Source organism: Bacillus sp. BF2-3 (assembly GCF_008368795.1).
In the GTDB taxonomy this organism is placed as follows: domain Bacteria; phylum Bacillota; class Bacilli; order Bacillales; family Bacillaceae_G; genus Bacillus_A; species Bacillus_A cereus.
This window is the reverse complement of sequence record NZ_QOSA01000039.1, coordinates 1-43,737: the sequence shown is the minus strand read 5'-3', so window position 1 is coordinate 43,737 and position 43,737 is coordinate 1. Positions and strand designations below refer to the sequence as shown.

Below are 43,737 nucleotides of genomic sequence, written 5' to 3'. Positions count from 1 at the left end.
AGGACGTTAAGTGGTGAGTAATTCAAATATTCGACATAATGTTATACGATAAATTCATCTTATAGTATTGGTGACATGGTATCTTTTAATGTATGTACAGAATGATTAAAGTTAAACTTTTCTTCCGCATTTAACTCAATTTCTATAATTTCTCGAATACCTTCGCGATTAATAACAGCAGGAACTCCTATATATACATCATTATGACCATATTCATTTTCAAGGTATGCAGATACTGTTAATACACTATTTTCATGATGTAGAATTGCCTTTGTTATACGTAATAAAGACATTCCAATTCCATAACAGGTCGCTCCCTTACGTTCAATTATATGATAGGCCGCATCACGTGAACGAACAAAAATTTCGTCTAAGTCACTTTGATTATACTGACTTTTATTTTCTAAAATGGTTTGTAGCTTTTGAACGCCAACTGACACATGACTCCAAACCGGAAGCTCCGTATCACCATGTTCACCAATTATATAAGCATGAACATTATGAGGATCGATCTCAAAATATTCTCCTAACATGTAACGGAAACGTGCAGAATCAAGTGTTGTACCTGAACCAATTACGCGTTCTTTCGGCAACCCAGATTCTTTCCAAGTTACATATGTTAAAATGTCCACTGGATTTGTTGCAATTAAGAAAATACCATCGAATCCGCTTGACATGACATTACGTATAATTTCTTTAAAAATCTTAGTATTTTTTTCAACTAAGTCTAAACGTGTTTCACCTGGTCTCTGTGGCAATCCGGCTGTTATTACAACAATTTGCGCATCTTTACAGTCGTCACAGCTACCCTTCCATACTTTTGTTGGTGATGGTGAAAAAGGAATTGCATGACTTAAATCCATTGCTTCTCCTTCTGCTCTTGCTTCATTTACATCCACAAGAACGAATTCTTCTGCCAGGCCCTGATTAATCATACAATATGCATAACTACATCCTACGGCCCCTGTACCAATTAAAACTACACGATTAATATTTTTATTCATTTATAGATCCCTCACTATTTATGTTATGTTTTTGTGCATTGTTGTTATTCTAATAAAAAGAGATTTAATTGATTTTGAATAAACAAATAATGAACTCGAAATACATTAATGTTCAATACCAAATAGTTAAACTTAAATTCCTTTTCATATGTATTTCCAGCAAATATTGCTCCAACATTATTTCTTATTTAACTCAAAAAAATATTATGTATGGCTTCACTAGATAAGATAATTTTTCTTTATCTACATTTCAAAGATTCTTTGATATTCTGTGAAAAATCTAGTTTATACATCTAGTTAAATAAAATTGTTAACGCTTACATTTTTATTAAGATTCACTAACGGATTATCACTTTTCATAATGACATTCATGCTTATATTATCTTCATTCAAATCTAATTACTGCAAATTTTTATTTTGTATATCGAAGGTTATTTCACCTATTTTAGCAATAACCCCCTAAAAGCACTTCTATACCAAACAAACTTTTTCAAAATTCATTTTCTAGTAAACCTCCCACTGATTTTTTAGAGTTTTCTGTAATAAATTCGACATGTGATCTTGCATTTTATATTAACAAATTTAGGTCACATAAGTTGTGAATGTTTTTTGTATATTTCCCTTCCCTTATATGTCTAACAAAAACAAATAATATATTTTATAAAAGAAAAAAATATATTTAAAAGAATTATTAAAACGGTATTTCCGGCTAATTAGGCCAACTGATATAAAAATAACATTCAAAATAATTATGTTATTTTTATACGAAAATGATTATATTAGTAGCTTAAATTTTTATTTGTGTTTGTAATGGGATGTTTTCCTCACATTGAGATTCAACTAAATCACCCTTCTCTTCAGGGGTAGGGTTGTTTTGGGTTATATAATGATATACCATGCCAACAAATACAGATCCACCAATAATATTTCCAATTGTAACTGGAATTAAATTATAAATAGCCCCACTAAAAGAAATTGTATTGGGATGTGGCGATACCAGGGAGATTGCAAATAGCGATAAATTTGCAATGCTATGTTCATATCCAGATAAAAAGAATGTAAAAACCAATAACATCATAACAATTATTTTTGCTGTATCCCCTTTTACTTGAGAAGGAAGGAAACATGCTAGACAAACAAGCCAATTACATAAAATAGCTTTGAAAAATAGTTGTATTGTCGGAGTATTCATTTTTACTTCAACAACATTACTTATCAAATGTTCATATTCAATTTGATCAAAAATACCAGTACCATAAAATAATAACGCAAAAAATATTGCACCTACCAGATTCCCTAAAAAACAAGCACCCCAGTTACGACAAGTATCTAAGACCGTTGTTTTTTTTCGTAAGGTCGAAATTGTAAAATACATTGTATTCCCAGTAAATAATTCCGCTCCACCATATATTATTAATATAAGTGCAATTCCAAAAAATAAAGAAGCACTTAAATAAGTTGCAGGTGAATTTACAACGTGAAAAAAATCCCCTAATTTAAAACATAATACTATAATAAATCCAATATAGATGCCGGCTAGTAATGCACGAACAAAATATTGTATTGGGTTTATATCTAATATTTGTTTCTTCTTTTGTGCAAGTTTTATAGCATCAGCTATCCCTTGTTCTAACATAAAATTACACACTCCTTTAATTCATGGTTATTATAAATAATCCTAAGAATAAACTACATGTTTCAATATTCACTTTCAAGATTTTGTTCAATATTTCACAAAATAAACATACTCACTTTACAAAATGATTCAAATGATGTGCAATCTGCTATATTCACTAAATCCTAGAAGGTGCATAATACACGAATATACCTAGTTAATATAGAATAAAAGAATAATTAATCTGGTATAAAAAGTTTTAATTTATCATGTTTAGGAAAAGCACTCCATCTTAATTTTTACTTACTTGTATAGTGACCTATCAGGAAATTATTCGCTTTTATACATAAAAAAACTTTAATTATAAGGTTACAGTGTGTTTGTATGCATTATTCTTTAAAAATTGAAGAAATACTACTATCAGCAAACATATTCAACATTTTCCATCTGAAATATCTTAGTAACATTTTTAAAATTTGCCTCTAACCTATGAGTTTAATGGGATCATCTTTGTATCTCATTACCCGAATAAAGATAATTTGTGACATATTTTAAAATAAACTATATATCAAGCAATCTGCTTTTTAAAATTGTTATAATATGAACGAACATATTTGCTCAATACTTCACAATATAAAGGAGAAATTGATATGAGAAAACGAAAACGTTTAGTAATAATCGGTAATAGTATATCTAGTTTACGCTGTATTGAAGAGATTTTAATACAAAATCCTAATATGTATAGCATTTCTATTTTCAGTGATGAACTCTATCCTCTCTACAATCAAATAAACACTATTTCATTACAATTAGATATTAAAAATAGAATACAAAAGCAATATAATTGGTACAAACAACATAATATTAAGCTTTTTACAAACGAAAAGGTAATAGAAATTGATCGTGAGGACGAGGTCATTGTTACAGATAAACGCCGTATTGTTTTCTACGATAAACTCATCATTGCAACAGGATCTACTGCTTTTATTTTCCCCGTTAAAGGACTGCAATTATTTGGAGTAAATAAACTTAGAACAACTGAAGAAATCCAATTTCTATTAAATATTAAGAAGCATGCAAAAAAAGCTATTATTATTGGCAATGGCATGCTCGGTCTAAAAATTGCACAAAAATTATTTGATTTTGGAATAGACGTCCACGTAGTTCATTTCAGTTCACACTTAATGGCAAAACAAGATATCTTGGATTGTTCATTACTATGTAACAAGCTAAAAGCAAAAGGAATTCAATTTCTCATGGAAAAAAACACGGTTAAAATCCTAGGTACAGACTACGCAGAGGGGATCCAATTCGAAGATGGCACTATTAAAAAATATGATTTAATTGTAATACCTATTGGTAGGCGACCTAATACACATTTAGCAGAAAAAGCTGGCTTACATGTTAACCGTGGCATAGTTGTTAATAAGTATATGCAAACAAATGATAAATTAATTTATGCAATTGGTGAATGCACTGAACACAATGGTATTACATTAGGATTTCCAGCCCCCCTCCACGCACAAGCTACTGTATTAGCCGAGCATATAACAAATGTACAGACAAATACTCTTTTTGCATAATTTCTTAGTTAATTAAAACTAATTCTTTATAACTTTTATCTAAAAAACTCTTCTTAATAATTGTTTAAGAAGAGTTTTAAACCTTTGGAAACACATTAAAGAGAACACTTTAATATTGACACAATTGCAACCCCATTACGTACTAAATTAACGTATCAATTTAATTGAGGAGACATACTAAAATGCAACGACACAAAAATATTTATCTATTAATTATTTTATGCACGGTATTATGTATAATAACTCTAGTCCATAAAGGTGAAAATAATAGCGTTAAAAATACAACATATGAGATGGATAAACTTGTTAAACCCGATAAAAAAAAATCATATTCTAAAAAGAATAATCCTTTAGAAGTCCCTTTAATTCTACAAAATCCAGAATTAGAACGTGGATGCGAAGTTACAAGTTTAGCAATGCTTTTAAATTTTAATGGGCTATCCGTTGATAAATTAGAGTTAGCTGAAAATATTAAATATGTACCTTTTCAAAACAATGGATTTATGGGAAATATGGACGAAGGATTTGTTGGAGATATGTATGACATAGATATGCCTGGTTTAGGTGTGCATATTAAGCCAATTTTAGAGTTAGCCAAATTATACATATCAGAGAATTGTATTATAGATTTAACCGGAAGTAATCCCGAGGATTTATATAAGGCAATTGACAGAGAACACCCTGTTTGGATTTTAACAAACGCAAGCTTTCGCAAACTACCTGATTATGAATTTCGTACTTGGAAAACAAATATGGGTGAGAGACAAGTTACATACCGTCAACATAGTGTTTTACTAACTGGATACACCGATCAATATGTATACATTAATGATCCATTAGATACGGAAAAAAATAAAAGAATTGATAAGAAGGATTTTGAAGAAGCATGGGTTCAATTAGGCAGACAAGCCCTAACTATCATTCCTAAAAAAACACAAAGCTATAAGATTTGAGATAAACTTAAAATTACTAATTTATCATTATATAATTATTATATAATAATATCTAGTTTATATGAGAATCACTAACGTTATTAATTATATAAAATTAAAGGACACACCTATACCATTGGAGTGGTACATAAGGTGTGTCCCTCACATAAATCAAAAATATAAGATAAAATAATTTGAAATTTATTTTTTAAGTTTGATTATAAGGCATGTGATATTTTGTGGCTCAAAAAATCCATACCTTATCAATTAAACCGATTGGTAACACATATTCCCTTTTTGTGATTTCCTCATATATAATGATTTTAAGAATTTATACAATTAAAATACTTACTAATTTGTAATAACTCCTCTTTTATATTCTGAGAAAGGGGTCTTTTGTCAGAAACTGATAAGTCTTCTAATAGCTAACTGATTTTTTATTATTATTTTCTTATTTCCAACAGAGGCCATGAGCCCTAAACTTTCAAACTTATTCAATTTACGACTAATAGTCTCTCTTGTTACCCCCGCATAATTTGCCAATTCCTCTCGTGTCAATGGCAAGTTAATAAGTATTCCATCCTCTGTACTTTTGCCATATTTATCACAAAACTCCAATAGTATATGAGCAATTCTAACTTCAGGATTGTTTGTCGCTAAATTTTGCACTAAATTCTCTATCTTAGCTAAACGTTTTGTGACAACTTTTAACAACTTTAATGCAATACTTGGATTTCGTTCCATTATATAATCCATATTTTCTTTTTTTAGCATACAGATATGAGTATCTTCTATAGCATACGCACTAAAATTACTTTTTTCATCATAATTAAATATATTTAATTCACAAAAGGATTCACCACTTGTTAGTATATGCAATATTTGCTCTTTCCCTTGAAGAGTTAATGTACATAGCTTTACTTGTCCACTATTAATAATAAATAATGTATCTGATTTATCTCCCTCAAGAATTAATGGCTGACCCTTTTTAAACTTCCTATGTTTTGTCATTGAAGCTATATTACTAATTTCCTCTTCGGAAAGGGTCTTAAAAATTAGTACTTTTCTTGGGCAAAGCTCTCTTGATTTTTTATGATTATCGTCCATATTTTCTCACCTTACTTTAACTATAGAATTAAAAATATACTGATATCCAAGGTTATTATAGACATTTTTATCAAATATTGCAGTGACCCAAATCACAACTATATGTTTATGAAGACAGTGATATACACTATCTTCATAAACATATTTTGAATATGGCATAGAAAAATAAGGCCCTGAGGAGAAAGGGTGGCGCCAGGGCCATATAGAGTGTACCGAGAATGGCTGAATCGGTATAAGTATCTGCTACATAATTATTATAGAATTTTTTAAAGAATATTTCTGTGACCAGAATCACATTCAAAAATATAAAAAACAATGAGAATACTGCACAGTATTCTCATTGTTTTTTCCTTCTTATTCATCTAGTGGTGCAAAATGATTTTTATCTTCTCCACACACAGGACAAACCCAGTCCTCTGGTAAATCTTCGAAACTTGTTCCTGGTTCTATATCCTCATCTGGATCCCCTACCTCTGGGTTATAAATATATCCACATGGTAAACAAATGTATTTTTTCATGATTTCCTCTCCTTTTTGTACAGCTTTATATTTTTTATTTTAACTTGCTCATTATTTCACTTATGTTTGTATTTAATAAATCTATTCCTTCTAACGACACATGCTTTTCAATCGCAGATTTGTAAGGAATAGATGCAGCAACTCCTTCTAATGAAATCACACCGACTATTTTATTATCCTTAATAAATAACCTTGTATACTTCTCCTTACCGTCTTCTTCAACAATTGTTGTATCACATTGCTCTTCATTAACAACTCCAATTGAAAATAAAGATACATTGAATGCGTTAAAAATAGTGGTTGGAATTTCTTTTTTATAAATGGCAGTTTTAGAGACCATATTACTACCTGCTACTCTTCCTTGTTCCAAGGCAGTCCCCCATAAGCCTTCAATTTCATTATTTACTTCTGCAACATCTCCCGCAGCGTATACGGAGTCTATATTTGTTCTCATCTTCTCATCCACAACAATACCTCTATTTAATTTAATAGCAGTATCATGTACAAGTTTAGTGTTCGGAGTAACGCCAATTGAGTAAACAATACTATCACAATTAATTTGAGAATTGTCGTTCATCTTTATGCCAGTTACGGATTCTTTCCCGAGGATAGAATCAATAGAAGTATTTAAATACACCTTTACTCCTTCCTTTTCAATTTTTCGTTTCAAGAGAAGCGAAGATTTTGTATCTAATTGTCTTCTCATTAATAAAGGAGCTACTTCTACAATGGATACCTTTTTACCAGCTTTCAGAATAGACCATGCTGTTTCTAACCCTTGTACACCCCCACCAATGGTCACAACACTTTCTTTGTCCTCTAAATGTCCTTTAAGCTCATCTGCTTCTTTCATGTCCCTAATAGTAAAAATATTTTTTTTATTAATTCCATTTATCTCTAATCTTCTATTATCCGCTCCTGTACAAATTAATAGTTTATGATAAGAAAATACCGCTTCATTGGATGTAACAATAAATTGCTCATCTGTATTAATTTTTAACACCTTTGTATTTATAAAAACTGATATGTGATTATCTTGATACCACTTTTTCTTTTTAATTAACACTTTTTCACTGTGTAAATCTGAATACAGATCCTTTGATAATTTAATTCTTTTATAAGGTAGTGATGGCTCTTCACCAAAAATAAAAATATTTGATCCTTTATCATACTCTCTAATAGTTTTAGCGGCATTTACAGCGGCTACACCACTCCCAATAATAACAAAATTCTTTTCCATGTTTTCACCTCCATTTTTCTATTAAATAGAACTCAATAATAAATCTGTAACAAATGTTGTTGCATGTTGAATTTTCTTTACTTTCCCCTCATCTTTTGGAGAGAATCTAATCCGAATAGGAAATTCAACATGAGTCATACCTGTAGATTGGATAACTTTTGATGTGCTTTGTACATTCATATTTGTTTCATTGAGGTAATCTTGTATCACTTCAATTGCCTCTCCACTCCAACCATATGAACCGAATGAAGCTGCAATTTTCCCTTCTAGGTTCATTTCTGTCATTTCTTTTAAAATGTCTTCTAAATTACCAATCATATCTGCATATCTAGTTGAAGATCCTATGAAGACTGCATCTGCTTCTTGGATACTCTTTAAAACCTCTAATTTTTTTGATTTATCAACGTTAAATACTGATACGTGAATATTATCTGCTTCTAAAGTTTCTTTAATAATATTTGCTACTTTTTTTGTATTATTTTTAATTGTTGTATATACAATTGTTACTTTTTTATCTTGATTCGTATCTCTACTCATATCCGCATATAATTTAATATACTTCTGTATATCCTGACGTAAAATGTAGCCATGTGATGGTGCAATCATTTGTACATCCAAATCTTTTAGAGCTTCTATTAATGTTCTTACATATCTTCTATGTGGATGGATAATAGCATTATAATAGCCAATAAAATCTTCCGTAATATCTACATTCGCTTTATCACTGAAAATCTCGTCATTTGCTATATGAGTACTAAAAATATCACAAGGAAATAAAATTTTATCCTCTACACAGTAGGTAATCATTGTTTCTTCAGTATGAAGATATGGCGTTTCTTTAAATTTCAATGTTTTTCCACCAATATCTAATGTATCACCGTCTTTTACTATTAAAAACTTTCGATTATGCAGCTTATACATCTCTTGTATTTCTGGTACTGCAATTTCTGTACATACAATCGTTGCATTAGTAGCTCTTGATGCTAATGCTGCCAATCCCCCTGAATGGTCGGGCTCTGTATGATTCACTACGATATACTGAATTTCTTGTGGATCAATTAATTTACTTAATGATTCTACAAATTCTCTTCCAAACTCTATATCAACTGTATCAATCACTGTTGGTTTTTCCGTTTTTAGCAAGTACGCGTTATAAGTTGTTCCTTTTGCTAAGATTAAACGATGAAATGGAACTTCTCTATTATCAACTTTTCCTACCCAATATATATCTTTAGTTAACTTAATTTCTTTGCCCATATAACTCAATTCCTCCTCAATTAGATTCGATTTACCACTGAATTATATAAACTTTTTTATAATTAAAAGAGGACTAGAATCACATTTTAAAAAATTAATAAAAAAACACCTGAGTAACAGCTTTCTACTCAGGTGTTTTTAAAATTTATTTTGTTGCTACAATTACTAATGCCGGACCATCAAGTGAATATATTTTTTTATCAAAATTAGCGTAAGTTTCTACTGACTCAAATCCACATTCTATTAATATGGGAAGTAATTGTTTTTTTGTAATTGGATATAACTCTATACTATTTGAGAATTCTTCACCACTTGTATTTAATGTTACAATAAATAGCACCTTGTTTCTCTCTATTGCATAATCTCGTTTGAATGAGAAATGTTCTTTCTTAATTACTGGAAATATGAAATTTTTTTGATTTAATACTTTTTCATAGTTTACAATTTGAACTATGAACTTTCCATTTTTCTTAAGTTTTTTAAAAGAGCTTTGAATAAAATCAGTAATTTCCTGTACATTGTCTAAATGAACCAACGTATTTCCAATACAATAAATACCATCAAATATCCCAGGCACATCGTCTATTTGCTGCATTCTAAGTGTATTTACAAAAAGTCTTCCCTTATGGGTTATAGCCTTCTCAGAAATTTTATCAGCCATTTTCTTCTCTGGCTCCATCGCAGTTACAATCATTCCTTTTTCAACTAATGCATTAGCCACATTCCCTGTTGCCGCACCTACATCAATTACGGAGTCCCCCTCTTGTAAATAAGAAGCAATAAAATTCAATTGTTTTTCATTTTCCGGAAAAATTTCATCATAATACGGCATTAATTTTTGGTAAAAAGTCATTATTTATACATTCCTTTCTACATCTAGTATTGGAGAAAACATTAATATAATAATTAATCTAAACAGATTAATATATGAATATAAAATAAACAATATGAATTATTATTAGTCTTTACGAGATATAATATTTAAATACTATTATTGTTGTAATAAAAACGTAAATAGCATTTATACTCTCTAAAATCCCCACCTTTAAGATTGAAATATTCCTTCCATACAGTACTATAGACCGTATCAAACTTGGGATAAAAATAATGGTAATCGTTGGTGATAAAATAAGCGTAACAATCACAAGTAATAAATGGTACCACCATGACAGAATGCGATACGTTGGATTCTTTTTTTCACGTATCATTGTTTTTACATAAAACGTACTTCCTATAAAATATAAAAATGTTATAGTCGCTATTATCAAAATATTTTTATCGACTGATTTCATTGTGAAGTAATAACTTATAATGCCCCCTATACAAAACAAAAGAATTGCACATACATCATTTAATAAGGCTCGTTCATTTTTTTTGCTAGAAAAATAAATGTTTATACAAAAAAACGGGAGCATAATAATAGAAAAGTAAACTATACGCCATTCATAACTAAGAGCAATAGCTGTACATATACAAGCCTCACCAAAGTAAAGAAAAAAATAATATAAATAATACTTCTTTCGCGGCTGTTTTACATACATTAATAAGGGATATGTAGCTAAATACACAAAAAACCACGCTAAAAAAAGAGGTATATGATACCATGTCCATTTACCAGTTAAAATACCTAAAACAAATGGAATAAGCAGCATTCCCCAGGCTCCATGCTGCTTTGGAATAATTAACTTCATTCTTCCACACCTCACATTTAATTTTTTATCAAAATGTTACGTAAGAATGATAATAAGTAGCATATATATCATTAAATTTATAGATAAAAAACTTTACCAGTGAGAGAATCCCCCCACTGGTAATCATACTCCACCAATTTAGGGAATACCCATCCCAAATAGTAAAATATAATGAATTTCTCATACTCACTCTTCCCTTATAAGATAAACTATGTTTTTAAAAAATACTGTGAGTGAAATCACTGCATTCTATTTTTATACCTTTTATTTTATAGAATAAAACATTCTTCATTGTGTTTTTACTCTCTATTGATAACCTCACTCTTTGAACCTAAAACAAAAGAATTTTTATCTATAAATAATTGAATCATTCTATATCTTTTCATTTTTTATGAGCAAGATAATACGATAAACTTCTAGATTTAATCTCTTCTAAATAGAAAAGATCACATACTTCATTTATTAGTACCATTGCAGAAAAAAACTATATATAGTATCATTTATCGATATTGAGTACCACATATTGAAAAGGAGTGGATTTCATGAACACCTCAGACAATTTAAAACAGCAAAAAAGTAATTTATGGACAACTTTTCATAAAATTATAAAAAGTAACGATCAAGACTTAATGCAAGAAAATGCAAATGTTGATGGTCGATCTCCAATGGGAATGATGGGAACATTTGCTTTCTAAACAAGTAAAAGAAGCTATTAATCAAAATATTTTATACCCACACGATTTAGATTTTTATGCAACAGGAACAACCACGTGTTCACAAATCCCTTTAGCACAATTGCTGAAAAAAGGGTTCCACACTGGACATGGCCATATGAGACAACCACAAGATATTAAAAGTGCATTAGCACTCTCGTCTATTATTCTTCAAGCTAATCAAAATATGCAGCATGGTGGGCAATCTCTTGCCATGTTTGATATAGATTTAGCACCCTATGTGAGGAAAACATTTGAAAAAAACAAGAAAAAGTTAATAGACTATCCGCTAACAAAGGAACAAATCGAAGTGTTTGCATGGAGAGAAACAGAAAACGATACATATCAAGCATGTGAAGCATTTATTCATAATTCCAATAGTATGCATAGCCGTGGTGGTGGACAAGTTCCGTTTATTTCAATTAATTACGGAACGGACACATCAAAGGAAGGAAGACTATTAATTAAACAATTACTACAGGCAACACAAGCGGGATTAGGAAAAAGCGAAACGCCTATTTTCCCCATTCAAATTTTTAAGTTAAAAAAAGGTGTAAATTTTGAAGAAAAAGATCCAAATTATGATTTATTTGAACTTGCATTAGAAACAACAGCGAAGCGATTGTTCCCTAACTTTTCATTTTTAGATGCGCCATTTAATGCAGCGTATTATAATGGGCACCCAGAAAGTGAAGTATGTTATATGGGGTGTCGTACTCGTGTGATGTCTAATATTCATGGTGAGGAGACAGCAATTGGCAGAGGAAATCTATCATTTACCTCTATTAATCTAGTAAAATTGGCTTTAATAAATGATTCAAAAGAAGGGTTTTTCAAATCGTTAAATCATTATATCAAACTTGGCATTCGTCAATTGCTAGAAAGATATTCATATCAATGTACAAAAAAAGCAAGAGATTTTCAATTCCTATATTCACAAGGGATTTGGCGCAATGGAGAAAAACTACAACCAGAAGACTCAGTTACTGAGATTTTAAAGCAAGGAACATTGAGCCTTGGTTTTATTGGACTTGCGGAATGCTTGGTTGCCTTAACAGGAAAACACCATGGGGAAGATAAAGATTCATGGCAACTTGGAAAAGAAATTGTTACCTTTATGAGAAATAAGATGGACCAAGCAACAAAAGAGCATTGCTTGAATTTTACCTTAATTGCAACTCCTGCCGAGGGACTATCAGGGAAGTTCATCAAAAAGGATCGTGCTGAGTTTGGAACTATTACAGGTGTAACCGATCATGATTACTATACAAATTCATTTCATATTCCAGTTTATTATCCTATTCAAGCAATTAATAAAATACGTTTAGAAGGACCGTTTCATGCTCTTTGCAACGGTGGTCATATTACTTATATTGAACTAGATGGAGCGGCAGCACATAATCAAATGGCTTTAAAACAGATTGTTCAAGCAATGGCTCAGTATGAAGTAGGATATGGTTCAATTAATCACCCAGTGGATCGTTGTAAATGTTGTGACTATAATGGAGTGATTGAAAATGAGTGCCCTAGCTGTGGAAATATAGAAGATCATCATATTGAAAGAATTCGCCGTATTACTGGATATCTTGTAGGGGACATGTCAAAATGGAACAATGCAAAGCGTAGTGAAGAAGCAGATCGTGTGAAACATAAATGAAGGTAATGAATATTATTCATGATAGTGTAGTAGATGGTGAAGGGCTACGAACAGTTGTGTTTTTTGCCGGTTGTCCACATCATTGTTTAGGTTGCCATAACCCCAAATCATGGAATCTTTATAATGGTACCGAGATGAGTGTGAAAGAAATTATAAAAGAAATTTCCAAAAATCCTCTCACTGATGTAACATTTTCAGGGGGTGACCCATTTTTTCAAGCTATCGAGGTCAAAGAAGTTGCAAAAGCCGTAAAAAGCTTAAACAAAAATCTTTGGATTTACACTGGCTATACACTAGAAGAGATACAGAATTCACAAAACAAAGATATGATTGAGCTGTTACATTATGGGGATGTTTTAGTTGATGGAAGATTTGAAATTGAAAAAAGAGATTTGACTCTTCCATTTTGCGGAAGCTCAAATCAACGTATTATACGCCTAAAATAAATATAATTTCCTTGATTTTTTTCGATTATTCGTTATCACTAATCCAATATTTATGAGCAGAAAGTATTTGCTCATAAATATTGGAAATACACAATAAAAAAATTTGTAAAAAGGTCCATGCTCAATTCTTACACTTTTTTTGCAATGCTCTTGGAACATATACACAAAAAGGTTCGCTTTCCATGTAATCCCCCGTCATCGCAAATGCCCTAGAACGAGATCCCCCACAAACATATCGAAACTCACAAACACCGCATTTGCCTTTATAATTGTCTGGATTACGAAGACTTTGAAAAACAGGAGAGTTTCGATAAATTTCAGCTATCGGTGTTGATTTAATATTCCCGGTTTTAATCGGCAATAGCCCACTTGGGTATACATCTCCAATATGAGAAATAAATACAACTCCATTTCCATCATTTACTCCTTTTGGAGCGCGTCCAAATTCATTAAATCCGTCCGTCATTCCTTCCATCAGTACATCTCTATATTGAATAATTTGATTTATCTTTTTAATTCCCTTCATTTTTTCTTGAAGAACAACGCGTCTATAGTGCTGAGCAGCTGTGGTTTTTATATCAAAAGAAACAGTTTTACTAAGCTGATATAGCCATCGGAACACTCTTTCATGTTGAATTGGTGAAATCATATCTTTCTCTTTACCACGTCCTGTTGGGACTAAGAAAAATACACTCCACAACACACAACCTAATTCTTCTACTAAATTTGCCATATCTTTAAGTACACTCAAATTATAATTAGAAACAACTGTATTAATTTGAATAGGGATTTTTAATTCATTTAAATGATGAATTGCATCCATTGTTAATTTAAATGACCCCTCTGTTCCTCTAAAATGATCGTGTACTTCAGCTGTTGGTCCATCTATACTAAATGCCCATCTAGCAATCCCAACATCTTTTGCTTTTTTAATCGCTTCTTTAGTAACCTTTGGAGTAGCACTGGGGGTCATGGAAACCCGAATACCTTTCTTCACCGCGTATTCAGCAATATCATATATATCCGAACGCATTAATGGATCCCCACCAGTAAAAACCAGCATCGGATTATCCATTTCATATATATCATCAATTAGTTTTTTTCCTTCTTCTAATGTTAACTCAAAAGGATCGCGATAATGCTGAGCTTCAGCACGACAATGTAGACATTTTAATTCGCATGCTCTTGTTAACTCCCATATTACAATAAATGGGTTTTTATTATAATCACGATTTATCAAAAAGAAAGCCTCCCATCAACTTACATACTATATTGTAAAATTATATGTGCATTTTTGTTGTGAGATTTATCACGCATAAGTTTTTAGCATTTAAAAAATCCCTCCTAAAATAGATGAAATTAAGATAAAAAAGCACTCTCCTATTTATAGGGGAGTGCTTTTTATTTTAAATATATCTTAAATATTTATATTTTATTGCTTTTTTATATAAATTTGATTTACTTATTATTTCTATTAGATTTCATCAAATCATTTAGTAATAAATCTAATTCTCTACTATAACAAATTACCTTTTCATGAGTGAATCCATACTGCTTAACAAGCGATATTAATTCTTCTTTTTTTTCAATTACTTGATTTAACTTCTTATAATTAGACATAGTTTTTGTACAATCCCGTCTTACCTACATACAGGTCATCTAGGCAGCATTTTTGTTAGATGCTCTATTTAGAACACAGCTCTTTATAATATTTATTTCCCCTTAACACCCATATACAATATATTTACAAATATCAAATACAAAATCTATGAACTAAAAAAGTTATACCTACTTAACTTATTACACACCTTTATATGCTTGTTTATATACTTCTTTTAATTCTGAAATCAATGGAAGTTTCGGATTTGCTGGTGTACATTGATCTTCAAATGCTCTTTCCGATAAAACATCCACAACATTTTCAAATGCTTCTTGTTTTACTCCTTGTCCTGCAATACTCATATTAATATTCAATTCTTTTCCAAGGCTGATAATTGCTTGTACCAGAGATTCTACCCCTTCTTCTACTGTACTTGCTGGCAGCCCCAATGTTCTTGCAATATATGCATAACGTTCATCTGCCACAAAATGCTCATATTTTGGGAACAATGCATGTTTTCTTGGCTTAATAGCATTATAGCGAATTACATGCGGCATTAAGATTGCGTTAGCACGTCCATGTGGAATGTGAAATTCTGGTCCAAGCTTATGCGCCAAACTATGATTAATACCCAGAAATGCATTTGCAAAAGCCATACCTGCAATTGCAGAAGCATTATGCATTTTCTCACGTGCTTCTTCATCATTTCCATTTTTATATGCTCTCGGTAAATATTTAAATACGAGATCAATGGCTTTTAAGGCCAATCCATCTGTATAGTCATTTGCCATAATAGACACGTATGCTTCAATTGCATGTGTTAACACATCCATTCCAGTGTCTGCTGTTACATGAGGTGGCACTGTCATTACAAACTGTGGATCAATAATCGCTACATCTGGTGTTAATTCATAATCAGCAAGTGGATATTTTATATTATTTTTTTTATCTGTAATAACCGCGAATGGTGTCACTTCTGACCCTGTTCCTGATGTTGTTGGAATCGCAACAAATTGTGCTTTTTGCCCTAGTGTTGGAAATTTACATGTACGTTTTCTAATATCTAAAAACTTTTGTTTGATTCCAAAGAATTTTGTTTCTGGATATTCATAAAATAGCCACATTCCTTTTGCTGCATCCATTGCTGAGCCTCCGCCCAATGCAATAATTACATCAGGTTTGAAGCTTCTCATCATCTCAGCACCCTTGAATACTGTTTCATCTGATGGATCTGGTTCTACCTCTGAGAAAACACCTACTTTTACATCATTTAAATGCTGTTGTAAGTAATGTGTAACTGTATCCACATATCCCAGTTCTACCATTCCTGGATCCGTTACAATGAATGCTCGTGAAATGTTTGGCATCTTAGCTAAATATTGTGTCGCATGTTTTTCAAAAAAAACCTTAGGTGGTAATTTGAACCATTGCATATTATTTTTTCTATTCGCCAAACGCTTTACATTAATTAAATGTGTAGCTGTTACGTTTTGAGAAACAGAATTTTTACCGTATGATCCACAACCTAATGTTAAAGATGGAATAAATGCGTTATATATATCACCAATCCCACCTTGTGCTGACGGTGAATTTACAATAAGGCGACAAGCTTTCATTCTTAAACCAAATTGTTTTTGTACTTCTTTATTTGTAGAATGAATAACCGCTGAATGCCCTAAGCCACCTAAATTTAACATTTCTTCACAGTATTTAAATCCTTCTTCTCGTGAATTTGCTTTGATACAAGCTAATACTGGGCTCAATTTTTCACGTGATAGTGGATATTCTGCACCCACTCCCTTAATTTCAGCTACAAGTATTTTTGTATCTTCTGGTACCTTAATGCCTACTAATGATGCAATATAATGTGCTGATTTCCCAACGATATCACTATTTACTGCACATGTATTTTCATTAATAACAAGCTTCTCTAATTTTATTCTCTCTTCTTCGGTAACAAAATAACAATTGTTGTCTTGCATTTCTTTTTTTACACTATTATAGATTTCTTTATCTACAATGATTGCTTGTTCAGAAGCACAAATCATACCATTATCAAATGTTTTTGATAAAATTAAATCGTTTACAGCTCGTTTTACATGTGCTGATTTCTCTAAATAACAAGGTACATTCCCAGGTCCTACTCCTAAGGCCGGTTTCCCTGTAGAATATGCTGATTTAACCATTCCAGCACCCCCGGTTGCAAGAACAAGTGCAACCCCCTCATGGTTCATTAATCTTTTTGTTGCCTCAACAGAAGGTTTTTCGATCCATTGAATGCAATTCTCCGGTGCCCCTGCCTTAATTGCAGCATCTCTTAATATTTTAGCCGCTGCAACAGAGCATCGCTGAGCAGATGGATGAAAAGCGAAAATAATTGGATTTCTTGTTTTCATTGCAATAATTGCTTTAAACATAGTAGTTGAAGTAGGGTTCGTTACTGGTGTCACACCAGCAACTACACCTACTGGTTCGGCAATTTCAATGACTTCTTCATGTGGATCTTCATGAATAATTCCTACAGTTTTATCTTTTTTTATGCTATGCCAAATATATTCAGTCGCAAATATATTTTTTGTACATTTATCCTCATACACACCTCGACCAGTTTCCTCAACTGCCATTTTTGCTAATGGCATATGTTGATCTAATCCAGATAGTGCCATTTCATGAACAATATGATCTACTTGCTCTTGCGTATAAGATTCTAGTGCTTTTAGTGCTTCTTTTCCATTTTCAACTAAAGTATTAACAACTTCTTGTACATCATTTTCATCTTTAATTACTACGTTGACCATTGCTTGTACTTCTTTTTCATCTGTCTTGTTTGTCATATTAAAGCCTCCAGATCACTATAAAAATAGATTTAAAATGTTGGAACTTATTGTTTTCATCTTGCCTATTAAGTAAAAGCTTAAATCATGTGAAGTATTTCACAAATAATGATATGAAATTTTCAACTACTCCTACTATACATGAAATGACTATTTTTTATTGTGTATTTTTTGTGAAGTATTTCACAAATATTTATAATAATTCTAATCAATAATTACTTATTTACACCATCAATATATACAATTACATTCTCAGTTGTATTATTTCTCAATTCAATGTACACCTCAGCATTAAAATACAATATTTGTTGATGCCTTAATATCTCAATTTCATTATCAATTATAACCATTGTTTCACCGAAAACTGCATACATACAAATATCCTTGTTCAAATATTTTGGTATGACAACATTACCTGACGGATTAATGAAAAAAAATGATGGAAATGTATTTTCAGTTTTATTAATAATTGTTTTGAATACATCATCATTTAATCCCATAGGTGTTACATTTTTTAGTTGCATAAATATCACTCCTATTCATGTATAAAAAATTTAATAAAGTATAATAAATTTATACTCTATTTTTACAAACTTATAGCGAGGATCTCGACTTTGCCTATAAGTTTATAACTATTAATTTCCTAAAGCAACAGTAATTCATCTTCTTGTAAAGGATTATTAATTTGTTATAGTATGTAAATCTCTTTGTTGTGATAACTCTACTAAAGAAGACATTTAACACTTATATGTAATTTATCTAGTAGTATTTTATGCGTATAGTAGTTAGAACTTTTTATTAATAAATTTTGAAAACATTAGTATATATAATATACATTATTTTTTTATTTAAAAATATTTTGTTTGTCCCCATCCTCTCTAAAATATTCCCCCTTTTCTTAAAATCTTATATAAATATATATCTTATATATATTAAAAATATAAAGATAAAACTTTTATAGGTTCATAAAATATAGAATAAGGCCTGATATGACAATGTTTTTAACATACCCTACTGTAAAAAATCATAAATGGTATGTAATGGGAGTGTGAAAATAGACTTTGTTGTATCATCCTTTCTACATAAAATCATAAAAAAATACCACTATACCTACATAAAAAATGAAGAAAAATAATTCAGTGATGAGTATATTTATTCATTCGTAAATAAGAAGACATTCTCGATATTTGTCCCCAATTTGTAGTCATTTGTACACAATCTATACACAATGATCATTATTTAATCCACTTAATTCAGTTATTAATATTTAATCACATAAAACTTGATGAATTTTAGTAGATTTACTTATAGAACCCTTATATAGCAACAATAGTATGATATTTTTATTCACAAATGATACTTTTTATATACATATCCACTAAAAATATAATTTTTCTTATGATTTTATGTAGAGTAAAATCTTTATTTATATAGGTATTGGATGCCTTTTCAAGTTACTATTGTGGAAATTAAGAATGATGAATAATTTTTATTGTATAGAAGTGCATAAAAAAAGATTCTATTTTCAATAGAATCTTTTAAAAAAGTATATAAATGGGTCTAATAGAAAGACTTTGAATGATAGAACCAACACGAATAGCCCTCTACTTTGATTTTTTTTCAAATATAGAGAGCTGAAAATGATTACATTTCTTCCATTACTTTTAATACCTGTTCAGTTGATGTTACTTGAATCCCAGCACGTATCAGCTGTTCCAACGCACGTATAAAGGTAATTAAATTTATGCTACCAGGTACTTCAATTACCCTTAGCTTTTCTTTTGGTAATTTATCTATCTTTTCAATGAACAATTCACGTACATCACTAGGAATAAAGCGTTCTTTATGTCCTTTTATTTTTAGAAGTTCACGCATTTCTATTTCTAAAGCCATATAAGCATTTAGATTTGCACCTTGTTCATAAGCGTATTTTCTAAATAATGTTTCTTCTTGATATCTTAGATAATTACGATGGTAAGATTCCTCTGTAACAGGTACGGCAAATTTGTTCTTTAATAACTCAAATGTTTTACGGAACAGCTTCTTGATGCTTCGGCGAGAGTACATAGAGAAATGCAATCCGAAATCAAATATAGCTTGTTCTTTTTGTTTTGCTGGTACGTGCTGTGTAATAAGAGGATAAATCCCTTCTTTAGCTGCGGTATCAAGAATATGATACTGTGATGTTTGATTCAGTAATTTTTTCAGTGTATATACTAACTTACTTGGATATTTTTCAGTGCGATCAATCATGTCACGCAAACTATGTATTACACTACGGATTTGTCGATGACAGGTATTTTTAAGTACATGAATAAATTTATTCATGTCTCGTGTAAATTCCCCAATATGCATTTCTTGTAGTGTAGATTCAATAAATCGGGCTTTACGGGCATACGTAACCTTTGGAGTAAAAGGATCACGATACTGTAGTTCGCCTGATTCTTTTCCACATAAGAAGTCTGGATGAATAGATAAAAATAAAGTCGTGTATTTTTTCTTGTTTTGAACCCCTTTTTGTAGTTTACAGATTTTGAATAGTGGAGTTCCTGTACAAGGCAATACAGTCGTTAGTTCTTTCATAACTGCACGAATTTGATGTGGATACTTCTTATGTAGAAAGCGGTACATCCCACCAAAGTGAGTCTTATTACCTCTTTCATCCTGTTTGTCTAAAGAACGTTTTAATGTAGTTTCTCTATGCTGTTGCATAGCAATATCTAAGAATAGCTTCTTAGATGCTACTGAAAGTTCAAAGAAAGCTTTTGTAAAGACTACAGGACTAATGTAAACATAAGGATTTGCTTTTTCTGTTTCTTCATTCATAAAATGAGTTATTTTAATTGTGTATCGACTATCTAATTCATTTTCAATCGTAATAATGTTATGTAGGCTTAATTTTTTTAATGCAATATAGAATTGAGAATGCTGTATACATGCCAATTCTTCTTTGTATTGCTTATAGTCTTCCCAAAGCATATGTACTGTTACGTTTGGAATAATACCATTCGTATAGCATTTTTTATGTAGGTAAAGAAATACTTCAAGATCTGCATTTGTAATACCGTACAATTTATGTTTTCTTCCCATTGTCTTTGAAATAGTATGACGTGAAAAAGATGGCTTTGCTTGTGCAACAAATCCATCGATATCCGCAATACGTTCTTCATACGACATTTGATTAATAATATCTTCAAGGTATGTATCTTTATAGCTATAGTATTTTCCTTCCAATGCATCAACAAGTGCTTGCCAAGATTTTAATGTAACTATAACCGCATTAGTAGATTGTCCATCTAGACTACGTTGATTACGAATAACAAATGATTTGCTCATCTTTTTCACCTCCTATACAAATTAAAATATACATATCCGCACAATATAAAATATACCGATTTTAATTATAGCAAATCAAAATTTGATGAAATGGGCCCCTTTAAGAGCCAACATGAAAAAATGAAATATACGTTAATCCCTTTCATATCAAGGGGTTTCGGGTTTTGTCCTATTTTTTTTATGGACATGATATCACTATGGATTTTCATGTTCCGAATATATAAGAAAATGAGTTGTAAAATCCTAATAAACGTTGTTCTAATGGGGTTGGAAGCTTATTTTCAAAAAAATATAAGGGACATCATAGGGCTGTGGATTTTCATATTTCTATTTATTATAATTCATATGAAAATCATCAATAAACATTGATATTAAAGGGATTTATATGAAATTTGGTATTTATAAAAGGAACGTGATACCGCTAGGAGTGATTCATCTTTTTAGATAGAAAGGGACATGATACCGCTATAAATTTTCATGTTTTATAATTCCCTGAAATTTGAGAAGATGTTGTATAAATGTATGGTATATAAGGGGTTTAGGAGGATTTATGAAACAAGAAAGGGACATGATACCGCTATAAATTTTCTTGTTTCATACCTTGAATATAGAAGAAACCCTTTTGTATCAAGGGTAAAAAAGATTATGAAAAAAATATATAGTTTAATTTCATGAAACATTTAAGACTCGATTTTTTCATGTTTTAGTCAAAAGGGACATGATACCGCTATAAATTTTCACTTTGTATGCAAACTTTAATGAGTATTACCATATATACAAGGGCAATTTTTAAACATGAATAACCTAGCTTTTTCATGTTTAATCAAAAGGGACATGATATCGCAAAAGAATTTCATGTTTCAGCTAATTCCTTGAAAAATATTAGGTTTCTTATAACGTCTTACCTTTTCCAAATGGATACAGTCTTGTATAATCAGTAAAAGAAGTGGTTATAAGCATACGTGCTAGATTATCACTAAAGGATGGTTGGATAGAACTTACTGTATTCTTTTTTATTTTCATGAATAGGAACATCATAAGGCTATATAGATTTAAGTTTAAATCATTCTCAATTGTAAATTAAATAAGGAGAAGGATGTATATGGATAATGTTCTACAATTGTTTAAAGATGCATTAGTAATATCAGCACCTATCTATAAACATAATGAACAATTGTGGTATAAATGGAATGCTTATTACTTAGAAGTTAAAGAAGATACTAGTAGGATCGTAACTTCGGACTATTTTTCCCCATCATTTTCAATGCTTGTACAGTGGCTTGAACAGCAACAAAAAAAGGGAATCTCCTCTTTGGAAATATTCACCAACATAGAAGCTTACCAAATTGAAATTGATGTGGCGATAGGATTATTTGTGGAGCAAGAGTTTTCAAGAGCTAACAATGAAACCGTGCAGGAACCAAAGGAATCTAATACAAGTTTAGAGCACGAGAATTACTATGAAGTGAATAATTCTGCGGTTTATTATAAATTAAGAGATGGCATAGCAAAGAATCAATTTGAAGAAGATGAAAATACAAAGTTGAAATCTTATCCAATTGAAACGAAAGATAGTAGTGGAGTTGCACAACTATCTTCACATAAAGATGAAGATTTAAGATTAATAAATATTGAAGAAGCTGCTCGTTGGAATACATTGGTTGATGGTGTAATGAGTAATATGGATGATTTAACTGCTGACTGTTTAGATGCAATTACTATTCAGTGGTTAAAAGAGGCAAAGTCTCCTGATGAATTCATAGATTTTTCATATAATCAGGTATTAGAAATGTGTAGCATACCTAAAGCAAAGGCTAATAACACAGAATATTATCGAGCTGAAGATAAAATAAAGGTTGCCAAACGTATTGCTGCCTTAGCAAGTATTTTTATCTATTTAAATGATGATAATGAGGTAGTTGTATTAAATGATCGAGCTGAAGCAGGTAAACATTATGAAGTAAAGCGAGAAGTTATAAAGAGGCTTTTTGTATTAGATTCTGTGGTACTCTGGAGAGATACTAACACTAACGAATATATGGGGATAGAATCTTGCAGGATTAAGCCAGGGAGCTTCTTATCAAGTTATTTATATGGTTCTAGTAGTACAACGGCACTATTATCAAAAAAAGCGTTAGAATATAATAGTTATAGACATAAATATCATAAGAGATTGATTCGTTATTTAACTTGGCAATGGAGAATTCGTCAAATGTTCTCTAGTTTAAAAAGGCCTTACTCTATAGGAGGAGATAAGGGATTACTGGCTGTCATGGGTATAAATCAAAATCAAAAGCCAAATCGTATTCGTGAACAGTTAGAAAATGTTCTTATTGATTTAGAGAAGGAAAAGGTTATATCACATTGGGAGTACAGTGAAGATTTAAAAGAGGAAATGTTAACAAAGAAGAATTGGTTTAAGAACTATTATGCTCAGTTAGGTATAATAATTTTACCGCCGAAAGAATTAATGAATTCAATAGAAAAAATAGCGAAGAAAAAAACAGTAGAGATCATACAAGAAGAGTCTCCAGTGAAAATAGAAAATAACACTTTAGATGTGGATGATTATGAAAATTCAATTAGAGAAAAAATATCATTCTTCCATATGAATAAAAATATTACAATGCGAGAACTTTCAAAAGAAATAGGTATATCACAACCTACCCTTTCTAGGTTTTATAATAAGAAAACAAAACGCCTTTCAGGCACGGCTAAAGATAAATTAAATCAGTGGTATAAAAGACAAATTATTATTGATAAGATGTAGAAAAACTTAAATCCATGATAAAAAAGAGTCCCTATTTTAGGGACTCTTTTTTATCATGGATTTATAACGTTAGTTACCAAATAAATTGGCTGTATCGTATAAAAGACAAATTATTATTGATAAGATGTAGAAAAACTTAAATCCATGATAAAAAAGAGTCCCTATTTTCTTTTTTATCATGGATTTATAACGTTAGTTACCAAATAAATTGGCTGTATCCAGGTCTTCATATTCATCTTTAAGTACCGCTTTTTCAGCTGTTGATTCATTTTCTATATGTGTATCTTTAGAAGTAGAATTTTTTTCATTAGATGAGATTATTCTATTTGAATCGGCTACCTCTTCTTCATTTGCTTGGCTTTCTTTTTGAATAGTAAGGTTTGAATTATTTAAAAGTATACGCTTAACATCATTTAAAAAGTCTTTATCTTGAAGTAAAATTTCTTTTTGCATTTGTTGCTGTATCTTATAATCAGCCACGTCTTGTAATCCGTGTTTATCAATAAAATAGCAAACAAGTTTATACAAAGAATCGGCTATATTGCTTTGTGACTCGAACCATTTAAAGAATTCTTCATTCTCAATCTTCTTGAGGTTCCAGAAGAAGGATTCTCTTTTTTTGTCGGACATACTATTTCACCTTTTTTCGAGAAAGAATTTTCTTGATAATTTGCATCCCCTTAGCATTCATATCTACAGCGTATTTCTCTGGAATCCACAATAAGTACATTCCAACTCGCTCACAATACTCTAATAATTGATTATATAATTCATCTTTAAAAGTAATACTTCCCCCACCATACACACATAAAACTTCAGCTTCACTGGCTGTATTGTTTACATATTTTTCATCTGTATCTTCTAGGATTAGTTCAGCTTGTTCCACTTTTGTAATATTAAAGTGGGTTGTTGCCTCTTCATGGTATTTATGATCTATATCTTGAAGAATCTGAGAGAATTGTTGGCGTTTAATGTTTGTGCCACGTTCTTGATTTAATAATTTTACAGCTTCTTCTGTAGCATGACCGACACCACGTCTTTCACCGCTACAAGCATCAATTACAGGATTCACGCCAACTGTATAGATATACTCAGTTGTTCCATCCCCAATATCAGAATGTAAAATCTTTTTGTTTTTAAAGAAGGAGCCGTCAATTTTTTTGATTTCAAGTTTTTTTGCATATAGTTTAGTGAAATCAGTAAACATCTCCTCTTCCCCTTCAAGAATTGCAAATAACGGAGGAACACCCTCTTGTGTGATGTTTGCACTATTAAATGTTAAGCTCACCGTTACCTGCTCTTCTCCTACATAAACCACTACAACATGATTTGAATTAGTAAAACGTTGTTCTAAATGTTTAGCGTTTACGGGTGTCCATTGGCTTGCTGGGATAGCTGAAATAAGGTCAACAGTCACATTGATTGATTGTGGCAGTTGTTCTGTTCGTTCCCATTCAAGTTGAACTGATTTGTTTGCGATTAATCCTAGCATATTAATTAGTGGTAAATCATCATTGTATTTTTGACCGACTTTAATGTTCATGTTTTTAGGGTTTTTACCTGTTAACATCGCACGATTTCCTATGAAATACATCCCGGATCTTCGAATTGATTTACTAGCAATATTCACGAACATATTATCTACTAAATTAACTACGTTTTTTTGGATGTTTGTCTCTGTAACATTAGGCATTGAGTAAACACTTTGATATACATTTTTCATTTTTATGTATTCACCATTGATGTAACCTTTAAATGAATCGTTCCCAATATCACCTTCTATGTCTATATGAAGAGTTTTGCCTTTTAAACTTGCCATTATACATCACCTCTATGAAATTTATTTCTAATTTATATCTAATAAATATATTATAACCTATAAAACCTTTAACAACAAGGGTTTTATAAGGTTTATGAATAAAAAATATAATTAAAATATAAAATAGATATAAAATAAATATAAACCAGATAATAAATCGAGATGGGTTGGGTTATTTCAGGATATTTCTGGTCCTTTGTATTTTTGGATATATATTAGATATCTTTTAAATATCCATAAAATATAAAAAGCGTTATTGGTGGGAGGAATACGTTTGTCGAAGATGCCTTTTAAAATATCATGTTGTTTCTATGGTTTACGGATAGACTATTGATGATATATTTTGGGAATCCAAGGGATATCTAGTGGAATGAGGTATACATTTTAATCAGGAGGAAGAAAATTAGAATGCAAATAAGATTAATTACGAATATGACTTATACATACTTGAATAGTTAAAATGGTTAGCCGAATAAACGTTATAAAGGTGTTATTTCGGTGTTTGATATTATGTGAACGCTAGGCGTTATTAATGCGTTAAACCCCCTTTAAATCAACGATTTCAATGTTTTTTATAAACAAATAGCTGATAAAAGAAATGAGATTGGAAGATTAGATGTTTTTTGGTGTAGTAACGCATTGAAAGACGGTTTTAAACTGAAATTTCTATTATATAAGTTTGTTTTTGGGTATTTTGATGATAACTATAACTAAAAGACTAAAAAAGTAGTATGCAAATTAATTCTCTACATATCAAGTTACAATATGTATTTTTGTTGTATATGTTCTATTTGTATCTGCAGCACTCCTTTAAAAGAATAGAGAATCTATGAAATTTGATTTGAATATAAAAATTGAACAGGATTAATTACAGATTCATATATATTTGCTAAACAAACGTTATTATGGTGTTTATCTGGCGAACTTACCAGATGAACACTAGGCGTTTTTAAAGCGTTAAATATTGTAATAGCAACATTTAAAGGTGGTTTTAAAGAGAAAATGGTTTACGTAATGATAAAACCTATAAATTTATTTTTCGAGCTCAATAATAAAAAAAGAAGTCTGTATAGGCTGTAAAGAATTTCAATTGAAGTATTTCTATATAAAAAATCACATAGATATCAAAGTAGTCTCTACATACATACTTAGATCATAGCGGCAATATAAAGCTATGTTGAAAAGGTGTTTTTTTAGGAAGTCCATTGGTAACATACTTAAAAAAATAAAACTTCTTTCTGAAGCAACTAATATAATATGATTTAGGATTGGTTATATATCTAGGCTGCTGATTGGTTGGTATACTTTTACTGTTTATAGTAGGAATGTAGTAATTGATTCTCCGTGAACGCTATGCGTTCACGGAGAATCGCAGGAATGCTGGCTTAAAGTTTAAAAGTAAGATATTTAAATAGATAATGAATAACCTTTATTGCTCTTGTTTTATTTTTGAAATTAACTCTAAATTTTTATGGTAAGACATCAAATTTTTTAACCAAAATTATATATTTAAGTTTCTTAAGTTACATTAAATACAATAGTTTTATTATATGAACGTTTTAGAAGTGTTATTTAGGTGTTGTTATTTTGTAATGGGGCCTACTTGAATCAATTTTTAGTTGCATATTTACATATTAATTAATTGGATGTTTTTGATGGATAGAGCAGAAGCTTTGGTAAAGAGATAATATGAGTGTAATTTAAAAGAATCTTTTTTTTATATAAGGAGATTCAAGATAGAAATCTTAGTCCGGAGAGAAGTACGATGGATATAAGCATATGTTTTTTGAAATGAATTACTCTAGTCCAAACAAAATAAAATTCTACAAAAGAAACAAACGAACGGAAATATGGTTATAATAGGTGATCAAACAAAAATATCTATAATCTATAGTGGAACGCTGTTTGCAAAGCCTATGAATTAGTACGACTGTTAAATGATACATAAAAGAATTAATGAAAATTGGTACTTCTGTTGAGAATGATGTGGGATTAGGAATTAAAGAAGTCTTTTTATTTATAAAAAAGCTAAATTTGTTCCAACAGTAGAAACTAGCTAATAAAAACAAAACGTATTCTTTTCAGAAGAACGAATGATACTTTGAACTGGCATATGTAGTCTAAAGAAGGCAATAATTTTTTGATGTATCTTAGATATAATTTCAATAACGTTGGAGTCGAAGGCAAAATGTAATGAGGTGAAAGTTATAGTTGTATTTAATCGCATGCTTTAGGCACTTATTTTAGAGGTTTTACGAATGAATTGTTCATTATTATGGCATATTCCATAATAGATATATTAATCAAGGATTAACTAAAAAAATAAATCAATTCATTTCTAGCTTTACAATATAATTATAAAAAAATAGAAAAATTTTATAATGGGATTTATGAGTGTAACGAAAGTTACTATCACACACTGAGGGTTTCATGAACGTTATAAAAACGGTCATGAAACCCTCAGAAAATATTTTTAACACTACTAACAATTTTTTGTATAGGATGTATTTAATATGAGAATACTATTTATGTGAAACTGTGACCTCTTAACAATATTGCGATCTATTTAATATATGAGATTACTGTTTTATCCTGTTTTTCATAATTTGGTCAAACATGGGACGATAGTTTACAATTGCAATGAGTTTTCTGCAACCAACATCCTATCTTAAGAATTCATAAAAAGCAATATCTACAATTATATAATAACAAGCCAAGCATTTTGGCTTACGTCAATTGGCATACACCTATCCCGTTCACATTTTTGAGGAAATAGTTCTTTGTCAGAGATTGATAAAATTTATGCAATAATTTTGAGAATGCTACTTTTAAGCAACTATGCTTTTAAATGATGTTACCAAATCGAAGACGTTATAAATTTAAATTATTGATCCTAACTATAATCTATAAAGGTTAAGTGAATATTTTAAGGTATCGGGATTCTTGGAGAATCTAAACGTTATCAAAGTGTTATTTTAGTGTTTATTTTCACGTGAACGCTATCCGTTATTTTACCGACTAATCCCTTAACTACAACGTTAGGAGTTATTTAAAGAGCGTTATAACTAACAGATGTATGAATAAATAAAATAAGTATTCATATGATGTTTTGTTCCATTTGAATGATAAAAATAAAATATATCTATATATAAATTAGTATTCTATATATTATTTAATTCTTATAATATAATATATTGTTTTTATAACTAGTACTAAATGTTATAAAAACAATTTCAACTAAATGAAGTAAAAATATATCGTATTAAATTCTTTAAACAGGGATCAACTTGCAAGAAGCAAAGCATAATCTTCCAAGGGCGTATTTCAAGAAATCTCCTAATTTTAGCCGTGTTATAGATGTTCATGAGAGTTTCATTCTTATAACACACATTATGATAAAGGTATTAACACAAGTTTAAATCATAAGAACGAAGTATTTTATTTATAAAGTATATGAATTACGAGAATAGCCACCTAACAAATAAGAAATGGAGTGTCTTTTTATTTAGTAATCTTGCGTCTCCAAACATCCTTACAGGCTGTTTGAGGCGCAAGATGTTTAATACTGTAGGAATAAAAAAATGAACGCTTACGAAACGTTAATTTAACGGTTCGTAAAACGTGAACGCTATGCGTTCACGAGGAATTCGGTACATTAATATTATACGTTTAGATATATTTATATCTAAACGTATAATGTGGCTTTAGGATAGATATGTCTTATTTAACAGTGTTGATAACGCGTATAAATTAGTAATAATGAACGCTGCGATGGTATGGTGCTTTTTTATTATTACAAATCTTAAGATTTATCCTAAGTTAATGTTAAGCTTAATATAACAAATAAAATCTGATAAATTTATTAAAGTAGGCTGGAGATATATGAAGTATCTTTGGAATCCATAAGGCAGGACAAAGAGATAAGTAGTTGTGATTATGCTAAAATCTTTTTTAACTTAAGTGTTATTGAGTGTTTTTCATGTGAACACTACCCGTTTTTTTGGCGTTTACCTCTTTAATATCAATATCCTGAGTTGTTTAAAGGATATAATTTATGTTAAAGCAATATATAAAATCTGATAGGGTGTATCAATTAATAGTCCATAATAAAGCTGTATGTTTCTAGGTTGTACTAAATAATGAACGTTATAATAACGACCCTGACTATGCTATATATGTCATAAAGTATTTTAAGCAAGTGGTATGAAATAAAGTAGTTGCTAAATTAAAAATAGTTGATGTTAGTAGACTATGTTCAAAGTATGATTACGGAAATATAGACATTAATTGGCGTGTTCTTCCTATGGTACATATCTTATTAGCAAAGTTTTAAATTATAAGAGCGATAAGAATCGTCTAAAAGGCCTAGGAGCTATGTGATAGCGGCCTAACAAATTAAAGAATGGAAAATTTTCTGTGTTTAGTGTTTTGAACGTGAAACGATCTGTAAGGATATTAGATGGCAAGTATTTTAATACAATAAAAAAACGATATGAGCGCTTACAAAACGTTAATTTAACGTTTTGTAACTAATGAACGCATAGCGTTCATTAGAGATTCAGTGCATAAATATAGTGATTTTCCTTTAAGGACGACATAATGTAACTTTAGAAGTAAAGATATGGCCTTTAATAATAGCGTTTATAACGCATAGGATTTAATAATAATGAATGCTGTGATTGATGACATTTATATGAAAAAATTTAGTCTGGCAAAATGAATTAAAGAAGACTAGAAAAAGCATGGAGTTTCCTATACAGGTTTATTATGTGGTTAAGAAATTAGAGGATTTGTCAATCTTCCCTAAAAATTGACAAAGTAAACACTTAACTAATTTTAGGAAATAGGATTAACATGTTTTTATTAGCGATATAGAGAGTTTTTGGAATCCATAAGAAAGGTCCAATAAGATATGTTAAGAAAAATATATTGGATAACTGGGTACTTAGTATCCTTGAGGTAATGGATACCTAAGTACAGAAGCCAAACGGTTTCTAATTCAGTAGGCTATCCCGATAGTTCTTACGTTTAGCTTCATTTCTAAGATTGAGCGCTGTGTTACGATCTCTATCATGACGTGTGCCACAATAAGGATAATCCTACTCACGAATGTTTAGATTTTTAGCATCTATGTTTTTATAGTTGCAATTGGAACATAATTGACTAGAAGCAAATGTTTTAGATATTACAACTAATTGTTCACTACACCACTTTACTTTATATTTCAACATTGTTTGAAATTGTGACCAAGACATGTCACTAATCGCTTTTACAAACTTTCTATTTTTGAGCATACCACTGAATTATAAGTATTCTTTACCAATGACATGATGCTTTTTGATGATTTTAGTAGAAAGTTTATGTAATTAATCAACCCTTATAATAGCATCATGTATCACAGGCTATTTATTCTAGTTAGGATTAGTAACACAAGTTGTAAAAAACTACATATTCGTGTTGTAAAGATGAGCAAAAAAAAACGGTAGCTACCGCTTTTTTTTTGCTCAATTAGATATATTTGATAAAAAACGTATATCTGATTTAATTTAAATTAAATAAACGTTGAATGAACGTTTTTTTGGTGTTATCTTGCTGTTCTTGGCGATCTTCATTTAATAGTTCAATTGCTTTATCCAGTTTTTCTTGTAATAACTGAATCTGTAGATCTTTGTCTTCTTTTTCTGAGCGTTCTTGTAATAACAATTTAATGATATCTTGGTTTTGTTGTACAATTTTATCTTGTTGCTCAAGCATGTGAGAAAATTTTTCTTGAATCATCAAAATATCAGTTTCTGAACGTTTTCTGAGCGTTACTTGAACTTCATTTTCCTCATGAACGCTATCCGTTTTCTGAGCGTTCTCTTCAGTATTTTCCATGCTTTCCATGCTTCTTGTTGCAGCTTCTTCTAGTTTCCAGTTTTGATTTAAGTATTCTTTCATTTGCTTTAAGATATTTATATCATTCTCATAGTAAATTCGTTGATTACGCTCATTTCTTTCAAATATATATTCCATTTTTTCTAGTTCAATTGACCATCTGCGAAGTGTATTGGTGTTTATATCTAGTTGTTTTGCTACTTCTTGTGCAAAATATCCATATTCCAAACTTCACACCTCCATTATTTGTATGTTAGATATTGATTCGTTCTTGAAAAGATCTTTCCTTTAAGAGTAGAAATTTTTATAGGCAGCCATCTAATCATTTGTACTCATATCAGTTTGTTTGTATACATACTTATATATTAAGTCAGTCTATACATCTAGCGTTAATGTTTTTTCAATAATGAACGCTATTCGTTCTAATAGCGTTCATTGTTGGAAGTGAACAAGTATTTATACAACATTAATGTACATAGGAAACTATTTTAAAACTAACTATTAATATTAGAAGTTTGTTGCTGATATAAGAATTTTACTAGATATTTGCAATAGAATCAAAGTTTTCATTAATAGAATTAGCAATTATGTACGGTTTTTATAGTACATATGCCTAAAAAGCAAATAAAAAGCTTTTTTTATGTGAACGCTATGCGTTAAAGTAGCGTTTTATTGTTGTATAGAATCTTGCATAGGGGTTGTTTGGATTTTTAAAAGATGCTGATATTATTTGTTGGGTTTTGAATCTCGAACAGGGTTATTTTTACAAGTAAAAGTAATGAGGATATTGGGAGATGAAATATATTAATTAAATATTAAATAATTATAGCTAAAAAAATTTAATTTGAAGTTTCATTTGTATTAGTATGGACCAGATTTCTGAATAATATACATCATAAATTTGATATGAAATGTAGATGTGTATAGGAAGATGAAAAGGGGGGCAATAGATTTATCTAGACGTTTATTAATTTTACTAGTAATTAGGGTGAAGGATTTCAAGAGTCTTTAAGAGTAATAAAACAGATGTTAGAACAAAATGTAGATTGTACAATAGTTGAAGAGGGGGACGAAGACGCTTGTATAATGAAATCAGTTGTTAAGACAGTGCGTGAAATAAGCTATTATACCTTTTAAAGAGTGAAATCAATGAGTACGAAGATTTTAAAGAACATAGATAATTCATCAAAATTAATTCAATATTATTGATCAATTTTGATGAATAACAAAAGACCACTGTATTGACATAACTAATAGAATCATATTTTAATCGATTGTTTAAAATATGAATTATGCCAAATTATATAAAAAATTAGGGAATCTTTTAGAAAATATGCTAAGCCTCCCTAAAAAGTTACAAATAGATGCAAAGTACTATATTTAATAAATCTTGTTTTAGAAATTAAAATAAATAAAAACATTAGAATTAATATTTGGGCCATAATAGTTATTGTATCAAGGTATTGGAGATTTTTGCTTAGTAAATTTCTAAGTAAATAGTTTAGTAAATAATAATTGAATATACTGGATTCATAAGGTTTAAATTTTATAGTTGAATTAAAAAGAAAAAATTATAGTACATAGAAAATATATATGATTTATGAATTATTTTATTGAAGACCAATAAGGTTATAAAGAACTATAGGAAGACATTACAAATAGCCTTGCTGTATATGTTTTTTTTCAGCAAGGCTATTTGTAATTGGATTTTTTTGATTTTAATCGTGTTCTTCTAAAAAATTATAGAAAACAAATGTATGACTATTAGTTGTATCTAAGAGTGAGCTTGTATTTTGTGCATTACGCTTTCTACGTTCTTGCTTCTGTTTAGATTTTTGATTAAACATTTTTATGAAATGTGCAGGATTACTGTTTTCAGCTTTATTAAACTGGAACCATTGCACACATTCTTCAAAATCCCATCTTGTGTAGCGATCAATATCTGGTGGCAATCTTAAAGCAATTGTATACGCATCATTTTCAGATAGGTATGTTAGCTCTTGACTCAAAATGTAGTAATACGCTCTTTTCTGATCTTCACTCAAATAATCATTTAAGTCTTGTAATCTATTATTTTTTCCTTGTTTCTCATGATTGACAGCAGGTTTTGATTGCTCTTCAATGCCGAAGAAATCTAAGGAAGGTGAAGGTTTAAAATTGTTTTTTTGCATAAATTCAAGATCTGTTACATCAGACTTTTTACTAATTTTGTTCTTTAAAAATCTAGTAAAAGTAGCACAAACATCAATTGCTACAGCCCATTTTATCTTGAAATATTCAACAATCTTTAAATAGTTATTATGTATTGTTAAGATGTAAACAGAGGGGGCGATCTTTCCATGCCGTCTTACCTTTATTTGTTGGCATACTCCTAAATCTTGCAGCCAATTAAAAACGTAATTAATAATAGGTTTTGAAATTCCAGATTTTTTGCTGATGTGTTCTTGTCTAACTTGACTATATCCTTCTTGTACTAAATAAGATAAAACAGTCTCTAAAGCTTCGTATTTCCTTTTGGTAAGATAATCTTTTGTGGTAGCACCTTCACACTCTAGGACAATACTATCGATATAAGAAATTATTTTCTTGATTTCTTGATTGATAGCTCCAGGAGTTTTAGATAAGTGATGAATGTGGGGACTTAGTTCCGCTTTTGCTCGACTAAGCAAAAAGTTTCGCAACAACACTGAAAAAACCTCCTATTTTTCCCACCGCAAATAAAAAGGAAAAACAACGGTTTTATATTCACAATGTATATGCATTATGATATAATTTTAATATCAAGTATGATACTAAAGAGAAACACATATATTTATAGTGTGAATTAAAACCCTATCTTAGAAGTTTTAAATTGGTTCCGGTCGCCAAACTAGAAGCCAATTTGAAACTGGGCGGTGGGGTTTTATTTTTTGTTTTCTAAAAAACTTTCGTTCATAGGTAATTTATTTTTATTTTACAATTGTATGTACATAATATCAACACTCTAAGTTCATATTTGAAGAATAGGTGCAAAAATTGAAGTATTTCACATTTGTTTTCAATTAAATATCAGAATATTCACTTAACAATTGAGCAAGAAAAATTTTCTAGGTACTGTGGTATAATTTTCTTACTTATATGTACGTTTCTGAATATTCGTGAAAAAGACGAGGTGAAAATACATGAAGAAGTTATCTAGGGAATTTGATAATTATTTATCTTCTAAAAACAAAACATATACTGATCTCGCAAGAGAAATTGGAGTTGCTAAATCTACTATCTCTAATTGGATTAACAGGGATAAAGAGATATCCGTATATACATTTGCAAAAATTGCCTATGTCATATTTGCAAATGATAAAGATAAACAAGAAAAAAAAATAATAGATTATTTAGGTACTTTAGAGGATAGGTTAAACATAAATGTTAAAGTTGCATTTGCCATTGCTCATTTGAACGATCACGTATTATTAATTGAATATCTCGCTGGAATATGTAAAGAGAGCAAGGATGTAGAATTGAAACGATTTGCAGATATATTTAATTTATATATTGATCGTTTGAAAGGTAAAAATGTCAGAGAAGTGTACTTGAATATCCAAAAAGCTAGAAATTCTAATGTGGATGTAGAAATTTTTTGTGATATACTCAGTATGTTAATTCTTTGTGATTTAGGGGATTTCGGATTAATGCAAGGTTATAAGGAAAGAATCGAGAAGAATATTAGAGATGATAAATTAGTAACTAATATTTTCTTAAAGAGTTTATACGGATTTTGGGTTAAAGAACTTTGGAGTTATTCAATATTAAGAAAAAATAACTCTCTACAATTTGTAATAGAAAATGGTGAATTAAGAACATATAAGGATATTGAATTCTTCCCTGTTATGGAAGCTTTGTTGAACATTAGGAGTGGAGAAAACTATATGTTTTCTGACTATAAAAAATCTTTATATTTCTTTCGAGAAGCGTTAAATGTATTGAAAGGCGCGAAAGGGAGTTTAAAATACAATATAGCTCTAAATGATATTAACTTCATTAGAATCTTTTGGTGGAAAGATTTAAATAAAATTGATTTCGATAGATTACACCCAGCTGAATACGCTTTGTTTTTAATTAAAAAGGGGAAAAATCAACAAGCAATAAATATACTTGAAGAAATTAGATCAAAAAGAAAAATGTTAACACCACTTCAAACTTGTTACTTGGGAATGGCTAAACAAGATATACATTTAATTAAACAGTCTATTGATATGTTTAAAGTAAATAATGATTTTTTGTATGTAAAATTTGCTGAAGTAATATATGATAAATATGCAGAAAATATAATTTAGTTGTCAAGGGATGGTGAAAAAATGGTGAAAAAGTTATATGTATCAATAGTAGCCGCTATACTGTTATTAACCTTAGTGAATAGTTCACTAGGTAAAATGGAAACACAACAGTACTCCCAAAAAGCTAAAAGTTCTGGGAATCAGTATATGGTATATAGAATGATGGTCGATCCCGGTGGTGGTGGATAATTTTTCTGTATTTTATTTAAAATATATATTTTTACAAAAGACATCGTTTTGAACGGTGTCTTTTGTGATTTTATAAACTGTTTTATAAATCCTTAGACGGGGAATTGTGAAAAAAATGTGTTGTTTTTCACAATATAAAAGCAAAAAAGGGAGGGGCAACAATGGGAAGAATGGGATTAAGCGTAAATGAATTATTAGAGATTGTGAAAACAATTGATTTACAAACTTTTAGTGAAATTTTGGAGTTATGTGCGAGCTATGAACAAGAGGAATAGGAGATTACCTATTCCTCTTGTTCAACTTGCGCTTTTAATTGACTAGCATATTTTAACAATTCCTCTTCAATACGGGGTTTATGTTTATCTGGTACACTCATGTATCGTTCATAGAGTAATCTGGCTAAACGCTCAACTGGATCTTCACCTTTAATACTTTTTAAGAGGTCTTCATCCGGAATTTCTTTTTTTAATAAAGAAGACACACTGACATTTAAATAAGTAGCAATTTCTTCTAATTTATTTAAGCGTGGTGTTTTTTCTCCAGTTTCCCAACTAGATACAGTTCTATATGTAGTATTTAAATCTTCAGCCATTTCTTTCCGACTTACTCCTTTTATAGCCCTTAATTTTTTTATATTTTTCCCCACAATATTTTTATCGATTGTCATTTTATTTATCACTCCAATTTTATAATTTTGCATAGTAACATAAGATTTCTAAAAAAGACTTTAACACCAAAAGTGTATAAAATAAGAACTTAAGGTGTTGACTTTAGGCTCAAAGACTAATAAACTGTATATAGGGGGTGAGACACTTGACGATTTTAAGAGAATTTCGTGAATCAAAGGGTTATACAATTAATGAGGTTTCAAAAGGTTCTAAAATTCCAGTAAGTACTTTGTATGATATTGAGTCGGGTAGAAAGGGTTTAATTTCTAGTCGGGCAAAAAGTATATCGGATTTTTTGGGAGAACCAGTCGAAAAGCTTTTTTTGGCAACATATTATCGAGCAAAGTTGAAATGAATCATTTTCACGAAAAATAATTATACATTTATATTGTAAATGAACAATCTATAAAAGGTACAATTTTATAATTATTTTTTAAAATATAATTTCGGAATTCAATAAACATACAGTGAAGAATTAGAAGGAATCGACACCGCCTACACCACATCCACAAAAAACGGAGTAAATAGAAGCACCGTAACCACAGGTACCGACCAACCACAAGTAATCGGAAAACCTGTCATTCCACAAATAGAGAAATCACAACAGATTGTTATGAAACCACAACTAGAACAAACGCCAAAGAAAATTGAAACGTATCTTCCGACAACAGGCGGTAAAGCCGAAAATCCATACATAAAATGGATTGGTCTTGCATGTGTCGTACTTGGCTTAATAGGAGCCGTATTTGCAGTAAGAAACCGTAAGAAAGCTCAATCTTAGTATGAAAGAATATGAAGCTCATTTTAGCGAAATTGATGAAAATCCGTTAGGCTTTGCTATTGGATGTCGAAATGCATGTATATTCGTAATTCCCATTTGGACAGTTGTTCTTTGGATAGGGAGCAAGATATAAGAAACCGGGAGGGAGATGGAATGAAATGTCAGAAATCTACGTCGGTAAAATGAAAAATTTAGGGAAACCTGGGGAAGGCGTTATGCGGCGCAAGAGTGCTTGGTTGTCTGAAGAATTGATGCAAGCAATTTCAATCGCTCAAACTGTAATTAAACCATTAAAACAACATGATTATTGGATAGAGTCCGCTACGAAATTATTAGCAGGAAGTATTTTATATTTGGATCAACGGCATAAAAACTTATACTACCTAGATGTGAAGAAAGTTATTCAGTTCATGGAAAAAATCTATGAGAGCGAAGCGAACTTGGTAGAAGTAGTGGATTCGCTCGAGAATGAGCATCCAGCTTATCATATCTTCCATGAGCTAGGTCTTTATTCAAAAGAAACAAGGGATGCGTTAACTATCACTTTGCTATACATTCTTGAAAAACATCAACGTGAAAAGCAAGGGGAACAAAAAGAGTATTTTGGGTTTCAGTAGTAGTCAGAAGAGGGAAATGAAATAGAAAGGAGTGCAATACATGTTAGGCGTAGCTAAGAAGTATACAAAGGTGATTAGAGCGTTGAAAGAACTGAATGAAGGAGAAAAGGTTGCAGGTATCATAAAAGCTCGTTTTGGAGCTTACAAATCGGTCATAGAAGATGTGCAGGAAACAACCAATGATTTTATTTTTATTTTTGATCCAAAAGGCATCTTTTATGAAGATACACATCATGAAAAACGAGAACAAGGGTATCGCATCATCAAACATGATTTATTAACTGGTTATGAAACGCTACAAATGGATCTAAAACAAAAATCCGTTGTGTACATCAGTGTAGAAACGGAAATAAGTACGTATCAAGAGAGAGGAGAAGCATTATCTAAATTTCTTCAGTATCTAACAGAATGTAAGAATATAAGACCAATTCACCTGGTATTTCATCAATATGATTTGTACCCGATTCCTCATATGGAGCAGTTTTTAAAAGAAAGCGCAACATACCACATTCAGCATTCAATCGTAGTTGAATCTCAATCCGCATTACAACACATATACGGAAAAGAGGCAGCGCAACGCATCATAACCTCGTATAACACAACAATCCTAGCATGATATGAAGCACTCGTTCACTATTTCATCCTATCTAGATGGCTAGAAAACTAGACAAGGGAGATGCGTTTTTCTCCCTTCTTTATCAAAAATAGGAGGCGTTCATATGGGAAAAGAACAAAGACTCACATTTTATGATATTGCGGCATCACAGGCTCATAGTGTTAAGACTTTTGATGGAAAAACATACGAACTAAAAGGAACCATCGCAATTGAAAGTATTACAGGAAGCATCGAAAAGGTAGCCCAAATTTATTATCAAGTGCGCTCGGTTAGAGATGAACATCAGAACTTAATTGCTAAACGAAAAAATAAACATGCGGAATTAGTAGCTGTAAAACAAAAATGTAAATAAAAAAAGCGATTTTGAAGTATGCTGAGAACATAGCACAAAGCATAAAGTAAGTTGCTCTTTGACAATTTAAATATATATTGCGTGTCTTTTCCTTTCAGTAATGTTGTAGAAGGATAGTATACGACTTTCAATATATATGCGTGCCTCCCTTCGAAAGGTCACTAGAGGGGTTAGGTATACGATTATCGTTGGGTGAGTAAGATCGTAAAACTCATCTGTGACCACTGGGAAATGCAGTGTATCAAAGACCTGTTTGTGTCAGTACTCGTGAGGAATATCCCATTTTGACATTCTGAAGAAGCGAGGAACATCACAACAGTAGATACATAAGGTTCTACGTTCACGCCAAAATACGTAGTGCGGTATTGGGCATATAGAAGCTAGGTCGGGATTAGTCTCTATACGCATGCCAATACAGGGTTCGTCATTCCAGCCATAAATGATATTTCCATTTTCTATCCCAATTTCCTTTAAATGTTATAAAATAAAGATAGATGTTGGAGTTTAAAAGTGTCTCATCACACTTCAAAATCGCTTATAAAAATATGACATAGGGAGGAACATGCATGAGTCGAAAAGGGTGGATTATTTCCGCTGTTGTTGGACTGTTAATTGCAATTGGTATTGGTTCAACATTTGTCTTTAGTTCGGGAAAAGGGGAAGTAATGGAACTTAGTCCGTTAGAAATGAAGAAGTTCATGAGTGAGGATGGCACAGGTTTTGTTATGCTAACGTCTAACATGAGGCATAGTGAAGAGTGGATCTTTCTTGTAAAAAAAATAGCTAAAAAAGAAAAGATTGAAGTAAAAGGTTTAGATGAAAATCGTGATGATATTCCAAGTACAAGTAACCCTCATGATTGGGGATTATCGCAAAGAAGGGATACTCTTGCGTATTATGAAAAAGGTAAGGTAAAAAAAGAGATTAAATTTACAATTGATAAACTTCCAGAACTTGAAAAAGAAGTTACCTATTTTGTTCAAAATTGCAAAGAGCAATATCAGAAGTAATCACATAATCATTGAAAGGTGGTGATATAGTGGCGATTACACAGAGGGAATTGAAAAAAGAAAAAGATATGGTAGCAAACCTATTAAGAGCCAATGGTCAGGATTATAACCATTGGCTTCATTTACATCATCAGAAATACATTGAAGAAAATCAAGATTTAGTAATGAAAGCTTTACAGGCTTATAAAGCAACATCAACAGAAGTGAAAGAAGAAAGCAAGACGAATGAATCAAGTCAGATTAGTAACGTATAAGCTTTTAAAAATGAAAAGGGAGTGAATGTATATGTCAATGTTGGAAACATTATCTCAAATGTTAGTGTTAGGTGATGCGATGGACGGTCTAATTAATACAGGGAATTCATTTATTGCATGGATGCAAAGAGGGGCAATGGTTAGTACAGCGATTGTCTTTTGCTGGGGCGCTTATCTACTAATTTGGGGCGGTGAACGAGGAAGACATAAATGTATATGGTGGTTTCTTGGTGGGGCAGCCGGACTTGTTATCATAATGGGATGCCAATACTTAGCAGAGAGCGTAAATAGCAATGTGAAATTTGGTCAAATCTTATTCCCGTTTTTCTGGATGAAATAGTGAAAAAATATAATTAAGGCAATGAAGAGGCTATGCAAAGGGTATGGCTTTTTTTGTTGCCTTTTTTTATTAGAATTTGAATTTTGTAAAAAATTGAGGTGCAGACAATTGGTGAATCCCAATTTGATTTATTGGAATGTTGAAGAAGTCGATGAAAATATAGTTTTAATTACGTTGAAGAAAAATATTACTGTAGCCAATAAAATTGTACTACATCTCTATCAACGGTGCTTAATGATAGGTGAGGGTGTTATACAAATACCTACTACACCACTACAAGCAAAGTTTTACCAACATCGTTATTCTTTTCAAGAAGAGTACATTCGTAAGAGTAGGGTAAATAACTATATATATTATGAAGAAACAGAGTTTGATTTTAACAAACTAATAATTTCTTTACCTTTTTACGGTGTTATAGACCGTGATTTTACCAAGGGGGTAATGTTTAGTTACCGAAATGAAAAGGATTTAACGAAACTTCTTAATTTATTAGAAAAATCCTATGCGACTTTTCTTAAAGGGAAATTAAATCGCAAGTTATTTTAATACAATTTGAATTTGATACAAAAAGGAGGCTGGATTATGGGGTTTATCGTACAGTCCTTTAAAGAGTTTTATAGTAATCCAGTAGGATTCTACTTAATCGTGACACTGATAACTATGTTAGCATTTACTGTTTGTTATTTTATTTTCATGTGTATGGTGTCAACTGAGCGAGCTTTTGATTTTTTAGGAAGATTGTTAAGAGACCTTTTACCATTAGCGTTTTTATTTGCTGTCTTCCTTGTATTAGGTTCTTTTGTGTACTATGCATTTTAAGATCAATCGAAATGAAAGTAAATATAAATCAAATGGAAGAAAGGAGAAGCCATGTTTGTCATTTTTAAGAGTAGCAATGGAACAGAAATTGAGTCGGGTAAGCAATATTCGTTTCATGAAGCTTATATCTTAACGAAGCGATTAGAACGAGTTTATAGAGAGGCAGGGCGGCAAGAACATATTGATTTCGATTTGTTAGATGGTCATTCCAATGAAATTTATCACGGTACGTTATCACTTGGTTCGAGATATGCAGATCACATTTTTGATCACATTTCTAAAAAAATGAATGTGATGCAATTAGATCCGGAACAAGAGGAACAAAAGAAGGAGCTGTTAGAAACGTTAGAAAGGGAAATCAATGATTCTCCTTTTCATGAAGAATATGAATATCAAGAAGAATTACCAGTAAGAAAGGAAGAGCCCCCTTATAGTCCATCGAATGAATTAGAGCCAAAAGTAAAGCCTGAAAAGGAAAATAGAAAAGGATTTAAGATTATTGCGAGTGTCATAGGAAGCGTGGTGTTAATTGGAGCTGGTGCCATATTTGCCTTTAAGTTATTCTCTTCCGAACCAGTTTCGAGTGCAAATGCTGGCTCGGAACAATATGTAGTAAAAGGGTTACAACAGGCAGCCATTCAGCAGTATGGAGAAGCCGTTAAATACTTCGATAAGGTCAATTACACAGAATTAGATAAAGATAGTCAGAAGGCAGTTCTATTTACTTATTTATTAAATGGAAAGGCAAATAAGGCCTTACAATATGAACCGAAATTTGCAGAAAGTGTGGTTGCTTATTTTATTGGGATAGACAACATGAATAAAATTAATGAAATTGATGTCAAAAATGATGTAATCGACTTTGAAAAAGCAGCACTTAATAAGAAATATGAGGAGGTAATTAAGCTTAAGGGTAAAGTCAATATGGACGGTAGACGTGAAAAACTCATTGTTGAAGCTTTTGTAAATCTAAAAAAATATGAAGATTGTTATTCCTTTGCTAAAACGCAAGGAAATAAAAATGTAATGAAAGAGGTCAAAGAATTAGAGAAACGAGATATTCAACAATCTACGATAAGTGAAGAGGAAAAGAAAGTTAAGATTGAAAAAATTGATAAAGATCTACAGAACATCTAAGGGGGAGAGAATAATATGCCTTTAAACTATGAGAATCTGTACAAAAAAATGGGAATTGTTTTTCTTGGTGGTTCATTGATATTAAGTATGACAGGTTGCAGTTGGTTTGGAAGTAAGGAATCATCAAAAAGTAAATCAGCTATTACAAAAAAAGTAGATAAGAATAAGCCGGAGGAAAAGAAAGAAGATCTGAACAAACAAGATTTTGAAGCAATTACAGAGAATGCAATTCAAAGTAAGGATAATGAAGTTGCTTATGTACTAGAAGAGCTGGATAAATCAAAAATTAACTTTAAAGAAAAATCTATTGTAAGTAATCTTCAAAATGGGGATGACACTACTTCTCGTGTTCTAGCACTCTTTGATAAAGAAACGGTAGATAAATCAATTCAAGATACAGCAAAAGACAATGTGATTGCAGCTATTACAGATAACAAGCCACAAGTCACCGTGAATGGAGATCATTTTGCATTCGGTGATCAAAATATTGATTCTTCAGTAGCGAGTATAGGTGATATTCTTCCACCAGAGAAGAAACCAGATACAATTGTGAACCCACCAATTATAACGGAGGGTGAGAATGGTAATACGGAAAATACAGGGACAGAAAAACCAAAGCCACCAACAGAACCGGAAAAACC

The 43,737-nt window shown here is 30.8% G+C and carries 33 protein-coding genes and 4 pseudogenes; 18 read left to right on the top strand and 19 right to left on the bottom strand.

All coding sequences use genetic code 11. The features are described from left to right. Positions 1 to 59: 59 nt before the first annotated feature. Complete coding sequence (locus tag DN401_RS24605) at positions 60 to 1,004, bottom strand: L-lactate dehydrogenase (RefSeq protein WP_061660649.1); 945 nt, start codon at positions 1,002 to 1,004, stop codon at positions 60 to 62. A 787-nt stretch (positions 1,005 to 1,791) separates the two neighbouring features. After that, positions 1,792 to 2,640, bottom strand: a complete 849-nt coding sequence (locus DN401_RS24600) for a formate/nitrite transporter family protein (RefSeq protein WP_016083475.1) — start codon at positions 2,638 to 2,640, stop codon at positions 1,792 to 1,794. A gap of 629 nt (positions 2,641 to 3,269) precedes the next feature. Between DN401_RS24600 and DN401_RS24595 the strand changes: the two genes are divergently transcribed. Both DN401_RS24595 and DN401_RS24590 read left to right on the top strand, forming a co-directional pair. After that, positions 3,270 to 4,202: an FAD-dependent oxidoreductase gene (locus tag DN401_RS24595; RefSeq protein WP_149288008.1), complete on the top strand. Its 933-nt coding sequence runs from the start codon at positions 3,270 to 3,272 to the stop codon at positions 4,200 to 4,202. A 182-nt stretch (positions 4,203 to 4,384) separates the two neighbouring features. Further along, the gene (locus DN401_RS24590) at positions 4,385 to 5,155 is read left to right on the top strand and encodes a C39 family peptidase (RefSeq protein WP_098277381.1); all 771 of its coding nucleotides are present in this window, start codon (positions 4,385 to 4,387) and stop codon (positions 5,153 to 5,155) included. Between the two features lie 378 nt (positions 5,156 to 5,533). Here DN401_RS24590 and DN401_RS24585 read toward each other — a convergent pair whose 3' ends face one another. From DN401_RS24585 to DN401_RS24555, 6 genes are all read right to left on the bottom strand, one after another. Continuing rightward, entirely contained in the window at positions 5,534 to 6,241 is a 708-nt protein-coding gene (locus DN401_RS24585; protein ID WP_000342564.1) for a Crp/Fnr family transcriptional regulator, read from the bottom strand. A 354-nt stretch (positions 6,242 to 6,595) separates the two neighbouring features. Further along, on the bottom strand, positions 6,596 to 6,760 hold the full coding sequence (rd, locus tag DN401_RS24575; RefSeq protein WP_000759867.1) for a rubredoxin: 165 nt from the start codon (positions 6,758 to 6,760) through the stop codon (positions 6,596 to 6,598). Positions 6,761 to 6,794: 34 nt separating this feature from the next. After that, the gene (locus DN401_RS24570) at positions 6,795 to 8,000 is read right to left on the bottom strand and encodes an NAD(P)/FAD-dependent oxidoreductase (protein WP_149288007.1); all 1,206 of its coding nucleotides are present in this window, start codon (positions 7,998 to 8,000) and stop codon (positions 6,795 to 6,797) included. Between the two features lie 21 nt (positions 8,001 to 8,021). Continuing rightward, on the bottom strand, positions 8,022 to 9,257 hold the full coding sequence (locus DN401_RS24565) for an FprA family A-type flavoprotein (protein ID WP_149288006.1): 1,236 nt from the start codon (positions 9,255 to 9,257) through the stop codon (positions 8,022 to 8,024). Positions 9,258 to 9,402: 145 nt separating this feature from the next. Next, positions 9,403 to 10,110: a class I SAM-dependent methyltransferase gene (locus DN401_RS24560; RefSeq protein ID WP_149288005.1), complete on the bottom strand. Its 708-nt coding sequence runs from the start codon at positions 10,108 to 10,110 to the stop codon at positions 9,403 to 9,405. Between the two features lie 112 nt (positions 10,111 to 10,222). Then, positions 10,223 to 10,948: a YwiC-like family protein gene (locus DN401_RS24555; RefSeq protein WP_149288004.1), complete on the bottom strand. Its 726-nt coding sequence runs from the start codon at positions 10,946 to 10,948 to the stop codon at positions 10,223 to 10,225. Between the two features lie 542 nt (positions 10,949 to 11,490). Here DN401_RS24555 and DN401_RS24550 point away from each other — a divergent pair. Both DN401_RS24550 and nrdG read left to right on the top strand, forming a co-directional pair. Then, positions 11,491 to 13,318: pseudogene (locus DN401_RS24550) on the top strand (anaerobic ribonucleoside triphosphate reductase). Then, positions 13,315 to 13,764: an anaerobic ribonucleoside-triphosphate reductase activating protein gene (nrdG, locus tag DN401_RS24545; RefSeq protein ID WP_061664427.1), complete on the top strand. Its 450-nt coding sequence runs from the start codon at positions 13,315 to 13,317 to the stop codon at positions 13,762 to 13,764. The pseudogene DN401_RS24550 and the gene nrdG overlap by 4 nt, the downstream one beginning before the upstream one ends. 121 nt (positions 13,765 to 13,885) lie before the next feature. Here the strand turns inward: nrdG and DN401_RS24540 are convergent, their stop codons facing one another. The 5 genes from DN401_RS24540 to DN401_RS24520 form a co-directional block, all read right to left on the bottom strand. Then, positions 13,886 to 15,004 carry a TIGR04053 family radical SAM/SPASM domain-containing protein gene (locus DN401_RS24540; RefSeq protein WP_149288003.1) on the bottom strand — a complete coding sequence of 373 codons (1,119 nt, stop codon included), beginning with the start codon at positions 15,002 to 15,004 and terminating at the stop codon, positions 13,886 to 13,888. Positions 15,005 to 15,222: 218 nt separating this feature from the next. Next, positions 15,223 to 15,384 (bottom strand): aspartyl-phosphate phosphatase Spo0E family protein, encoded by a 162-nt coding sequence (locus DN401_RS24535; RefSeq protein WP_080451699.1) that lies wholly within the window; start codon positions 15,382 to 15,384, stop codon positions 15,223 to 15,225. A gap of 180 nt (positions 15,385 to 15,564) precedes the next feature. Beyond that, the gene (gene adhE, locus DN401_RS24530; RefSeq protein WP_149288009.1) at positions 15,565 to 18,162 is read right to left on the bottom strand and encodes a bifunctional acetaldehyde-CoA/alcohol dehydrogenase; all 2,598 of its coding nucleotides are present in this window, start codon (positions 18,160 to 18,162) and stop codon (positions 15,565 to 15,567) included. A gap of 251 nt (positions 18,163 to 18,413) precedes the next feature. Next, positions 18,414 to 18,722, bottom strand: a complete 309-nt coding sequence (locus DN401_RS24525; RefSeq protein ID WP_001176239.1) for a hypothetical protein — start codon at positions 18,720 to 18,722, stop codon at positions 18,414 to 18,416. Between the two features lie 1,120 nt (positions 18,723 to 19,842). Next, positions 19,843 to 21,534, bottom strand: coding sequence for a hypothetical protein (locus DN401_RS24520; RefSeq protein ID WP_065705696.1), 1,692 nt, complete (start codon positions 21,532 to 21,534; stop codon positions 19,843 to 19,845). A 1,102-nt stretch (positions 21,535 to 22,636) separates the two neighbouring features. On the opposite strand from DN401_RS24520, the gene DN401_RS24515 reads away from it, so the two are divergent. Next, the gene (locus tag DN401_RS24515; RefSeq protein WP_098023422.1) at positions 22,637 to 24,304 is read left to right on the top strand and encodes a helix-turn-helix domain-containing protein; all 1,668 of its coding nucleotides are present in this window, start codon (positions 22,637 to 22,639) and stop codon (positions 24,302 to 24,304) included. Positions 24,305 to 24,496: 192 nt separating this feature from the next. On the opposite strand, the gene DN401_RS24510 is transcribed toward DN401_RS24515, so the two are convergent. The 5 genes and pseudogenes from DN401_RS24510 to DN401_RS24490 form a co-directional block, all read right to left on the bottom strand. After that, the gene (locus DN401_RS24510; RefSeq protein WP_061660634.1) at positions 24,497 to 24,934 is read right to left on the bottom strand and encodes a hypothetical protein; all 438 of its coding nucleotides are present in this window, start codon (positions 24,932 to 24,934) and stop codon (positions 24,497 to 24,499) included. Position 24,935: 1 nt separating this feature from the next. Beyond that, positions 24,936 to 26,123: a ParM/StbA family protein gene (locus DN401_RS24505; RefSeq protein WP_000157618.1), complete on the bottom strand. Its 1,188-nt coding sequence runs from the start codon at positions 26,121 to 26,123 to the stop codon at positions 24,936 to 24,938. 4,994 nt (positions 26,124 to 31,117) lie between these two features. Next, positions 31,118 to 31,489: pseudogene (locus DN401_RS24500) on the bottom strand (RNA-guided endonuclease TnpB family protein); the annotation flags it as partial. Positions 31,490 to 31,664: 175 nt separating this feature from the next. Beyond that, complete coding sequence (locus DN401_RS24495) at positions 31,665 to 32,228, bottom strand: MerR family transcriptional regulator (protein ID WP_149288002.1); 564 nt, start codon at positions 32,226 to 32,228, stop codon at positions 31,665 to 31,667. A gap of 1,490 nt (positions 32,229 to 33,718) precedes the next feature. Further along, entirely contained in the window at positions 33,719 to 34,687 is a 969-nt protein-coding gene (locus tag DN401_RS24490) for a Replicase RepFR55 (protein WP_149288001.1), read from the bottom strand. Positions 34,688 to 35,161: 474 nt separating this feature from the next. Here DN401_RS24490 and DN401_RS24485 point away from each other — a divergent pair, with 474 nt between their 5' ends. After that, positions 35,162 to 36,313 carry an AimR family lysis-lysogeny pheromone receptor gene (locus DN401_RS24485; RefSeq protein WP_149288000.1) on the top strand — a complete coding sequence of 384 codons (1,152 nt, stop codon included), beginning with the start codon at positions 35,162 to 35,164 and terminating at the stop codon, positions 36,311 to 36,313. Positions 36,314 to 36,785: 472 nt separating this feature from the next. On the opposite strand, the gene DN401_RS24480 is transcribed toward DN401_RS24485, so the two are convergent. Beyond that, positions 36,786 to 37,169 (bottom strand): helix-turn-helix domain-containing protein, encoded by a 384-nt coding sequence (locus tag DN401_RS24480; RefSeq protein WP_000151002.1) that lies wholly within the window; start codon positions 37,167 to 37,169, stop codon positions 36,786 to 36,788. A 146-nt stretch (positions 37,170 to 37,315) separates the two neighbouring features. On the opposite strand from DN401_RS24480, the gene DN401_RS24475 reads away from it, so the two are divergent. The 12 genes and pseudogenes from DN401_RS24475 to DN401_RS24420 form a co-directional block, all read left to right on the top strand. After that, the gene (locus DN401_RS24475) at positions 37,316 to 37,525 is read left to right on the top strand and encodes a helix-turn-helix domain-containing protein (RefSeq protein WP_071714091.1); all 210 of its coding nucleotides are present in this window, start codon (positions 37,316 to 37,318) and stop codon (positions 37,523 to 37,525) included. Between the two features lie 103 nt (positions 37,526 to 37,628). Beyond that, positions 37,629 to 37,951: pseudogene (locus DN401_RS24470) on the top strand (LPXTG cell wall anchor domain-containing protein); the annotation flags it as partial. A gap of 158 nt (positions 37,952 to 38,109) precedes the next feature. Continuing rightward, positions 38,110 to 38,568, top strand: coding sequence for a type IV secretory system conjugative DNA transfer family protein (locus tag DN401_RS24465; protein WP_087966543.1), 459 nt, complete (start codon positions 38,110 to 38,112; stop codon positions 38,566 to 38,568). Positions 38,569 to 38,608: 40 nt separating this feature from the next. After that, the gene (locus DN401_RS24460; protein ID WP_087966545.1) at positions 38,609 to 39,184 is read left to right on the top strand and encodes a TraM recognition domain-containing protein; all 576 of its coding nucleotides are present in this window, start codon (positions 38,609 to 38,611) and stop codon (positions 39,182 to 39,184) included. Positions 39,185 to 39,287: 103 nt separating this feature from the next. Further along, complete coding sequence (locus DN401_RS24455; RefSeq protein WP_149287999.1) at positions 39,288 to 39,536, top strand: hypothetical protein; 249 nt, start codon at positions 39,288 to 39,290, stop codon at positions 39,534 to 39,536. A gap of 566 nt (positions 39,537 to 40,102) precedes the next feature. Further along, entirely contained in the window at positions 40,103 to 40,546 is a 444-nt protein-coding gene (locus DN401_RS24450) for a hypothetical protein (protein WP_025966419.1), read from the top strand. Between the two features lie 29 nt (positions 40,547 to 40,575). Beyond that, on the top strand, positions 40,576 to 40,800 hold the full coding sequence (locus tag DN401_RS24445) for a hypothetical protein (protein ID WP_149287998.1): 225 nt from the start codon (positions 40,576 to 40,578) through the stop codon (positions 40,798 to 40,800). A gap of 31 nt (positions 40,801 to 40,831) precedes the next feature. Then, on the top strand, positions 40,832 to 41,140 hold the full coding sequence (locus DN401_RS24440; RefSeq protein ID WP_149287997.1) for a hypothetical protein: 309 nt from the start codon (positions 40,832 to 40,834) through the stop codon (positions 41,138 to 41,140). 123 nt (positions 41,141 to 41,263) lie between these two features. Further along, positions 41,264 to 41,686 (top strand): hypothetical protein, encoded by a 423-nt coding sequence (locus DN401_RS24435; protein WP_255481401.1) that lies wholly within the window; start codon positions 41,264 to 41,266, stop codon positions 41,684 to 41,686. Positions 41,687 to 41,722: 36 nt separating this feature from the next. Beyond that, positions 41,723 to 41,959 (top strand): hypothetical protein, encoded by a 237-nt coding sequence (locus tag DN401_RS24430; RefSeq protein ID WP_097854448.1) that lies wholly within the window; start codon positions 41,723 to 41,725, stop codon positions 41,957 to 41,959. A gap of 51 nt (positions 41,960 to 42,010) precedes the next feature. Continuing rightward, positions 42,011 to 43,096, top strand: coding sequence for a hypothetical protein (locus DN401_RS24425; protein ID WP_149287995.1), 1,086 nt, complete (start codon positions 42,011 to 42,013; stop codon positions 43,094 to 43,096). Between the two features lie 15 nt (positions 43,097 to 43,111). After that, positions 43,112 to 43,737 (top strand): annotated as a pseudogene (locus DN401_RS24420) (hypothetical protein); the annotation flags it as partial.

Coding starts and splice junctions, on each gene's coding strand:
- DN401_RS24605 (WP_061660649.1), bottom strand. CDS start 1,004: ATGAATAAAAATATTAATCGTGTAGTTTTAATTGGTACAGGGGCCGTA.
- DN401_RS24600 (WP_016083475.1), bottom strand. CDS start 2,640: ATGTTAGAACAAGGGATAGCTGATGCTATAAAACTTGCACAAAAGAAG.
- DN401_RS24595 (WP_149288008.1), top strand. CDS start 3,270: ATGAGAAAACGAAAACGTTTAGTAATAATCGGTAATAGTATATCTAGT.
- DN401_RS24590 (WP_098277381.1), top strand. CDS start 4,385: ATGCAACGACACAAAAATATTTATCTATTAATTATTTTATGCACGGTA.
- DN401_RS24585 (WP_000342564.1), bottom strand. CDS start 6,241: ATGGACGATAATCATAAAAAATCAAGAGAGCTTTGCCCAAGAAAAGTA.
- rd (WP_000759867.1), bottom strand. CDS start 6,760: ATGAAAAAATACATTTGTTTACCATGTGGATATATTTATAACCCAGAG.
- DN401_RS24570 (WP_149288007.1), bottom strand. CDS start 8,000: ATGGAAAAGAATTTTGTTATTATTGGGAGTGGTGTAGCCGCTGTAAAT.
- DN401_RS24565 (WP_149288006.1), bottom strand. CDS start 9,257: ATGGGCAAAGAAATTAAGTTAACTAAAGATATATATTGGGTAGGAAAA.
- DN401_RS24560 (WP_149288005.1), bottom strand. CDS start 10,110: ATGACTTTTTACCAAAAATTAATGCCGTATTATGATGAAATTTTTCCG.
- DN401_RS24555 (WP_149288004.1), bottom strand. CDS start 10,948: ATGAAGTTAATTATTCCAAAGCAGCATGGAGCCTGGGGAATGCTGCTT.
- nrdG (WP_061664427.1), top strand. CDS start 13,315: ATGAAGGTAATGAATATTATTCATGATAGTGTAGTAGATGGTGAAGGG.
- DN401_RS24535 (WP_080451699.1), bottom strand. CDS start 15,384: ATGTCTAATTATAAGAAGTTAAATCAAGTAATTGAAAAAAAAGAAGAA.
- adhE (WP_149288009.1), bottom strand. CDS start 18,162: ATGGTCAACGTAGTAATTAAAGATGAAAATGATGTACAAGAAGTTGTT.
- DN401_RS24525 (WP_001176239.1), bottom strand. CDS start 18,722: ATGCAACTAAAAAATGTAACACCTATGGGATTAAATGATGATGTATTC.
- DN401_RS24520 (WP_065705696.1), bottom strand. CDS start 21,534: ATGAGCAAATCATTTGTTATTCGTAATCAACGTAGTCTAGATGGACAA.
- DN401_RS24515 (WP_098023422.1), top strand. CDS start 22,637: ATGGATAATGTTCTACAATTGTTTAAAGATGCATTAGTAATATCAGCA.
- DN401_RS24510 (WP_061660634.1), bottom strand. CDS start 24,934: ATGTCCGACAAAAAAAGAGAATCCTTCTTCTGGAACCTCAAGAAGATT.
- DN401_RS24505 (WP_000157618.1), bottom strand. CDS start 26,123: ATGGCAAGTTTAAAAGGCAAAACTCTTCATATAGACATAGAAGGTGAT.
- DN401_RS24485 (WP_149288000.1), top strand. CDS start 35,162: ATGAAGAAGTTATCTAGGGAATTTGATAATTATTTATCTTCTAAAAAC.
- DN401_RS24480 (WP_000151002.1), bottom strand. CDS start 37,169: ATGACAATCGATAAAAATATTGTGGGGAAAAATATAAAAAAATTAAGG.
- DN401_RS24465 (WP_087966543.1), top strand. CDS start 38,110: ATGTCAGAAATCTACGTCGGTAAAATGAAAAATTTAGGGAAACCTGGG.
- DN401_RS24460 (WP_087966545.1), top strand. CDS start 38,609: ATGTTAGGCGTAGCTAAGAAGTATACAAAGGTGATTAGAGCGTTGAAA.
- DN401_RS24455 (WP_149287999.1), top strand. CDS start 39,288: ATGGGAAAAGAACAAAGACTCACATTTTATGATATTGCGGCATCACAG.
- DN401_RS24450 (WP_025966419.1), top strand. CDS start 40,103: ATGAGTCGAAAAGGGTGGATTATTTCCGCTGTTGTTGGACTGTTAATT.
- DN401_RS24440 (WP_149287997.1), top strand. CDS start 40,832: ATGTCAATGTTGGAAACATTATCTCAAATGTTAGTGTTAGGTGATGCG.
- DN401_RS24430 (WP_097854448.1), top strand. CDS start 41,723: ATGGGGTTTATCGTACAGTCCTTTAAAGAGTTTTATAGTAATCCAGTA.
- DN401_RS24425 (WP_149287995.1), top strand. CDS start 42,011: ATGTTTGTCATTTTTAAGAGTAGCAATGGAACAGAAATTGAGTCGGGT.